This is a genomic window from Alcaligenes endophyticus, from assembly GCF_026344035.1.
GTDB lineage: Bacteria > Pseudomonadota > Gammaproteobacteria > Burkholderiales > Burkholderiaceae_B > Alcaligenes > Alcaligenes endophyticus.
In genome coordinates this window covers 171,535-214,738 of sequence record NZ_JAPKND010000006.1, presented here as the reverse complement: position 1 = coordinate 214,738, position 43,204 = coordinate 171,535, and the positions used below count along the sequence as shown (strand labels likewise).

Genomic DNA, 43,204 nt, shown 5'->3' with positions numbered 1-43,204 from the left:
GTCTTGTTTGCTCGCTACTGCAGTCATAAAGGCCTAGAGCGCACGTTGCCCTCATCTTTGCAAGGGATAGCGTCATGACCCTAGCCGAGATTGTTATGGATATTTTTTCAGGTATGCCAGTCACCCCATTAGCTAGCGTCATTGTTGGTATTGGGTGCCTTGGCGTGTTGTTGTGGATCGCACTGGGGGCGTTAGATGAAAAGAACTGAACTAAAACGCCGCACTCCGCTGGTAAATCGTACAACGCTGACTAGAAAGGCTTTCCTACCAGGTAAGCGCGAAAAGAAAAAGATCGGACTCGGGCAGGCCGTGGCCCGTCTTGTTGGTACTCACCTACAACATAACCGGAAAGAGCCTAGCGTCTTTCGCTCTGAGCAGCATTGCAAAAATGTTGCGGCGTTAGCGTGTGTTAACTGCGGCAAATCAAGCGGTAGCGGTGGGCCATATAAATCGCAAGCCGCACACCTAAATGGCGTTGAGTTTGGTAAAGGCTTGGGGCTGAAGGTCTCCGATGCGCTTGTGATGGCGCTGTGCCCAGATGGGTTCATGCGACGGGGTTGCCACGCTCTTCTTGATCAAGGCGGGATCTATGACAAACCCACAGCAGTGGCTCAACAGCTAATTTGGCTGCAAAAAACCCGCGACGAGCTGAAAAAGTTAGGTCAATGGCCCCAAGAGGCCGAAGACGATTTAATCCGCTTTGTTGGGGCGTATTTAAGGAGGGCGGAGGCGTGAGCACAGTAATTATGTCCGAATGCTGGCCTTTGCAAGGGATGAGTCCTGCGCAAAAGGCTGTGCTGGTGTCACTGGCTGATAACGCAAATGATCAGGGTGTGTGCTGGCCATCAGTAACCAATATCGCTATGCGTACATGCTTATCTGAGCGTGCTGTGCAGAATGCGATTAAGTGGTTAATTGAAGCAGGGATATTGGTTTCTCAGCAGCGCTATGGACGCTCGACTGTGTATACCGTAACCCCCGCAGCATATGCACCCCCGCAGCAAATGCGGGGCGCAGATAAAGACAAAACCCCCGCAGCAAATGCACCCACCCCCGCACCAGCTGCACCCCACCCCCGCAGCAGCTGCACCCAGAACCGTAAAGGAACCGTCAAGGAACCTATGAACCGTAAAGATGATTGCGCGGAGCTTGAAAAAAACTCCACGCCGGATAGTCCTCCGGTCGAGCACCTAACCCTAGCTGATCGGACAGAGCATCCAGTGCTTGAGTGCGATGTGCTTGCATGGGCTGATGCGTTCCCGAAAGTGGATGTTGCCGGCGAGCTTAAAAAAATGAAGGTCTGGCTCAATGCGAATCCGACCAAGCGCAAGACCAAGCGTGGAATCAATGCATTCATCGTGAACTGGCTGGGCAGGGAGCAAGATAGGCCGTCTCATGCAAAACCATCGGGGGGCGGCAAGCACACAGGCTTTAATCAACAAAACTACCAGGAGGGCATTAGCGATGATGGCAGTTTCTAGCGCCATGAGCCGGTTGGAACAAATGGGCAGGCAGGTTGCGATTGCAGGCAGCGTTGAGGGCAGTGACCCTGTTGAGCGCGAGATGCTAAGACTCCAGACCGAGGCTAGGGCCCGCGCAGCTGAGGCCAAGACGCAAAGCATCTTGGGTCGTGCTGCGATACCGCCTCGATTTTCTAGCCGTCGTCTTGGTACGTTTCAGGCTGAGTGCCAAGGCTCAAAGCGTGCGCTGGCAATAGCGGTGGAATACTCAGAGGGCTTTTCCGATGTGTTAGCCCAAGGGCGAAGCATGCTGTTTCTCGGCAGTGTGGGTACTGGCAAGACGCATCTAGCAGTGGGCATTGCTCATGCCGTTATCGAGCAAGGGTATGAGGCGCTGTTCTCAAGCGTGTTGTCAGCCATTCGCAGCGTTAAGGAATGCTACAGCAGGGACAGCCAAATCACAGAAGCGCAGGCTATCCGTAGGCTGGTTGAGCCTGACTTGCTCATCCTTGACGAGGTGGGGCTGCAGTTCGGTAGCGAGGCTGAGAAGCTGATTCTTTTTGAAATCATGAACGGACGCTATGAAAACCTCAAGCCGACGATTCTGCTCAGCAATCTAGGTGTGGCCAAGATGGAGGAGTACCTAGGGCAGCGCGTCATGGATCGGTTACGGGAGGGGGGCGGCAAGGCCGTTACGTTCGACTGGGAAAGCTATAGGGGGCGTATATGAGTTGGGGCCAGAAGCTCGCAGTAGGGGAGGAGTTAAGCAAAATGGGTCAGCAAGTGAGTAAAGAAAAGAAGCATGACGGCAGGGATTGGGCTAGAAACATACTGGCACGAAAGGAGAGGCCCAGCCCCACAGTAATTAGGATGGCTCAAGCAGCGTTAGGGGTTGATGCATGAGGAAACAGGTACAAGCTTTAGGGCGCCTGAAGGTGGGGCAAATGAATCAGACTGAGGCCAAGTACGCTAGCTATCTCGATACGCTAAAGCATGCAGGAGAAATAGCGTGGTATCGGTTTGAGGGTATCAAGTTCCGCTTGGCCGATAACACGTTCTATACGCCTGACTTTATTGTGATGTTAAGCGATGGGAGCATCGAGGCGCATGAAGTGAAGGGGTTTTGGACCGATGATGCGCGAGTAAAGATAAAGGTGGCTGCTGATGCTTACCCATTCCAGTTCTTGGCGGTCAAGGTAAAAGCGAAAAAGCAGGGTGGTGGTTGGGATGTTGAGCGGTTTTAAATTGGGGGAAGCATGAAGACAGAAGTTGAAATACTGTTAGGGGAGTGGGGACGCTGGAAGCGCGGGGAGAATAGAACGGGGCTAGGCTATCCATCCTCAAGCGCATTCAGAGAGCGAGTGGACGGTGAGCGGCGCTCGGAGGCTGATACACCTCTATCCGGTGATGATGTCAGACAGTTAGATCGATTGATCGGGATGCTGCACCCTGAGGCGCGTGCAGTGCTAGCGGCGCATTACATTCGTATTGGGCCTGCTAAGACTAAGATGGCGGCACTGAGGCTCGGTAGAACGGCGTATTATGGCTTACTTGATTTTGCTCATCAGTTCTTAAGTCACCAGCGGTCGATCTATTTTCAAACTAAAGTGTCCGGACACCTTGCGCAAGTGTCCGGATGAAACTATAGTTTTTCACGTAGGCTGGTTGTTGCTCAGCCCACTGATTGAGAAGTAGTTAAAACAAAAAATTCAAAGTCAAAAGCCCCCTGTATTTAATTGCAGAGGGCTTTTTTGTTAATTAATTCACTTTGGAGTTGCAATTGCACGAATGATTTCGACATTATTTCTTTGCAATTCTTCACGAAGAAGATCTTCAGTATGGCTTGTTTGGCCAGAGCCATATGGTTTTGCTTTGATTATGAGTGGTATTTTCAGGCTATCTAGGACTGCTCGCAATGCGTTTGAGCTATTGGCACTCAAAACTCCATCAATGGTGAGTGTTTGCTCTGGTTGGTTCTTCACCTTGAAATAAATAGTTGTTTTCATTTCTTGCATTTCTTTGCCTTTGAAATATAGAGGGTTAAAGGGTTTTATATCTTCGTTATTCTGGTTAAGTAGCAATTAAAAACTAACATGCTTGTTTTATTGTAAGACTTTTTAGTTCTTGGCTTTTATGGTAATGAATGTTGAAGAGCTGTATTTATAAAGTATGACAAAGAGAATTCAAACCCCCTGTCGGGTTAAAACTTGTCGGCGACCACATAGGAATCAAGGTGGGTATTGTGATGACCACATAGGTCTTGCTTCAGGCTGGCGAGCCCCTGAGCGTGGGAGTTCGTCTGAGCGGGGGTACGGGGCTGCTTGGCGTCGCAAGCGCAAGATAATTCTTGGGCGTGACTATCATCAGTGTAGGCCCTGTGCGGCGCAAGGGCTGGTGACGTACGGCAATGAGGTTGATCACATTATCCCTAAAGCGGAGGGTGGGACGGATAGCTTAGAGAACTTGCAAACAATTTGTAATGAGTGTCATAAGAAAAAAACGCGCAAGGAATCAAACCGGCGCAGGGTAGGGGGGGTATAGAAACAAAATACCTTTCATGGGCATGACCGCCCGTCTAGGGAAATTTTTATCCCCGCGAAAAATGAAATTTAGTGAGAGGGGTTTATGGCAGGTGTTCCGGGTCGATCAGGTCGCCGACCAAAACCTACTGAGCGTAAGGTCGCAGCAGGCAATCCAGGCAAGCGCGCATTGAATAAATCTGCCCCTGAGTTCGGTGGCATTATTGATATTGAGCCTCCTGTTTGGTTAGAGGGGGCGGGGCGAGATTTATGGGAGCACTTGGCCCCCTTGCTTTGTGCTCAACAAGTTTTGCAGGGGACAGATATCCAGAATCTTGAACTCTATTGCACTGCTTACGGTAGGTTTAGAAAAGCTGAGGAGGACATAGCTGAGAACGGTATCACTGTCACGGGGGCGCAGGGCGGGATAGTTAAAAATCCAGCGGCGACTATTATTAACGAGGCTACAAGGCAAATGGCTACTTTTGGATCTTTGCTTGGCCTCGACCCATCAAGTCGTCAGAGACTATTAGGTCCCAAGGGAGAGGATCCTGCTGCTGTGCTGGCCGGCATTTTAAACATGTGACATGTCAAAAGCGAAGTTTCCACGAGTGGCTGTAGCTACGCAGTTCGCTCGAGATGCTGTGCGCGGCAAGATTGCATGTTGCCGTTATATAAAACTAGCTTGCCAGCGTCACTTGGATGATTTGGCAAACAGCAAAAAACGAGCCTTCTTATATAAGTTTGATCCGGCTAAGGCCGAGAAAAAAATCAAACTTATAGAGTACATGCCGCACACAAAAGGCAAGTGGGCAAGAGAAAGGAAGAAAATCACTTTAGAGCCGTGGCAACTGTTTGGGATTGCTTGCACCTTCGGCTGGCTAAGAAAAAAAGATGGGTTACGTAGGTTTAGAGAGTCTTATTGGGAAGTACCACGCAAAAACGGCAAGAGTGTAATCGCTGCTGGCGTTGCTTTGGGTATGTTTTGTGCTGACGATGAATTTGGCGCAGAAGTCTATAGCGGTGCAACTACAGAGAAGCAGGCATGGGAGGTGTTCAGGCCTGCTAAGCAGATGGTTGAGCGGACTCCAGAGCTTAAGTTGCTTTTAGGTATAGAGGTTAATGCGGGGAACATGAATAGGCCGGCGGACGGCAGTAGATTCGAGCCGGTGATCGGTAATCCTGGAGACGGTGCCTCTCCATCATGCGCAATAGTTGATGAGTACCATGAGCACATAGCTGATGATCTATATGTCACTATGCAAACCGGCATGGGGGCCCGAGAGCAAGCGCTAATGTTCATTATTACTACAGCTGGAGCGAATATTTCAGGCCCTTGCTACGACAAGCGGCAAGAGGTCATTGAAATGCTTGAGGGCATTGTTCCAAATGATGAGTTATTTGGCTGGATTTGGACAATTGATGAGGGCGACGATTGGACTGACCCTAGTGTGTTGGCGAAAGCCAATCCGAATATGGGTATATCAGTTAATGAAGACTACCTAATTTCTCAGCAACAGCAGGCTATACGTCGGGCGCGTTTTTCTACCACCTTTAAGAATAAGCACTTAAATGTGTGGACGGCCGCTAAGAGCGGTTACTTTAACATGGCGAAGTATGTGGCTGATCCATGTATTGATCGAGGCCTGACCTTAGAGCGTTTCGCTGGTTGGGATTGCGTGATAGGGGCGGACTTAGCCTCTAAAATTGATCTTACCGCAATGGTGCCTTTATTTCATGAGGTTATCGATGGGAAGATTCACTATTACTGTGTTTCGCCTACCTTTTGGGTGCCAGAGGACACGGTCACTAGTAGTGATAATAGGCGCATGGCAGATCGTTACCAAAGCTGGGTGGCTTCTGGCCACTTGATACAGACTCATGGTGCGGAGATCGATTATCGCGACATTCTGGCAGAGGCATTAGAAATCAATGCTAAGTCGCCGGTCATAGCAACACCTTTAGATCCACACGGTGCTGCTAACCTGTCGCACCAATTGGATGATGAAGGGCTAAGCCCAATTACCATTGTCCAGAATTTCACGAATATGTCCGACCCAATGAAAGAGCTTGAGGCGGCTATTCTGTCTGGACGTTTTCACCATGATGGCAACCCCATTATGAGCTGGTGTATTTCAAATGTAGTGGGGCGTCACTTACCTGGTAGCGACGATATTGTGCGTCCTATCAAGCAACACACTGATAACAAAATTGACGGGGCCGTAGCGCTCATTATGGCTATTGGTCGCGTCATGCTGCCTATCGCTAAAGCAGAAGCCAGTGTTTATGAACAAGGAGTAGGGATTTGAGTCGTCAGGAAAGGGCCGCATTGGTATGCATGCTTATGGGCTTCATTGCGTTGGTTAGCGGTATTGCTCAGATTTCGCTAGCATGGGCCGCTATAGCAGGAGGTATTTTATTAATTCTTTTTGGATTAGGGTTGGATAGAAATGCTGTTCAGAAGAGCCACTGATAGCGGTCAGGGTGCTTCTAGCTGGCTTTCCGGTTTTATAGGTGGTGCTCGTTCTGTAGCGGGGCAGGATGTAAATGCTAAGAGCTCAATGGCTATCCCAGTGCTACAGAACTGCGTGTCTTTGCTTGCCGAAAGTATTGCGCAGCTGCCCATCGAACTTTACCGCCGGTTGCCCAATGGTGGCAGGGAAGCGGCTACAGACCACCCTTTATACAAAATTCTGAAATATAGGCCTAATCCTTGGCAAACCTCTTTTGAGTATCGAGAGTTTAGCCAAATGTCAGCCGGTTTGAGAGGGAACTCATACAGCTATATAGAGCGGGATAACAAAGGCGTTATAACCGGACTTTACCCTATGGACCCGGACAATATCACGGTCTGGAAGGGGGCAGATTTATGTCCCTACTACCAAATCGCTGGAAGTGATGAAAGGCTCCCGCAGCGCCATTTTCATCATGTGCGTTGGATGTCATTTGACAACTATGTAGGGGCGTCGCCAATAGCGCTTCACGCAAACGCTATTGGTTACTCGTTAGCGCTATCAGAGTACGCGGCCAAGTCGTTTGTTAATGGGACCGCGCTTTCTGGTGTGCTAGAGCGGCCTAAAGACGCGTCGGCCATCAAGGATCAGAAAGTTATTGATGATCTAACCACCTCGTGGCAAGAGCGTTTCGGCGGGGCATCCAATAAGGGGAAGGTGGCATTTCTTCAGGAAGGGATGACATTCAAGCCTCTCTCTATGAGTAACGTTGATGCCGATTTGATTAAAGCGCTGACGTTGACCGGCGCGGATATGGCGCGTATCTGGAAAATTCCATTGCCTATGCTAGCCGTCATGGAGGGGGCGACCTACAACAACGTTGAAAACCTTCAAATCCAGTTTGTTATTTATGCCTTGTTGCCATGGATTAGAAGGCATGAAAGCGCAATGCAGCGTGATTTTCTGCTGCTAAACGAAATGGATGAGCTCTATATTGAGTTCAACATTGGTGGCCTACTCAGAGGGAACCAAGAGGCCCGTTACAAAGCATACGCAATTGCGCGGCAGTGGGGCTGGCTATCTGTAAATGATATTCGCAAGCTCGAGAATCTTCCTCCTATATCAGGTGGGAACGTGTACTTGCAGCCATTGAATATGGTTGACGCCACCACGGGGCTTCCTAGCATCGCAGATGAAACCAAAGCTTTAAACGCAATTCATGAGGCACTTCAATGAAAAACCATCATCGGCTAATTAGCCTGATATTTAATACGCCGCAGCTTATCCGAGAGGATGTGCTGGATATGGCTGTGCACTGGGCAAATCAGGCCATGAACCTGAATATTATCAATGTGCATGGCGCCACTGCTCAGCATGAAGGCGCAGAAACACAGGCAGTATCCCCATCTGAGCAACGTTTACAAGCAGCCCAGGATACTGGTGTTTATGTGTTGCCTGTTCACGGCGTTTTGGTGTCGCGCAATACGCACCTAGACCCGTGTTACTCCATGACGAGCTATGAAGAAATACGCGGGATGCTGAACGTTGCACTGAATGACCCTAGTGTTGAGCATATTGTTTTGGATATAGATAGTCCGGGCGGATCAACACAGGGGTGTTTTGAGCTGGTGGATGATATTTATGGGACGCGTGCCATTAAACCAATTACCGCCATTTCCAACTTTGGAGCGTACTCGGCAGGTTTTGCGATTGCCTCTGCTGCGACAAACCTTATTGTTTCTCGTAGTTCGGGCGTGGGCTCGGTGGGTGTTATTGCTCGTCACATCGACTTGAGTAAGCGTCATGAGCAGCAAGGAATAAAAATCACCTCGATCTTTGCTGGTGCGCGTAAAGATGACTTAGCTACCCATTCGCCGTTGACTGAAGAGGCAGGCCAGTGGCTTAGTGATTTAGTGAACAGTCATTACGAGACGTTCACAGAAACAGTTGCGCGTAACCGCGGTATGTCAGTTTCATCGGTAAAGGCAACTGAAGCAGGTGTGTTTTTTGGGGCAAAGGCTGTTGAGTTGGGTTTTGCGGATTCAGTTGAGTCGCCACAAATTGCGGTAAATCGGATAGCAGCGGAGGTTGCGAAAAAGCGTGCAAGCACTCCAAAGAAAAGCAGTGTGGCCACCCGCGCGGCGGCCATAGAAATTCAAAATCGTATTTAGGCGCGTTCGCGACTAAATGATGTCTCGCCACCTACGGGTGGTTTTTTTATGGGGAAAACAATGTTTAAAGTGCATGAACTTCGTGCTGAACGCGCAAAAATTAATGATCAAATCCAAGCTTTGGCTACTACCGAAAAGGAAAGTGGCAGCCTGAGCGACGAGCAAACGTCTGAGTTTTCTGCGTTGTCAGCTAAATTTAACGACTTGACCGCTTCTATTGAGCGCTTGGAAGCAGCGGAGCGTATGGCTGCGCAGTCAGCAACACCAGCTCAAAATCACGTGCGTAGTACTAGTACTGTGCCAGTAACACCACGAGTACCTGAGGCAAAAGGCGCTGGTATGGCTCGCATGGTCTTGGCACTGGCAGCTGCGCAGGGTAACAATCAACTAGCGGCACAAATTGCAATGGATCGAGGTTATGGCGAGCATATTGCCGCATCGCTCAATACATTAACGCCTGGTGCTGGTGGCGTACTGGTGCCGGAGAACCTCTCCACGGAAGTGATCGAGCTACTACGCCCTAAGTCTGTAGTGCGTAAGTTGGGTGCGCGTGCAATGCCGCTGAACAACGGCAATCTTACTATCCCTCGCTTGAAGGGCGGTGCGGTGGTTGGTTACATCGGCTCTGATTCCGACATCCCAACTAGCCAGCAAGAGTTTAATGATCTGAAGCTATCGGCTAAGAAACTGACAGGTTTAGTGCCAATATCTAACGACTTACTTGCTAATTCCGGTGCAAACCCAAATGTGGATCAGATTGTAGTGAGTGACCTGACATCCGCGATGGGTACCCGTGAAGATAAGGCCTTTATTCGCGATAGCGGCTCAGGCAATACGCCCAAGGGGTTGCGTTATTGGGCACCAACCCAGAATGTTTACGCTGCTGCGCAGCCTAAGCCGTCAATTGAGCAGGTTTCTATTGAGCTTAATAAACTCGTGCTCGTTCTTGAGTCTGCCGATGCCAATATGACTGCGGTGGGGTGGGTGATGGCGCCTCGTACTAAGCGCTTCTTGCAAGCTTTGCGCGACGGTAACGGAAATAAGGTCTACCCGGAGTTAGATCAAGGCTTCTTGATGGGGTATCCCGTGGGCACGACAACTCAAATTCCGATAAACCTTGCTGTTGGTGCTGACTCTAATGGATCCGAGATTTACTTGGCAGACTTCGGTGATTGTTTCATTGGTGAAGATAGCCATTTAGTTATCGACTTCTCTAAAGAGGCCACTTATACAGATGATAAGGGCAACACAGTGTCCGCGTTCCAGCGCGACCAAACTTTGGTGCGCGTGATCGCCAAGCATGATTTTGGCCCGCGCCACGTTGAGTCTGTTGCTGTTTTGATAGACGTTCAGTGGGGCGCGTAATCTCGGGTTAACACAGGGTGCGTAGTGCACCCTTTTTTTATTTTGGAGTTCTCATGACTCAAGTTAAATTTTTGAAAAACTGTGGCGCTTACACGATTGGTGATGTAGCTGGCTTTGAGGCTGCTAAGGCCGAGTTACTGATTGAGCGCAATATCGCTGAAAAACACACGCCTGAGAGAGGTAAGGCTGCTGCTAGTAAGCCGGGTGGCAATGCTTCAGTTAATTGAGCCTATAGGTGATGAGCTGATCAGCCTTGATGAGGTAGTGATGCAGGTCAAGGCTGATGGCGATATCGAGGAAGAAAACACTTATATCCAAAAGGTGTTAATTCCCGGTGCCATTGGTATCGCTGAAGAGGTCACCGGCTCCATTCTACGTAAAGGCATCTATAAAGAGACTGTTTTTTCCGGACAATCGCTTTCAAAGGGAAATGTAAGCGCCATTCATACAGTTATAGCGAATGGAGTTTCGCTTGTTTTTGAGCATAAGAAAGTGGCAGGGCGATCTGTTATTTCAGTTGATCATCAGGCTGAAGTAGATGCTCTAGAAGTCACCTTTGCGGCAGGTTTTGATCACGCAGCATGCCCTGCACCGCTTCGCTCTTGGTTGCTGATGGTTATTGGGTTTTTATATCGGGATCGGGATTTGTCATCAAAGGATCCAAAAATACGTAACTTAGATTTTTTGCTCGCCTCTATTTCCGTTCCCGGAGGGTTTTAGCGTTATGAAAGATAAAGAAGGGTTGGCTGCTGGCTTGCTTAATCGTCGCATTATTATTCAGCAGCGTGAGGGTGTGCAGGATGCGGCAGGCCAGCCAACTACCGCATGGGTAACTGTCGCAACCGCATGGGCTTGGATTAAGGGTCCTACAGGTATGGCCGTAGCAAAAGGAGGGCTGTTAGGCCAAAGTACCGTGGATGATGCAGTTAGCCCCTATTCTTTTCGTATCCGCTATCGAGTAGGGGTTAAAAAAGGTATGCGAGTGGTGCTTAGAGGCGAGGTTTACGAAGTAAGGGAAGTACGCCATGACCAAGAGGGCGCGGAGTGGACCGACCTAGTGTGTAAGCATGGGGTTAAAAATGGCTAAAACTGGCTTAAGTGTTGATTTTAAGCAAGCTTTAAAGGCATTAGATTCTTTAGCGGAGGCATCTAAAAGTCATTTATCTAGGTCTATGGCAGTGGCTACGGGTAAGGTGCTTCGAGATGAGGCGAAGGTGAGGGCTCCTGTATTTGATGGCTCTACTGCCTTAGCAGGAGGAGCTAACGCAATAAAACCACCTAGGCCTGGCGCCTTGAGGGAGGCAATATATTTAGCTTTTTCAGACAATCGTTCTAGTCCTAGTGATGGACGCTTTGTTTATTCCGTTTCTTGGAATTCATCTACAGCGCCGCATGGGCATTTACTGGAGTTTGGGCACTGGAGGTATAACGAAATTCATCCAGGGGGCTTTCCGACAAAGAAGCCACTAGACAGCCCTCAGTGGGTGGCTGCCATACCATTTTTGCGTCCAGCGCATGATGCAGCGGTTGATCGAGCAATGCGCGCTGGTCTGGAGCGAGGTAAGGAGCGTGCCACAGAGCTTCTTGCCGATCCTTCATTGTTGGAGGGTTTTGGAGCATGACAATTGAAGTAGCCATAACAGCTTTGCTCGCTCCTTTAGTTGAAGGACGCTGCTACCCAGATGTGACTCCTTCAGGAGCGATCTTTCCATTGATTGTGCACCAAGTGGTTGGCGGAAGGGCTCATAAGCATTTGGAGCGGCAACTTCCGGAAAGCGAGAATTATCGGGTGCAGGTTTATTGCTGGGCGGGCACTCGGCTGGCAGCGGTAGAGCTAGGTAGAGAGATTCGACGTCAAGTCATTGAGTATAGAGTGGGCCTCAAATCAGCGATTGCGATAGGACAAAGAGTATCTCTTTATGATGCCGCTCTGATGCTGTACGGAGTGCGGCAAGATTTTGACATTTGGATTAAAGAGCATTGATTCATAACCGCCCACATTGGGGCGGTTTTTTTATAGGAGCCGAAAATGGCACTGAAATTTCCTGATGGTTCGATAGTGGGCTTCGCTACAGCGCTGGCCGAGCCAATTCCTTTTACGGCGATTAGCAACGGTAGTCCTGCAGTAATTACTCATGACGGCACCATTGCCAAAGGAGGGGTGCTTGTTGTGTCCTCCAGTTGGGCGGCGATTAATAATCGTGTAGGAGCTGCGGGTGAGACCACAGTCGGCAAAACCCCGCTAATAGGTATTGATACAACTGACCCAGATTTGCTCCGTGTAGGCCGAGGGGCTGGGACAGTGTCTTTGGCTAGTACCTTTATTAATTTTTCACAACAGGGTGAGCTTTCTAGTTCAGGTGGCGAACCTCAGACCTACACAGGAAAGTGGTTGGAAGATCCCATGGGTCAGGAGTTCCAAGTGCCTATTGGGCAGTCTGCTCGTCAATATTCGCTTCAGCTTGATTATGACGCTAGCATGCCGTGGTTTGAGGCGGCCAAGGCTATTACTAGAAAGCGAAAGCCTACAGTAATTCGTATCCAGTTGCCCGACGGTGACATTGTTTACGAGTATGGATACGTGCATTTTAATCCGGGACTCAATATGCAGTCCGGCAATCCTATAAAGAATGCTGTTAATTTTTACCTGATGAGCAGCGAGGGCACGCTGGTTTCAGCTCCTTAAAGAGGTGTATATGGCGATTAAAAAAGGGAATGCTCCAAAAACCATATCGGCTAAGCTGGATATAACGGGTGGCGGCGAAAGCAATACGATTTCTTTGGTTTTTCATAATCGGAAACCTAGTGAGATACGAGAAAAAGCAAAGGACCTAGAAACATCAAAAGATCCATTTCTGCCGTCATTACTACTTTATCTAGTTAAGGAATGGGATACCGGCTATTCACTGTCGATAGAGGGCGTGCTTGATATGGAGGATGAGCGCCCAGGTTTGTCTGACGCGTTAATTCAGGGATTTCATCGCGTTCGTAGGCTGGAACTGGAGGGAAATTGAGAGCGGCGGTTGGAGCGCTAATGTGGCGCCGTCCTACCGCCGCTGCTTTGCGTGGCACTGGGCTAAAACCCAGTCACTATAAGGAGCCTCTGGTCTGTGTTTGGCCGGACTGCTGGGCCGCGATAGAGCTGTATTTGCGGTATCAGACTCAGTGGATTCAGGGCCCTAATGGACCTAGCGGATTAAATTATGTTGTTCTGTTTAAAGACTTGGATCGCTTGGGGGTGGAAGACGAAGAGCATGAAGAAATAATGGACTACATCCGGATCATAGAAGCCGAAGCGCTGGCGAAGATTTATGAGTAACTATGTTGTTGGGTGTTGATTAAAAAGCTTTTTGATATATGGCCTCGTTTTTAGGCGGGGCTTTTTATGGGTGATCAGCATGGAAGGGCAGACAATTGCCACAGCTAGGATTGACATAGTTGGCGACGCATCGGGGGTTGAGGTAGCTACCGCTAAAGCTAAGGCGAGCATTACGAAGATGTCTAATGAGGCCCGTGCTCAGTATGGGCAGTTGGATAGGGCTGAAAGACGTCGTGTTGACTCGCTAATGCGCCAAGCGCAAGCGGCTAGCTTAAGTCACACTGAACTCAATAAGCTAGTTAAGGAATTGAATTTAACAGGCCCATTACTTGATGAGATTAACAAGCGTGCGGGCTTCGGAGCGACCTCGCTGATGAGGCTTGCAGGGGCAGCGACACCGATTGGTGTTGCTGCATTGGCGCTTGGTGCGATGGCGGCGGCTGCCTATCAGGGCTCCAAAGAGCTGGTTGAGCTGAGAAACCACCTAACGATGACAAATGGTGCGTTGGGTATGTCTGTGAGTCAGCTTTCAGAGGTTGCCGCGAGCCTAGGAAAGCTGGAAGGGATAACTCGGAGTGCTGCGGTCGGTGCGCTTACGGAAGTAGCAAAGTCTGGAAAAGTGGTTGCTGAGCAGATTGCGATTGTTTCAGAGGTCGCTATTCGATCTAATCAATTACTAGGGCGTGAGGTTTCTGATGTGGTTGCCGAGTTTGCTGCGCTTGCGGATGAACCAACCAAAGCTAGTGCCAAGCTTAATGAGCAATACAATTATTTGACAGCATCTGTATACGAGCAAATCAGCGCATTAGAGCGCCAAGGTGACAGGCAGGGTGCTGCGCAGCTAGCTCAGGAAACTTTTGCGAATGTTACTAAAGAGCGTTTAGCTGAGGTTGAGGCTTCGCTTGGTAGTGTTGAGAAGGCTTGGCGTGCAGCTGGTAATTGGGCGAGTCAGGCATGGGATTCTTTTAAAGGTCTGGGCAGAGAGAGCACATCAAGCGATATATTGACTGCTCAGGAAAAACAAATAGAAATGTATGTCGCCACCATCCAAGCAACACGAGGTGCTTGGGTGGGGATGAGCACTTCCGATGTAGATAAAATAGGCAGCATGCCTGGACATGAAAAGAAGGCTTTGCTGAGTGCCATAAAGGGGCGAGAGGAGATTTTGCTGCAACAAACTCAATTGCGTTCGGAGTTGGCAGGAGAGGAGTTCGTTAGCGCAGCTAAGCAGGAAAATGCACGCTTAGAGCGAGAGTCAATAATGGCGGCTGAGGATGTGCGCGCGATTATTGCTCGTACTTTACCTAAAGCAGAAAAAGCGCAAAAGGAGTTGGCGGAATATCGTGCGAATTTAGAAAAAATTAGAAGGACGAATCCCGCTAGCGAACTGCTTGAGCCTGACAGTATTAAAAGAGCCGAAAAGGCAATCTTAGAAAAGTACAAGGAGGCAGGAGGTAGTAAAAAAGCATACTCTAATGATGCTGCCACCCGCCTATTGTTAACGCTTAGGCAGCAGGAGGCTAGTTTACGGGGGCAAGTCGAGGGCTCTGAAAAGCTAACTCATAGCCAAAAACAATTGCTGGGATTTGATCAGCAAATTGCCGATATTAAGAACAAGAAAATATTAACAGCTGATGAGCGCTCGTTATTAGCGTCTGAGCAGAAAATAAGAAAGCAGCTGGAAGTTAATGTGGCAGTCGAGACTGAAGCCAAGGCTCGTGAGGCATCTTTAAAGTTTCAAGAGCGGGCCGCTCAGATTGCGCAGCAGATGGCAAGCGCCAGACTCAATCAGAACGAGCAGTATCAGCAATCGCTGGATGCGTTGGGGTTGGGCGATAAAGCGGCTGAGCGAGTTCAGGCCCAGCGTTCAATTTATAAGGAGTTTGAGAGATATCAAAAGCAGCTTTCCCTAGAAGCTAGTAAGGGTCATATTGACTCCGGTTCGTATCGTAATGAATCGGAAAAAATCCAAGCCGAGCTTCGTCGCCGATTGGCAATGCAGGATAGTTATTACGTAGAGATGGATCGACGACAGCAAAGCTGGGTTTTAGGAGCTAGTCAGGGGTTTAGTAACTATTCGGATGGAGCAGCAAATGCATTCCAGACGGTTGGAGCTTTGGCTGCGAATTCTTTTAAGGGAATGGAAGACGCTCTACTGAGTTTTGTTCGGACAGGGAAAACAGATTTCTCTAGTCTAGCGGATAGCATTATTAGTGACATGCTACGCATAGTTGCTCAGCAGTCTATTACTGGCCCACTGGCTAACCTTGCGGGCTCAGCTTTAGGCTCAATGTTTGGATCAGGAGGCTCAGGTAATCTCTCTGGAGTCAGTCTGTCTGGCGCGAAATGGGGTGCGTCCTATGGATTAAGTGCCCCAGCGTCGCCAGGGCTGGTCGGGATCGGAACTTTTAGCTTTTCTAGTGGTGGATTTACTGGCGAAGGGGGGCGGTATGAGCCAGCAGGGATCGTTCACAAAGGAGAAGGAGTTTTAAATCAAGATGAAATACGAGCTTTGGGTGGAGAGGCTGGATTCAATCTGTTGCGTCGAGCTATTCGGGGGTCTGAACGCAGTACAGCCCCAACAATGGGAGGTGCTGTACTGATGGGTAAGGGCAATGTTGAAGCGCCAATCATTAACGTTAGCGTGCATGGTGCTCAGGGGGAGCCCGAGGTTAGCGCCCGTCGTAATCAATCTGGTGGTTTTGATCTTGATATCCTGTTAGAAAAAATGGAGTCCAAAATGGCGGCAGGCGTTAGTAGCGGGCAAGGGAAATTAGGCCGCTCTATAGAGCGTCGCTTCTCATTAGCGCCGCAGTTAGGGTAATTTATGGCACTACAAATTCCTGTATGGCCGGCAGGCATTCCGCTGCTTGATGGGTTCGAGCGTCATCCCACAGATCCCTTTAGACGTACTGAAATGGACGGGGGGCTAGGACGCACTCGTCGTCGATTTCGAGTTTTTCCTATATCTATATCAGTGAGCTTCCTGCTGAGTGGCGAGCAATATGATCAGTACTACGACTTTTGCGTGGATGCGCTAAATGGATACTCTGACTGGTTTATGGTTGTTGTTGACGGCCCTGGGGGCTGCATGCAGAAGCGCTGTCGCTGGCTGTCGGCGCCCGCCGAGAAAAGACTGGGCGGTGGCCACTGGGAAATATCAGGTCAGATCGAGACATTAAGTAATTTTTAACCCGCTTAGGCGGGTTTTTTTATGGGTGGAATATGGCTACGTTTGAGCAGGCTTTGGCCGAGGCGTACGCGTCGGCCCCGACCGACGTGGTGACGTTTGACACGCTGGAGGTGCGGCATTCAGCTTTTCGGGATGACGCCGGGCATCCGATGGCTATACGCATCGTGATTGGTTATGAGGATATTTCGGCACGGCTAGAGGGTGATGCGCCGTTGCATGCAGGTCAGTATGTTGACTTTATTGCAGGGGCGTTCAGGTTCAAGCTGCCAGGCTTTGAGGAGGGTCGGGTTCCCCAATTGCAAATCACCATTGACGGGGTGAATCGGGAGGTTGTTGGGCATATTGAGGCGGCCATTAATGAGCCAGAACCTATCTACATTACATACAGGCCGTATTTGTCTAGTGATCTGAGCAAGCCCCAAATGAACCCGCCAATCACCATGGAGTTGAGTCGTGTGACAGTCACTGGCGCATCAGTGTCTGGCACAGCATCGCTTTCTAACGTGCATAACTGGGCGTTTCCATTTGAAAAATACACCGCAAAACGCTTTCCCGGTTTAGTGAGGTAGGAATGACGGCAGATGACGTAAATCGTTATATCGGGCTGCCGTGGCAATTTGGGGCGCGCGGCCCTGATGCGTACGACTGCTGGGGGCTGTTAATGCATTGTGAATGTACCTATTTTAGCGGCGGCATACCGGAGGTGCAGTTTGGTGACGCGGCCCGTGACCTATACGCCAGCAAATTGCGTTCAGGTGAGTGGGTGATTGTTCCGCATCCCGACCATGGGGACGGGGTGCTTTTACGTGACGGCAATGATCCGCACGTGGGTATTTATTTAGATCTGGATGGCGGTGGCATTTTGCATGCCATGGAGGGTGTGGGCGTGGTGTTTACGGCGCTGCGTGATTTGAATTTTATGGGCTTTGCTCAACCGACGTTTTATAGAATTTATGGCTAATCTCACTCTTTGCAAGAACCCGTTTCGACCTCAAATTGATAGGGAAGAGGTTTTTGTTCGCGCCGGTACTAGGTTGGATACCGTCTTACGCAACCAAGGCTTGATCTCCGGGCGCGGGAAAACGCTGCACCGCCGTCATACCTTTGTTGTGATGCTGAATGGGCAGTGGTTGATGCAGGAGCAGTGGGCGCGCCGCGTGAAGTCGGAGGATTCGATAGGTGTGCTGTTTGTGCCTGGTAAAGGTGGCGGCGGATCTAACCCCATGCAGGTAGTTGCTATGGTGGCGCTTGCCGCGGCGACGGCTGGCGTCGGTGCGTTGGCTGCTGGTGCTTGGGGTGTAGTAGCGGGTGCGGCCGTATCAGCGGGGATGATGCTGGTTGGTGGACTCTTAATGTCCGTTTTGTTTCCACCAGCAAAACCACCCAGCGCGATGGCGCGTGAGCAGGCGAGCCCTACTTATACGATTGGTGCGCAAGGCAACACGGCGCGTTTAATGGAGTCAATTCCGGTTCAGTATGGCCGATTTCGCGCGTACCCAGATTTTGCGGCGCAGCCGTACACAGAGCTTTCTGGTAACGAAACGTATTTGTATCAGTTATTTTGCCTGGGGCAGGGCGAGTACGATATCGAAGAAATACGCATCGAGGATACGCCTATCAGTAATTTTGCCGAGGTGCAGTACGAGGTGATCCCGCCTGGCGGAGCCGTTACGCTATTTCCTGACAACGTAGTAACGTCATCCGCTGTGCAGGGGTTAGAGTTAAAGGGGACAAATGAGAATGGTCACGCCGCTATCGGTCCGTTTGTAGCTAACCCTGCTGGCACCACTACGACTAAGATCGCAATTGATATAGTGCTGCCAGCAGGCCTGTTCTACGCCAATGATAGAGGGGATTTGGATGCGCGTACGGTTACGTGGACGGTAAGGGCGCATCCTATTGACGATGCTGGCGAGCCAACAGGCGTTTTCTTTACGCTAGGTGAGGAAACATTCTCGGCAGGAACAAATACCCCGCAGATGATGACGTATCGCTACGATGTTCCTGAGGGCCGTTACTCTGTCAGCGTAGTGCGCACATCCAGCAAAGACGCGTCGAGTCGCGCAGGAAATACCTTGCAATGGGGCGGTTTACGGGCTTATTTGCCAGACCATAGGGATTATGGCGATGTAACCCTGATAGCGATGATTATTCGCGCTACTAATAACTTAAATCAAAGTACAGCACGACGGGTAAACGTTATCAGCACGCGCAAGCTGAAAACGTGGCACCCCGGGAACGGGTGGTCTTTTGGTGTGTCAGCGACTCGCAACCCCGCGTGGGCGATTGCCGATGCATGTAGGAATCCGATTTATGGCCGTGGGTTGGCTGATAGCCGTATTAATTTGCAGGCTTTGTATCGTCTTTCTCGCATTTGGGACGAGCGAGGCGATCGCTGTGATGGGGTTTTTGATACAGCAACAACTTTGTGGGATGCGTTGACACAAATGGCCCGCACAGGACGTGCGATGCCGATGTACTACGCGGGCATTATCGACTTTATACGCAACGAGCCCAAAACAGTTAAAACATTGATGTTTACGCCGAACAACATAATTAGCAACTCGTTCTCAGTTGATTATGTTTTTCCTCAGCATGACAGTCCTGATTACATCATTGTTGAATTTTTTAACGAGGAAACATGGCAGCCCGACGAAGTCGAGTGCGTTTTGCCTGGGAGTGCTAAGAAGCGCCCCTACAGATTGCAAATGCCAATGGTGGCAAATCGTGCTCAAGCATGGCGCGAGGGTATGTCGCTTGCCGCTCAAATTCGTGATCAGCGCCGTTTTGTTACGTTTCAAACTGAAATGGAGGGGCATATACCTCGTTACGGCGATCTAGTTGAAATAAGTCATGATGTGCCCGCATGGGGATTATCGGGACTTATCGAGTCTTATAGCCCCAGCACTAAGCGGTTAATCACCTCAGAGCCTCTGAAATGGTGGGCTGGCGAGCATCATTATATTACTCTGCGCAAGCGGGATGGCTCTCCCGATGGTCCTTATCGTGTTTTCGCTGGCGCTCATGAGCGCGAGATGGTTATCGCCGACGCTATTGATGGCCATGACGTGTTTGTGTCTAACGGACAGGGCGAGGATTTTACGCATTATCAGTTTGGGCCTGGCGAGCGACGGTCTTTGTTAGCGCAGGTTATCAGCACGCAGCCTGACGAATCGGGCAACGTGACGATTGATTTCGTTAACTACGCGCCCTCTGTTCATAGCGCTGAAAATGGCGGTGTGGTACCGCCTCCAAATTCGTCCTCTTTATTGCCGAGCATGCCGAACGCGCCTGTTATAGACAGCGTAATTGTGTATCCCACGGCAGTGACGGGGCAGCAGATTATTTCGGCAACGCCTGCGCGTGGAGCTGAGCATTACGAGTTTCGAGCTTCAAACAATGACGGACAAACGTGGCTTGATTTAGGTTTGCATGAAAAACCATCAATCACTGTAAGCCTTGCGGTGGGGGCATGGCGTGTGCAAGTGCGAGGCATTGGGGTTATGCACGGGCCATGGGCGAGCTGGGTGGGGCCTGTGTCTGCGACGATGGCTCCTCCACCTGTGTTGACGCACTTATCAACAAAGCCTTTACATTGGGGGCTGCAGTTAAATTGGGCGTGGCCATCAGGCATAAACCTGACTCATATTGAAATCTGGATAAGCCAAACTCCAAACTTTTTAGACGCAGCCCTACTCGGGCTGTTTCCTTATCCGCAGACAAAACATGAGCTGGGCAGCCTGTCGCTGACGAGCCGATTGTGGTTCTGGGCCCGAGTTCGCGATGAGGCAAATCAAGCGGGGCTGTGGTTTCCTTCAGAAAGTGCCGCTGGTGTTTTAGGCCATCCGATTAATGATGCTCAAGAATATAACGATCTGGTGCCGCATGACCTTATCGCCAACGGTCTCGGCGATCTCATCATGGGCAATATTCTAGATATACCGAATATCCGTGACACTGCTGGAAATGCGCTAGCTGAGACTGGGCAGCAGGCGGTGCAAATCGCTGACAACGCGCAGGCTATTGCTAAAGAGATCATTGATCGCGGTAATGCTGTAGCAGCCGAATCTCAAGCACGTATAGATGGGCAGGTTGTTGCTGCGCAGGCGTTAGCCGATGGCTTGACGGCAGAAGCTCAAGCCCGCGGTGCGGCTATTACTACGGAGAAAATGGAACGACAGGCAGCGGATGCATCTTTAGCGGGCCAAATCAATACTGTTACGACAGCAGTGGGGGATAATGCCGCGGCTATTCGTGCAGAAGAGCAGGCTCGCGCCTCGGGTGATAGTGCGGAGGCGAACGCACGCCAAACGCTTGCTGTGCAAGTGCGCGGCGACTACTCGGGTTCCGATGTTAATCAAGTTAGCACTGGTTTGATTGGTGGTTTAAAGCGCGTGGTTGCGGATAATCACGAGTCTGTTGTGCAGCAAATGTCGCAGTTACAGGCAGGCATCGGCGAGCAGTTCGACTACGCGAAGATGTGGTACTGGGAGGGTAATAGGGAGGGCTGGAGCGGTTCGGTGATTGATGGCAGCTGGCTACGTCCGGTTGATAGCGTTGGTTACGTGGTTTCGCCCCGAGGTTTAGATGTGAACGGCGCTGAGTACCCGCAGGTGCGCTTGCGTCTTAAGAAAGTGGGGAACCCTGCATGGAATCCAATTGTTGGGCTTTATGCGCCGGGTGCTACGGGCGGGTACTACACAATGCACGTTCCGGCTCAGCCTGATTGGGATGAGAACGGCATTGGTGTCATCGTGTTTACTCACACCCACCAAGGGATTATCGACGGCATTATCCTGAGAGGAACGCACGCCACGCTGAGCCCCGATAATTATTATGCTTTTGACTGGTTCGCTATCGGTCGTCCTGCGCCTGGCGCTTCGACTGCGGCGTTAAATAATGAGGCTAAGCTACGTGCTACTGCCGATATTGCAGAAGCTACAAGCCGCGAGACTTTAAGCGTCAAACTCATAGGTAAAGCAGATCCCACCGGCGTCACGCTGCCTAACGTTACCTCAGGGCTGATCTTTGATGAGCGGCAAGCGCGTGTTTCGGGCGACGAAGCAGCGATGACGGAAATTACTGGCCTTAAGGCTAGGATGCCGGCCGGTACCGGAAAAGTAGCGACGGAAGCTAGCGTTGCTGGTGAGTCGCAGGTGCGTGCTGCAGCTGACAGCGCCTTAGCAGGCCGCTCGGCAGCGCTTGAGGCTCGTATGCCAGTGGGCACTGGGAAAGTCGCTACCGCTGATGCGGTTGATTCGCTCACGACGGCTGTTCAGCGTAATGATCAGGCGATCTCCACTGAAAGCCAGCGTGTTACTAGCTTGAGCAACACTGTGGGTGCGCTTGCGGGTGCAGCGGGCAATTTATTATTGGATAGTAATGCTGAGATTGTGCGCAGCGGTCTTGTGTATTTGATTGGTAAATACAGGCTATCTGAGAGTTTTGTACCCAACGAAAAATACACACTTGTTACTTGTGTCAGCCATTCAGGCGCGGCTGGCACGGCGGTTGGTGTTTGGGTCGGGGGTTCTAGTCAAAATGCGGGTGAAGTTGCAAGAGCAGCTACGCGCTCTATTAAAGTGACGAAGTTTACAAAGAACTCTTCGAATCTTTCGCCGCGAGATTTGCAGTTCTACTTCACGCCGTCACCTGGTAATCAAGCTGGTGAAGCCACAATTCATTGGGCAGCGTTATACAAAGGAGACGTAGTCCCACCTCTGGATTGGCAGGCCAGTGACGTTGAAACCGTAGAAGCTATCGCTGCAAATGCAACTGCGATTCAGGCGACAAGTACGAAAGTCGAGCAATTAGACGGCAAAGTGACGAGTCAGGGTCAAGCCGTTACGTCGCTGAGCAACACGATTAATCATCCGCAAACAGGTTTGCAGGCCACTGCCGACGCGCTGAATCAGACAAACACAAAGCTAGACGGTACTGAAAAAGCGGTCATCAATCAGCAAAACATCTTACAAGCAGGCTTGCGACAGTTGTACGCAGAGGAAGATGCTGAGCTCGATAAGGCGTTGGCTCTATGGGATAGCTATGCAGCGATCGCAGAGACGCGGCAAATAGTAGCGACTGAAGTCACTGCGATGGCTGAGATCGTGGATATCGTAAAAACAAGCCTTGGCGGTAATAGCGCAGCAGTGCAGGAAACTTTACAGGCGCTAGTTGAGCTAGAGGGAAAAATGCTGGCTCAGTGGGGCATTAATGTTCAGCTTAATGTTGGAGGCGTGCCGTACATAGCGGGTACTAGCTTGGGGATTGTTAACGAAGGCGGGGTGACGCGCTCTGCATTTAACGTGTTAGCCGACATGTTCAATGTCATGCACGACGTAAACGGGCAGCCAAAAGCGGTGTTTTCAGTGCAGGGCGGGGCGGCGATCATTAACACCGCACTGATCGGAAGCGCGAGTATTACTGATGCCCATATCGCAAACGGATCGATCACAAGAGCTAAGATTGCTAACGCGGCTATTGGCAATGCTCAGATCGAAAATGGGGTAATTACATCAGCAAAGATTGGCAGTGCACAGATTAATAATGCTCATATTATTAATGCATCAGTAGATACGCTGAAGGTTGCAGGTAACTCTATTACGGTTACTGCTGTTGCTAGTGCCCCAGCGCAAATCACCACAGCGTCGTCGCGAAGCACGTCAGTAGGAATGTATTTACCAGCAGCCGCGAAAGCGGTAGTCACGGTAAACGTGTCGGACGTCTTCGGTAATAGTCAGTCTCTAAACTATCACAGTGTGATTAATACAGTGACCGGAGCAGAGATACTGAAATTCACTACATCCGGAGTTTTTTTCTCCCAAGCCGCCAATAACTATATTGTCCTAGGAGGGCAGTTTTCTGTAGTAATTGATATGCCTGCTGGCAACGTCGGCGTTAGATTAGTTCAGCCTAGGGTGGCTGATTCGTTTAGTGAGGTTTTTGTGCGTATAGAGTCCGCGATGAGGTAATTATGACTGACACAATATATACATTATTTAAAGACGGGCGAATGTGCCAGACGGTATTTGGCGACTTCAAGCATGTAATAGTGCCCACTCTTGCACTATGGGATGGCGAGAGTGCAATTGGTGAATACGACGATACTTACTGGTTTTACGGTGGTACGCCACACAAGCGCCAGCCGTGCCCAGCAGTAGTGGATGGACTGTGGCTCCGTGGCGTGCGTCCCGGCTCAACTATACATATAGAGAACCAGAGTTACGAGTGCGTAGACGGCGGCGATGTTGAGCTGTCGTTTCAGCACCCTGGCACTTACCAAGTTCGGGTAGAGCGGTGGCCTTATCTTGATGGGAGTTACACGATTGAAAATACATCACAAGCCGAATGACTACGCTGAGCGTCGCCGGAAAGAGTATCCCGCCATCGGTGATCAGCTTGATGCAGTGTTTAAGCTTGCGCAGCATCTGCAAGAGCAAGGCCAAGAGCTACCGCCGGACGTTGGGAAGTGGGTAGACGAATGCGCAGCAGTTAAAGACAAGTATCCAGCCGCCTAGAGCGGCTTTTTTTATGGGTGACGGAATGGATATTAAACAGATTATCGAGCAAGTTTTTGCAAACAATATGGGCAATCGTATTACGCCTGAGCTAGCGGGCGGAATGGTGCGTAGCATCGCTGTTGCTATCGCTAACTCTATGCAGGGAGCGGTAGAACAAGCAGAGTGGGATGCTGCAGCGGAAGCTAGCGCAGTCGCGTATCACAGCGAAAAGGAGGTAGACGATGGCTTGGCATGATACAGGCACAGTAAACGTAACGCTGAACAACGCGAACGTAGCGGGTGTGAATACGAACTGGCTAGCCGGTGCACGGCCAGGTGATGCATTTCAGGGTCCCGACGGGCGGTTGTACGAAGTTTTGAACGTTGCATCGAATACATCGATAACGCTGACTGTACCGTACAGAGGCCCTACGGCGACAGGCCAAAAATACTCGCTGGTTCCGGTTCATGGGTATTTAAAACGCAGTGCTGACATTTTGTCGTCACTCGCGCAAGACATGGGTGGTTTTCCGACTCGTTTGGCTGCGGTTGAGAGTAGTCGTTTAGTAAAAGGAGCGAACTTATCAGATCTGACTGATGTTGCAGCGGCGCGGCAGAATTTAGGGCTAAAAGGGCTTGCAGTGATGGGTACCAATGATCTTGGCACTGCAGCTTTAGTAGATGTCGTGGGGACAATGAGCGGCGGCGCTATTATTGAGCGGGGAAGCAACGCCAGCGGAGAGTATGTGAGGTTTGCTGATGGTACGCAAATTTGTCGGATACTAAAGAATTATACGGGCCTTGCAACGGCGACTGCTTATAACAACGTATTTTATCGAGATTTAATTTGGACATTCCCCGCCGCATTTTTGACTGGTTCCTTACCAACGGTATCAGGCGCTTGCCGATTGGGCTCTAGCAGGAATTGGCTAAGCGAGTCTGGCTCTACTCATACCAATACCACGCTAACAATATGGGGGGCTTATGACGACGAGCGCAACGGCCACGTTGGCGTGATAGCTGTTGGAAGATGGAAGTAATCATGAAAATACATTTTGAATCCCAACGTCGAGACGATTCGCTTGACCTTAGTAGGCAGGGCGATAAACTTATTATCAATGGTCAAACCTTCGACTTTTCAGTCATCCCAGACGGCGCAACGCTTCCTGCGAGCGCGGTCGATTGCGAGTTCATAGCCGGAGACATAGAGCGAATTGATGGCGTATTACACATCACGCTGCTTCTTCCGCACGGTCCCGATGCATCGCAAGCAGCATGCTTTCCGCAGACTATTATTAATCCGGCTGACGGTCCCGTGGAGTTGCCCGTATGAGTATCGATCTTTCTAAACTGATTACTGCCTCTGAAAAATTAAAAAAGCTCAAAGAATCGAAAATAGCGGCGCTTTCAACACAATGCCGCGATGCAATCACAGCAGGCTTTGAGTCCGACGCTCTCGGTGATTTGCATCTATATCCGAGCAAAGAGACCGATCAGTTGAATCTCGCCGGTAGCGTCACTGACTCACTACTGCCTGATTTACCGTCAAACTGGACGACACCGTTTTGGTGCGCTGATGCGGCGGGAGAGTGGGCAATGCGTCCGCACACTGCAGCGCAGATTCAGCAAGTTGGACGTGAAGCAAAGGCGCGCATTCTGATGCTGATGCAGCATAACGCACAGCTAGCAGAGCAAGTTCAGTTCGCGCCCGACAAGCAAAGTGTTGATGAAGTTATTTGGGACTATCCAGCCGCCTAGAGCGGCTTTTTTTACGTCTACGGGAGACAGCTATGCCGACCGTTTTAAAAAGGAAGAGGGCAATGGAGCCGACAAGTACGGGATCGTCTGCGGTGGGGCTGGCCGTGTGGAAGGCCATGGGTGGTATGGCTGGTATGGGAGCGATGGGGGCAGGGCTGGCCACGTTAGTGGTGATGTGTGTTCTGCGCCCGCGAACACAGTCAGAGTGGATTGTGGGTGTGATCAGCACTGTGATTGCATCGATCTCTGGCGGGGCCGCTGTGATTCAGCATTACGAGCTGCACCATTGGGCTGAGAACCCTGTGGGGTTGGTTGCAATGCTCGGCCTGTCGTTTGCCTGCGGTCTACCAGGATGGGCGATTGTTCGCTGGGGCTTTAATTTTTTTGATAAACGTCGAAAAGCCGATATTGCTGAGGTAGTCGGTGAGCTGCGTGATTTAGCAAAGGGGAAAGTGAGTGAATAAGCTGATAGAACTAGCACGGGCCATAGTGGCCCTTTTTTTTCGTCCGGAGAAAGCTGAGAAACAGCTACAGCCTATTGAAAGCAAGTCTTTGCGTCGTTTGGCGTGGGGCCAAAAAGTGAGCGCTGCTTTTCGTGAGCGACTTTTCGAGATATGTCGCGAGCTCGGCGTTGAGCCAGATTATCTGATGGCTTGCATGGCGTTCGAGTCAGCAGAAACATTCAGCCCAAAGATAAAGAATGCTGCCGGCAGTGGCGCTACAGGACTTATCCAGTTTATGCCCGCTACCGCTAAAGGGCTTGGTACGACGACTGACGCTTTGGCCGCAATGACAGCAGAGCAGCAGCTCGAATATGTGCTGGCCTACTTCTGGCCGTACCGCAGCCGACTTAAAACAATAGGTGACGTGTATATGGCCATACTTTGGCCGGCAGGAATCGGTAAACCGGATGACTGGACGTTGTGGGATAAAACGAGTCGCCCAACGACTTATCGGCAAAACGCCGGATTGGATCTCAATAAAGACGGAAAGATTACTAAGGCAGAGGCTGTAGCCAAGATTCAGGCCAAGCTTACGCGCGGTCAATTGCCTCAGTTCATGTGGGAGGGGGAATGATAGAAAGCATTTTGAGCGCGATATGGCCCTATGTAATAGGGGCCTTAGCTTTAATCGTTGGCTGGTTCACTGCAAAGCAATCAGGCAAAAGTGAAGCACGCAAAGAAGCGGAACTGAAACAAGCAAAGGCGGACATAGCCGCCATGGAGATTGCCCGTGATGCAGTTGAAAGGATCGATCGTCTTGATGACGATGCTGTGCGTGACCGCGCTCGCAAGCGGATGCGCGACGCCGGCAAGCAGTAATTATTGCACGGCGGCGCAAATGCCATTTCAGTGGCAGTCAGATGCGGAGATAGATGCTACGCCCATCAGAGTAGCGCGATATGTAGAAATAGAGGCTGAAATCTGGGGTAGGTTATGCCAACAGAAAAAAAAGTGAGACCTAGCCTTGTGGTGTTCTTTCTTAGGTATTTGCTATCAACCCATTGTTGCGCTTCGCATTCAAATGATTGGAGATAGATGCTTGATGCGCAGGAATTGTCTAAAAAATTGATAGAAGTAATACCCGAGAGAGAAAACTATTCGGTAAGCACTGACCCCTGCAAACCCCTTGCCAGAAGCCATCTCTCAGAGAAAATCGTTTTGCTCATGACGTCATTGTCGATCCAATTGATCAAGTCGCTGTATAAACGGTGGATTGAGTCTAGGTCACTAGGCTGTTTTAGTCGTGGTTTGACCCACTCGCATAGACGCTTGAGTTGCTCCGAAGTCGCTTCAATCGACCCATCGATGCTGCCCCGCTTCCTTCTAAATAAAAAGGGAAGTAGTACATCTGTTTCGCTGGCAGCGCACAATGGAAATAAGTTGGGAACATTCAGCGCAGTATTAGGAGCAAGTGCCAATCCAGCAAACCTATCGCACAAATATGATTTTACCCGTTGATTGCTAACCGTGCTACTCATCTTTTGAGCGAGGGCTGCTGCAAAGGCTGCATTGTCGTATGGCTCAACCTTCTCGCTTGTAAAGCGAAATCTATAAGAATAGTAATCATGTTTTATTGTTTCTTGAATGATTTGGTTTGGCACTTCATGTGTTGCAACCGTATCACCTGACTTATTAAGAACTTCGTCATCGCCCAAAACTTGCAAGTATCTACCGGGCTTTTTTAGCCATTCAGATGCAATAATGGGTAGCATATTATGGTTTGCATGGACTGCAAAGGTATGGGGGAAATTTGATTTTTGCTGCATTAGCTGACCATACTCTACTAGAACCCAATCCTTGAGCTCGAAAACAGGTTTCAAGCTCTCGCCACTCTTCCCATATGGGTAATCGAGCCACTCGCTATCCAAACGCTTCGATAGATCAATCCAAGCGCCAGCGTACCCCAGTTCCATCCTCTTAAGAAAAAGTGAGAAAAGTGAGATTTGCTTCCGTCTATCTTCTGGGAGCGCACAAGGAGTTTCAGGCTCGTTAAGCGTAGATAAATCCTCATCCACGACAGTCTTCAGGCTTTCCAGAATGGTGTGGAGCAGCTTTTCGCTGCTAGCGGCAGAGATACTGTCACGATTGAAATTAAGCCAGCTCCCTGCAGAGCCTGACAGCAAATCTATATCAACAGTGACATACGGCAAGAAAATATTTTTTACTTCAAAAGCCTGTCCCCGATAGAAGGCCTTAATCTCATTGGGGAGGTAGTTTAAGGGCTGTGGCCAGTATCGGATTCTTACTTCGGCACTCTGAGTCCGAACAAAGCGCCAAGGCTTCTTTCCTTGATTTAGACATGTTTCAATTTTTTCTCGATTAAAAGGGTAAGAGCCAGATAGAGTTTGTAGCTCACCCTCAATACGAATCATCGAGTTTTCGTCAAATTTACGGATATGGTCAGCCAATTTCGCGACGGCAAAGGGAAAACATCCATCAAAAACAGGATCCAAAGAGCTAAATATTCTGTACAAGATCGAGCCGTCATCCTGGATTGGCACAGCCCACTTTGTAGGGTACTTCTCTCTTTCAAAGCGGAGTTTGATGGTCGTTCCAGTTGGCTCTGATATGTTAGGCTCAAGCAGCTGTATGACAGTTAGCCCTTCATGTGGACTGGTCGGGCTATACATCGTAACTTCGAGAATATCGTTCGTTAGCAAACTTTTTGTTTTCAATGAAACTTGATCACAAAGCATGAAGATACTTTGAAAGCCGATACCAAAGACACCCGATGGCTTCATCCATTCAGGCATGGTATCAATTTCTCGCTTACGAGCCGTATTGCGATGAGACCCCCCTATTTGAAGCATGTACTGAAGATCATCGAGGCTGATCCCCGTACCAGCATCTTGAATAGTTAGGGTCCAGCATGACATCTCGTCAGCATCGGTAACATACGTTTCTGACTGGGTCAGTGACACCTGAATCGTTGCATTCCTCAAAAGCTCTTGTATAGCCTTCTCATCCGGAGACTTCCACAAGTTATCTTCGATCGTAGCTCGGTGGGTCATCCAGATCTTCAGCAGCGTTGCATCCACTGAGTTTTGAAGCAGCTCCCGAATGCAGGCGTACTCGCTCTCATAAAGATTGCCGCCCTGCAGCATTTCAATGGCCTTCTTCGTATCAAGAGTGAAGGCTGGACGCTCGCCATTTTTGAGTATTTTAAGACTGCCTGCTAGTCGAACCGAAACCGGCTCCAGCATTGGCAACAAACCTAATTCCCGATTGGGCACGATATCACGCCATCGGGACATTTGCGCCCGCATTTCCTCCTTGAGCCAACCGAACCAACGGAAAGCCTCCATATACCCATCGACAGTTTGGCATTCTGCTTCTATTGAAATCCGTTCCTGGTCAATCCGAAGATGTCGTATTGCAGCATGCTTATCCTCATGTGCCATACTTAAGGCGGGGCGATCTTCTCCTGCAATGCCTTGCATCACAGGACAGAACCTGTTGTCATCGAGATCCAACAGATCACCAAGACGCAGTAGACATGCAACGAACCGTGGGTGACAGTCATCACGCCCCATGCCTACTTCGCGGAATGAGAGCCCATCTGCGCCGATCAGCGTTTCGAACGATGCGCCGTGCATACTGCAAATCCGACCTAGGATACTAAAAAGACGTGCTGGAATTAATTCTGTTCGTGGCGAACTAAGTCCTACACTGGAATAGGGCGTATTTATTATATGTTCTGCTCGAGCAGGATGTTTCAGGCGAAACCATTCAGCCATCAGTTCACGAAACCGTGTTACTGAGACTAGAGGAGTTTCATTGAAGAAAATTTGAAATGAACCTGATTTCTCATTGAGAGCAAGTGCAATGGCGTGTAATTCGTGATGGGGCTGTGACACAAAGGTTTGCAAAAAACCATCAAAATCCGGATCAGACAGTGCTTCTTCCAAATCTCGCTGCGGAACAACCATTCCGATATCGTGCCAATAGGCGGCCTCTAATAACAACCAAATATCAGTTGCTGTGAGTAATGCTAGATTATTTCCTAGCAAGCGTTCGATATTGACCAGAATTTGCCGACTATGCGATTCGTCATGTCTACTGTAGTGTGGGAAAAGATTGCCAATTGTTTGCAAGGCTTTAGGAATCAATTTTCGATCAAAGTCCCATTGGCTGAACAGCAATTGGAGCGATGAATCGCCCTCTGATTTTTTCTTCAAATGCTCGGTTAATAGGTCGGCCATCCGGAAGTCCTCTTATCCTTAAAAATTTCCGTATCAGTCGCAAAATCTAGTGAGTTTATGTAACACTAACGTGCGTATTTCTATGGTTTATGTGCTTTCGGCCTTAGCAATCTTTACGTTTTTGAGGAGAACATCTGCAATCAGCCTGTATCTACCATCCGCAGCCATACTTTGGACGACAGCTTCTGGCTGATTATAGCCATGAAAGTAAGAGGATGTAACTCATCTTGGCTATTGTCGTTGCGAATGTTCTTGTGGTGAAAGTCATTGAGAGAAATGTAGCACAGGATTTTTTTGCTTTTGCATAATCCACCGGTCGTTGCCCGTACATACCTACAGAAGAGGTAGCAGAGTTTAGGTCTGTGCATATGAGCGTATGAAAATACTATCTAAGAATCGGCTAGTAGTATAATTGTGTTGTTTTTGCATTAAATAGCAGGCACAAAAAAGCCCGCACGGTGGCGGGCTGTGTATCTCTCTGGTGTAACCGCTTTGAATCTCTATGTAGATGCTGAGGTCAGACGTGCAAGCTCGCTACCGAGTAGATTAAATGCCCCTTTTTGCTCGCTCAGGTATCGTTGTTTCTGGTACACCTGAATCAACGTGCCGCTACTTGATGTGTGATTTAAACAATACCCAATAGTGCTCTCTGGTATTCCAAGTAGAGCCATAAGCGTGGCCCCACTTCTTCTAAGGTCGTGGTGCGACCATCTTCCTCCGGGCAAACGCAATGATGTGCGGACGCCTTCTCTAAGCCTGCTATTTCTATCTAGTTCGCTTTCACCGTCTTGACGATGCGAAATTTGAAAATTTAAAGCTTTTGGCGTTACGCATTTTTCTGAACGATAGCTTTTGAAGAGATACCTGCTGCCATCGCGGGGCGTGTTAAGCAATATCTCAAACTGTTTTTTTGCAAAATCTGACAAGTGGATCACGTGGTCGCGGTTTGATTTGTTTTTTTTGGCTGGAATCAACCAAGTGCTAGCGGCGAGATCGATTTCTTGCTCTTCGACTGTGCTCATCTCTTCAATGCGGGCTAGCGTAGAGATGCAAATCCAGATTGACGCAAAACATTGAGTTGTTATGCCGCACGGTCCATTGCTGCGCAGCCATAACTCTCTAATTTCTTCTTGGGTGAGGTATCTACTTCCTATTGCGTTTCGGCCGCCCACTTCTATTTTGTTAATTGAAGCGATACGATTTGTCGGAATCCACTCGTGCGCCAGAGCGAAATTAAACATTTGATGCAAGTCGCGCAGAGTGACGTTTGCTTGGGCTTTATGGCCTTGTTGAACTTGCTTCCTAAGCAGCGTCAGGGCACGAGATCGGGTAACCGCCTGCAGCGAGTCATTGCCAATGTGCGGGAGTATATGTTTTTCGGCTCTCAGTCTTAAACGGTAAGCCCCTCTAGGCTCTCTTCTAACAGAGATGTCTTGTTTCATCCATATTTCAAATAGATCTTGAACAGTAGCAGGGGCTTCTGATTGCATTGACTGCGGGTCAACGCCTCGCACTAAGGACTCTCGGGACGATAGAGCTAATTTACGTGCGTGAGCTAACGATACATTTGGGTAGCTTCCTAAAGATTTCTTTGCTTGTCTACCCGAAAGGTTTGTGTATCTCAAAACCCAAAGCTTAGAGCCTGACGGACGGACTCTTAAATACAGCCCCATGCCATCTGACAAAAAGTATTCTTTGTCTTTTGGCTTTGCTGATCTAACGCCCCGATCTGTAAGGATATTTGCGGCCACTTGTACCCCTTTTGAATATGAGAAAAATACTAACAATAGGGGTACATATTAGGGCACTAAAAAGTATGGACTAATAGAGATAAACAGGCACGCCAAGAGACTGAGTGATAAGGAAAAGGCAAGCAAAAACAAAGCGCTATACTCAAATGCGGACGTTTAGAGATATACGTTCCTGTTGCTCGCGCGAATATCCAATGGCGTGGGCATGGATGGCGGTAGATAGGGCGCATGGGTTTGGGCACGCGTCTACGGATCAGCCGCCTGATAATTTTTCAGAGCAAAGCTTTTGGCGTTGGGTCCAAGAGCATACCAGTTGGGATATTTTTTCAGGGAATGCCAATGCATTGGCGAACTCTTGGGCGCTGCGCGACCAGCAGCCTGTGCATACGGCGCCGATGCCGCCTTTGTTAGAACTACAGCAGCAGCAAGCCTTGGCTTTCCGTGTTGACTTGCGCATCCAAGGTCCCGCTTTTCAATGGGTGGCTACTCAGTCTGGCGCAGAGTCATTTTTTCGGCACCCGGAATCAAGCAATAGCTCAGTTGAATCCCCCAACTTGTTTCAACCTTATTGGTTGGCGCGCCTAAGTCAAAACGCGGTTCAGGAGCTGCCATGAACGAAATGAAAGGCCAAGCCCTAGCCGAGGCGGTAATCGTACTAGCAAGTTTAGTGCTGTTTTTTATTAGCGCCACCTGGTTGTTCAGGCATATAGGGTATGCCCATCAGCTTCAGGCCCAGGCATCTGGGCGGCTCTTTCAAGCAGTTTATCAAGCGCCCCACGAACTGAATAAGCGGCAGGATCTAGAGATAAAGCCGAGCTCGATGGGGCAGCTCTCATCGGCTTGGCGCAGTAGCTATAGTGACTTGCAGTTGGGGGCAGCGCAGTTGTATGGGTTGCAGTTGACGCAATCTACCCATGCTCTACAAGGCATGCCTGATTTTATAGCCCGCTTGCAACGGCATGCCTATTGGATGGGCGACACGGGCACTACTAATGGTGATACACAGACTCGTACGCGCTTAGAGCAGGCCGAAGAAATATGGCGCCAAACAGCTGGGCCTTCGCAAGGGGTAGTGCGTCGCTTGCTCCCGTCCTTTTCAGCTCTAGAAGGGCAGTGGGGTCGACAGGTGCCACATACCGATTGGTTAGGACCGTGGGAGCGCTATGTCCCACATAGAAAGGACTAATTATGTTTGGCGCTATATATAGGGTGTCGGGGCAATGGCTGATCGGGCTGGCTACAGGTTTAGGGGGGCTGCCTTCAGGAACGTGGGCTCAGCAAGCAGTACTGACTTGGCACACGCAGGAACGTACGGTATTGGGTTCGGATATTTACTTGATTCATGCTTTTAATGCCAAGGGGCCATTGGTGCAGCTTTTGCCCCAAGTACAAACTAAGTTTGGCCAACGGTGTGGTAGTTTTGAGCGCTATATGCGCGTTGAGCAAACCCACTATTTTTTGACGCCTGGTGACTTCGGTTGTCTTTTACACGTACAAGGTGATCAGTATGCCTACCATGGCGTCCTATCCATACGCGAGCAGTTAAGCAGCAGTCAGCCCTTTGTTTTGCAGGCCATATGGCAAGACTTAGGTTGGCGTGTGACATGGCAGCATTGTGAGTCCGAGCAGCCTGACATAGTGCCAGCAAGCCCAAAATCCTTACATTGCGTCGTGGTAGCAGCAGCCGATAGCCAGCCAGTAGAGTCTACCGCTTTTATACAGGCCCTCAAGCGTGCCCAGTGGCATCCACATAAGGATTTACCGAGTGTGTGGTTGGGCCCTGAGCAGCAACGTTTAACGGTGTATTGGGGGCGCGAGCAACAGCACCTGCTGGTGCGTTGCCAGCCTTGCCATTAACGGGGGGGCACATGCATTGGTTTAGATCCTGGATGGGAACAATCCTTTTATTGGTGTTGGCCGTGGCCATGGGGCTAGTGGCGGTATGGGCTGTACAGAAATACCTGCAGGAACAACAAGCCTCCATACGTGCCGCGCATCAGGTCGTTACTGCTTCTCGAGTAGTAGTAGGGCAAGCGATGCAGGCTGGTATGCGTCTACAGGCTGATCATCTTGCTGTGCGGGATTTTCCTTTGGATTTACTCCCTAGTGAGAGCGTGTCGCCCGATGATTATAGCCAAGTAGTGGGCCTGCGTTTACGACGCAGTTTGCAAGCCGGCGATTTACTCTTACCCGCTTATTTGCACGAGCATGACGACATCGCCTTTTCACAACAATTACTACCTGGACGGCGAGCCATGACAATACCGGTAGATGACATTAACTCAGTGTCGGGGCTAATACAAAGCGGCGATTTAATTGATATTTATGTCAGTTTTGATGAGCAGGACAGGCGGGTAACGGCTCCTTTACTGCAAAGTGTTTTGGTGCGTGCCACAGGCAAACAAATTTCCCCTGAGAAAGAGTTCGAGGCCTCCCAAAACTATCGTACGTTGACCTTAGACTTGGCACCCGACGAGGCGTTGCGCTTAGTGGCAGCACGACAAAATGGGCGTATTACTGCTTTACTGCGTAATCCTGGCGACCACGAGCACAGTCAAAAAGCCATGCGAGGGGAGCTCGCGCACGTTCTAGGAATTGGCGCCACTCAATCTGAAACGACGATACGTAAACCCGAGATTCTATATGGGCATATGCCACAAGCATCACAGGCATCAGGTGCGGCTGTGCCATTGTCTGCGCTGGACAACCTAGGCTTAATTGATTTGCCTTTTAGTGCGGCAAGGGAGCCATCTAAGCCTTTGGTCTCAGAGGGAGGTATTTATGAGTAAGTGTCGCTCTGTATGGCTGGCCTTAAGTTTATGGCTATTCATGGGCCCGTTAACCAGTGCTTGGGCTAGTCAAGAACTACGCATGCAGGTGGGCGAGCTCACTGTTTTAGGGCATAAAACAGTGGAGCGTGTGGCAGTGGGGGATGGTCAGATTATTAATGCTATGACCACGCAAGATCATGAGTTGATTCTATTCGCACGTCAGCAGGGACACACAGGTTTGCAGGTGTGGACGGCTGATGGCAAGGTGCATCAGTACACCATTGAAGTGGCCGCTGAAAACGCACGGCAGTCCTTGCAAGAGCTCAAGCATGTGCTGGAGCGCATCCCCAACTTACGTCTTAGCCAGGTGGGGGGCAGGCTGGTTCTAGAAGGTGAGCAAATAAGCGACGAGGACAGAGAGCGCTTAACACTGCTCAGCCAACACTATCCACAGTTGTTGGACTTCACCAGCCAAATGGGCTGGGAGCCCATGGTTATGCTGGATGTACAGGTATTAGAGCTGCCCCGTCATGCTATGCGCGACTTAGGCATACGTTGGAATCCTCATGCTGAGGGCGGTATCAACGCAGGCCTTGCTTGGGATGCCGGTTCACGCCATATTGCCGAGCGGCCCGGTGAAAGCGTTTTGCCTATTCATTATCCTACCCAGCAAATGGCTTCGTATTTTGGCGTCAGCGCATTGCTGTCTGCTCGTTTACAGGTGATGGCCCAAGAGGGCTATGCCGTAGTGTTGGCTCAGCCTCAGTTATTGGCACGTAGCGGTGCTCAAGCTGAGTTTCTGGCTGGCGGGGAAATTCCTTATCTCAGTACCGATAAGAACGGTAATAGCCATACAGTCTTTAAGCCTTATGGTGTGGCCTTAAAAATAGTGCCCCGTATTGAGCGCGGAGGTGCGGTGCGTTCTAAGCTCGAAGTCGAGGTCAGTTCGGTAGACCCGAGCGTATCTTCCAACGCGGGGCCTGCGATGAAAACCCGTCGTGCGGCCAGTGAGTTTAATGTGCGCTCAGGGCAGACATTAGTGTTGGCTGGTTTTATCTCCCGTGAAGAGTCCAGCAATATCGATAAGGTCCCGGGCCTAGGTAGTTTGCCTGTTCTTGGGCATTTATTTCGTTCTGAGCGTTTTCAACGGCATGAGACAGAGCTTGCCATTTTTGTCACGCCTACTGTTGTGCAGGCTGAGCATCCCGACCTCATGCAGCGGGTGGGGCGCGGCCAGGCTATCGTTGATCAGTATTTTGATGCAAGTACGCTAAACAACCCTGTCTATGATGCACCGTCCAGTGGGTCATCATCTCAATGGATCGAGGACTAGCATGATTGACCGCCTAAATGTTGAGGTTAGCGTAACAGGGCAGGGCGTGCAGCAGCACACCGTGTTGCTACCCCTTGAGTTAGGGCGCGGGCATCCTATATTGGCGCCGCGTAGCTTGATGCTTGCACGTCGGCACGCGGCAATTTTGCGCCGTGCTTCAGGGCTTTATCTGCAAGATTTGGGAAGTCTATTAGGCACACGACTAAATGGCGTTAGGGTATCAAGCGAACAAATTATTGAGGCCGGTGATGTCATTGAGCTTGGGCCGTATCGCATACGTATTCTCGATTTTCAGCTGGTTAACTTGGCTCGGCAAGAACAAGAGATCATTTTATCGGCGGGGCACCAGCCGGATGAGTCCGATTCTACGCCTGAAGCTAGGCTAAATCTTGCGCAGCCAAGCGACGAATTGTCTGCGCAACTGTGGGCAGCGCTGTCTCGCTTACACGCTGAATTATTGGTGCGTTTGGATTTGGCCCGGCGCGATCTTAGTCAGGTAAGTGATAAAGCCTTGTATCAAGAGGCTTATGAGCTAATGGGGCAGATCTTAACCGCCGACTATAGCTACACCGCTGCGCAAAAACAGTATTTGCAAAAAGCAGTCTGTGACGAGGCTTTGCGTCTCGGTGCCCTGGAGGTGCTTCTGGCCGATGGGCAGGTCAGTGAAATCATGGTGAATCGATTTGATTGCATATACATAGAAAAATCTGGGCGTTTACTACGAAGTTCCGTGCGGTTTAGCTCCGAGCACGCGTTTCGAGCGGTGTTGGATCGCATTGTGGCGCCTTTAGGGCGTCGTTTGGACGAGCAGTCTCCCCTAGTGGATGCGCGCTTGAGCGATGGTTCACGGGTGCATGCCGTGATTGCGCCGATAGCTTTACAAGGTGCCTGCTTGACCGTGCGTAAGTTCCCGCAACACACCTTAAGTATGGCCGACTGGCAAGTGTCCGGTGGCTTATCTAGTGACATGGCGGCCTTTCTGCACCAGTGTGTGCTCGCCCGTATTAATTGTTTGTTGGTGGGCGGTACAGGTACAGGGAAAACGAGCTTATTGAATGCATTAAGTACCTGGATTCCTGAGCATGAGCGCATCGTCACGATTGAGGATACGGCGGAGTTACGCTTACAGCATCAAAACTTGGTGGCACTTGAGGCCAGGCCACCCAATAGTGAGGGCTCTGGAAATATCGATATACGCGAGTTATTACGTAATGCCCTGCGTATGCGTCCCGACCGCATTATTGTGGGTGAGTGTCGTGGGGCCGAGGCTTTCGATATGCTCAGCGCTATGAACACCGGCCATGAGGGGTCGTTGAGCACCTTGCATGCGAATAGTCCACGTGACGCCTTAAGTCGCTTAGAGAGCATGGTCTTGATGGCAGGCTTGGAGTTACCCTTATCGGTTGTGCGTGAGCATATTGTGGCATCCGTGCAGTGCTTGGTTCAGTTGCGTCGCTTACCCTGTGGGCGACGCTTGATCGATGAAATTGTGGAGGTAAGCGGAATTGAGTCAGGACGCATACAAACGCAAAGCTTATATCGGTACCACAGTGAGCCTTCACCTGTTTTTATAGCCTCTGAATTGGCGGCACAGTCGCCTCGTTTGCGCTCGGTATGGGCGGGCTTAATGGCAAGCTAAAAAAGGGGCTTTCATGTTCGTCTTGGTGCTACTGAGTAGTTTGTTTTTTGTCTTGAGTGCCGTGCTGTTAGTAGGCCGTGCGACGGGTTATAGCGTGGCGTGGTACTACCGCCGCTTGCTAAAACAGTGGCAAATAACGCTGCAAGAGTTCTACTTTTTTCTCGATAGTTCGCTACTGTGGCGTCTAGGCTTAAGCGGCCTTGCTGGGCTTGTCGTGCTTATTGTTGGCATGGGTGGCTCATGGACAGTGTTGACGATCATGCTGATACTGGCTTTAGGGGCTCCTTTTTTGCTATTGCAGCGCTTGCGTAGCCAAAGGTATGCCCACATCGAGCAACAGCTTCCTGATTTTGTGCAGGCTTTGGCGGCTGCTTTACAAGCAGGTACTGGGCTGCAGTTGGCATTGCAGGCATTAGGCGCCAGGGCGCCAGCGCCCTTAGGCCAAGAGCTACGTTTTATGCTGCGACATATGCGTTTGGGTATGGGAATGGGTGAAGCGCTTTGGGTATTACACCAACGCACTCGTAGCTCGGGGGTGTTGTTGCTGCGAGCTTGCCTAGAGCTGGGCTTACATCAAGGAGGCGGGATGGGCGAATCCCTGCAGCAGTTGGCGCTTAGCTTGCGGCAGGCTTTGCACTTGCGTTTACGCATGCGTGCTTTAACTGCTCAAGCGCGTTTGCAGGCCTGGGTCATGTGCATATTGCCCTTCTTGTTGGCGATAGTGCTGTATTGGCTGGATCCGCAGGCGTCGACCTCGGTCTGGTTAAGTGAAGTAGGCCTGGGGGCCGCACTGCTGTTGGGCGTTTTATTGTTTCTAGGGATACGCTTTATCGTGTTAATTTTGCGAGATCTAGAATGAGCCTAGTATTTTACGGTGCGTCGGTTCTATGCCTATTGTGTGTCATGGTGCTGAGTTTGCGTTGGCGTACTCGTGCACGCACTTTGCGGCTTGAAAAGGGGGCTTTTGAACGGTTTTTTGGCCAGCCCGTAGCGCAGATAGTGTTGCAGATCAGTGGTGAGGCCCAATGGCGGCAACGTTTAGATCGAGCAGGGCTGTATACGCAAACCCCTTTGGGCTTTCTGAGTGCAGTGCTACAGCAGTGTTTGGTTCTGTGTATAGCAGCGTGTCTAATACTCGCTTTAAGCTTGCAGTCCGGCGGCGTGGGAGTGTTTTTGGGGTTGGTGTTAAGCGCTGGTGTGATGATGTGGCGAATTCAAGGGCTATCGCGTGCGTGGCAACGTCAGCGTCGGCAGTTACAACGAGAACTTCCGTTCCTTTTTGATCTGCTGGTGATGGCTTTAGAAAGTGGGGCTGGTTTTAATGTGGCATTGCAGCGCATCTATGCGTTAACACCCAGCCCACAAAGTCGGCTTATGCTGGCCCGTTTGCTGGAGTGTTTAAGCGCGGGCATGGGACGTCAGCAGGCCTTACAACACTATGCCGAGCATATGCAACTCGAGGCCTTACATCAATGGGCTTGGACGCTAGAGCAGGCCGATAGCTTTGGGATTAGTCTTGCGCCCTTGTTGCGTATTCAGGCTACACAGTTGCGGGAGCGTTTGTTGCAACAAGGTGAGCAAAAAGCCCTACAGGCCCCGTTGAAAATGCTGTTGCCCTTAAGCTTATGCCTGATGCCATGTACTTTTATTGTGTTGTTGTTGGGCTTAGGGGCGCAGCTGTTTCCTTTATTGACCGGGCAAGCCTAATGCTGACGTTACATGTTGCCAATACCTTATGGACGCGCTGGCGTGGATTGAATGCTTATCCACCTGTAGAGCGCACGTGCATAGCCTTACTGTTAAAACCGTGTCGCACGATTCACACTTACACCATGCAGGCGCATATTGATGTGGTGTTTATTGATAAGTACGGAGCGATACTGCGCTATTGCCCCAATACGCCCAAAAACAGGATACGCACATGCAGGCAGGCATGGGCAGTGCTAGAAGCCCCTGCAGGGCAGGGCCTGCAGGCTTGGCGTTTGCTTATGCGCGAGCTTCAGGGGGGCGTACGCCAAAAATAGTTAAATAGGCGGGATAAAAGCTGGCGTACAGTACGGCCATCAAAATCATATTGATGGGGGTGAGAATAAACTGCACGGTGGCCGATTGCATGCCGCTACTTAACAGTACGCTCGTTAACTGTTTGGTGGCAAAAATCAGGCCAAACCAAAAAGCTCCGTAGAGTAAAAAGCCCCATTTATTACGCCAACAGGCAACCATGGAAAAAAACAGAGCTTGTTTAATGGGGATGTGATGCCAGCCTACTAGAGCGGGAGTGTGCCAAAACAAACCGGACAGTAATACATACAGCACTGTGAACAGCGTCATGGGTTTTTGCATGGCTTGAAGCAAAGCGGTAAATTCCACTTGGCCCTGATGATCTACCGCCTGCATGATGTCATCCATAAACGGGGTGATGGCAACAAAAGCGATGATTAGGCTACAGAGCATATACAAGAAGCCCAATCGGACTAACTGTGTGCGCGTATTAGCGGGCTTGACCGGTTGCAACCAATCGCCCAAACGCATGGTGTGTTGTTGCTCAATACGCCAACTGGCATTGAGCACTATAAATGTCATGCTTGGGGTTAGCACGAGTACTGCTGCCTGGCCTAATAAAGGCAGTATAAAGCTGATTTGCAACAAAATATGGGTAGCTAAACTCCAAAATAGCAAGGCGAGCGGTTGCGCTTTAAATAAGCGCCACCCACCTTGTATCCAATAAAAACCATAAGTGGGGGGAAGCGAATGAGCTTGCATAGGAGATCAGATAAGAGTTGGATCTAAGGCAGAGCAGGTACACCGAACTGACGGCGCTGCTGTAAAACACGCTCAAAGTGGCGAGGATCGTGAGGTTTTAGTGTTTGCGCTGGGCGGGGCAGGTGGAAGTCATAGAGGCGGGAAATCCAAAAGCGCAATGCCGCAGCTTGTATGATAATTGGCCATGCTGCACGCTCAGCATCGGTATAGGGGCGAACTTGAGCGTAGGCGCTGAGCCAAGCCTGAGCTTTTTCGATCTGTAGAGCTCCTGTTAGCCTATCGATGCACCAATCATTAACGCCGACCGCGATGTCGAAAATCCATGTGTCACAGCCAGCAAAGTAAAAATCGATGAAACCGCCGAGTTGAGGGTTCTCATGCGTGCCAGCAAACAGCACATTATCGCGGAATAGATCACAGTGTGAAGGGCCGCGTGGTAGTGACAAGTACTGCTCGGTTTGTGCGTAGTTGCTTTGCTCGGAGAGCACCGATTGTAAAAGATCGGCCTGTTCGGGGCTCAGAAAAGGGAGTACCTTTGGTGCGTTTGATTGCCACCAAGATAAGCCTCGCAGATTGTCTTGACGAATGGGGAAGTCTTGTGCAGCTAGGTGCATGCGGGCCATCGCCGTAGCTGCCTGGCGGCAGTGTTCGCTGCTAGGCTCGGGCTCGTAGCCGCCCTCTAGTTTGGTCACAATTGAGCACGGTTTATTGTGTAAGGTAGTGATGCGTTGACCATTTAAGCCCGTTTGAGGTTCAGGGACCAATTGCCCCGCACTGGCTAAATGGTGCATGAGTTCAATATAAAAAGGCAGTTGCTCGTGCGTGAGTACCTCGAACAGTGTGAGTATGTACTCGCCCTGAGTGGTGTTGAGAAAGTAGTTGGTGTTTTCAATACCAGCACTAATTCCACGCAAAGAAACAAGTTCGCCTAAGTTATATTGTTTTAGGAGTTGTCGGGCATCATCATCACTGACAGGGGTAAATACAGCCATGCTTGTTATCAATAAGTAGGTAGTAGACCGCTAAAAATAGAGCGGAGTGAGCCACATAAAGGGTTGATTTTAGACCAGTCCTTGATACTTTGTCGGCATGCCGACTGGAAATAGGCATAGATAGGCTGAAACTGTGCGGGTAAACTTATAAAATAAGGGCTTAGGCCTCATAATTTTATTGCCTGTGCTCAGGCTTGGGTTTCATGCGTATTCTTACTTTGCCTCAAGGCTATCCGAATCCAGAGTTTTGGCGTCTTAGTGTGGCGCCAATGATTGATGTAACGGACCGTCATTGCCGCTATTTTCATCGTTTGCTGGCACCTAAAGCACTGCTTTACACGGAAATGATCAGTACTGGTGCTATTTTGCATGGTGATGCTGCGCGGCATTTGGATTTCGATGCTGCAGAGCAGCCCGTGGCTTTACAGCTAGGGGGCAGTGAGCGGCACGATTTGGTGCAAGCCGCTAAAATTGGAGAACAGTGGGGATACAGCGAAATTAATTTAAATTGTGGCTGCCCTTCGGAGCGAGTGCAAAAGGGGGCCTTTGGCGCTTGCTTAATGGCCGAGCCACAACTGGTGGCCGATTGCTTGAACGCGATGCAAGATGCTGTGCAGGTGCCCGTGACGGTTAAACATCGCCTTGGCTTGGATTATTCTGATTCATATCAGTTTGTGCAGGACTTTGTGGGTGCCGCGTATCGCTTAGGCTGTCGAGTGTTTATTGTGCATGCCCGCAACGCTGTTTTAAAGGGATTATCGCCTAAGGAAAACCGCGAAATTCCACCGCTGCGTTACGATTGGGCAGCGCAGTTGCAGCAAGACTTCCCCGATGCGCTTTTTGTATTGAACGGGGGAATTGCTGACGCAGAGCAGGCCCTAGCGCTTTGTGAGCAGCATGATGGGGTAATGTTAGGCCGAGCAGCCTGGCACACGCCACAAGTCTTAGCTGATATTCATAGGCGTTTATGGCCTGAGCACAACTTGCTGAGTGAGCAAGACATCGTGGCGCATATGCACCGTTATGCGATTGAGCAAATGCAGGTGGGTCAGAACCTAAGGCTGGTCTTGAAAAGCATGATGGGTTGGCCACATGGTAAAAAAGGTGCTCGCCAGTGGCGTCGCACCTTATCGGATCCGGCTAACTACAAGACAAACAGCGCCGATATCTTGTTGCAGGCATGGGCTGAGTTACAGAAACTTAACCCCTAGGCTTGCGCCCACTGACTAAGCAAGGTGTTTAGTCAGTGGTTGTACCGTCGTTAGGCCAGTCGCGAATGTAGGCTTTCAGCATTTTGTTTTCGAACTCTTGTGCATTGACGATGGCGCGGGCCATGTCATAAAAAGAGATCACGCCTAACAGCAACGGGCCATCCATAACGGGTATGTAACGTGCGTGCTTATCTAGCATGAGCCGTTGTACTTCGTCAGCGCTGGTGTTAGGGGTGACGCTGACGGGGGCGTCATCCATAATGCTGCGCACGGTATAGCTGTTGCCTTGCTCTGGGTGAGCA

The 43,204-nt window shown here is 50.1% G+C and carries 50 protein-coding genes and 1 pseudogene (1 of these 51 cut by a window edge); 44 read left to right on the top strand and 7 right to left on the bottom strand.

The features are described from left to right. Positions 1-74: 74 nt before the first annotated feature. The 6 genes from OSH01_RS12250 (at position 75) to OSH01_RS12225 (ending at position 3,100) form a co-directional block, all read left to right on the top strand. The gene (locus OSH01_RS12250; protein ID WP_266124400.1) at positions 75-209 is read left to right on the top strand and encodes a hypothetical protein; all 135 of its coding nucleotides are present in this window, start codon (positions 75-77) and stop codon (positions 207-209) included. Further along, positions 196-735 (top strand): hypothetical protein, encoded by a 540-nt coding sequence (locus OSH01_RS12245; RefSeq protein WP_266124399.1) that lies wholly within the window; start codon positions 196-198, stop codon positions 733-735. Before OSH01_RS12250 ends, OSH01_RS12245 begins: the two co-directional genes overlap by 14 nt. Next, positions 732-1,481, top strand: coding sequence for a helix-turn-helix domain-containing protein (locus OSH01_RS12240; RefSeq protein ID WP_266124398.1), 750 nt, complete (start codon positions 732-734; stop codon positions 1,479-1,481). The genes OSH01_RS12245 and OSH01_RS12240 overlap by 4 nt, the downstream gene beginning before the upstream one ends. Beyond that, entirely contained in the window at positions 1,465-2,190 is a 726-nt protein-coding gene (locus OSH01_RS12235) for an ATP-binding protein (protein WP_266124397.1), read from the top strand. The genes OSH01_RS12240 and OSH01_RS12235 overlap by 17 nt, the downstream gene beginning before the upstream one ends. Before the next feature lie 169 nt (positions 2,191-2,359). Next, positions 2,360-2,704: a DUF1064 domain-containing protein gene (locus OSH01_RS12230; protein ID WP_266124396.1), complete on the top strand. Its 345-nt coding sequence runs from the start codon at positions 2,360-2,362 to the stop codon at positions 2,702-2,704. 12 nt (positions 2,705-2,716) lie between these two features. Further along, a complete protein-coding gene (locus OSH01_RS12225; protein ID WP_266124395.1) occupies positions 2,717-3,100 on the top strand; it encodes a hypothetical protein in 384 nt (127 codons plus the stop codon). Positions 3,101-3,223: 123 nt separating this feature from the next. Here OSH01_RS12225 and OSH01_RS12220 read toward each other — a convergent pair whose 3' ends face one another. After that, on the bottom strand, positions 3,224-3,475 hold the full coding sequence (locus OSH01_RS12220) for a hypothetical protein (protein WP_266124394.1): 252 nt from the start codon (positions 3,473-3,475) through the stop codon (positions 3,224-3,226). 154 nt (positions 3,476-3,629) lie between these two features. On the opposite strand from OSH01_RS12220, the gene OSH01_RS12215 reads away from it, so the two are divergent. The 28 genes from OSH01_RS12215 (at position 3,630) to OSH01_RS12080 (ending at position 27,059) form a co-directional block, all read left to right on the top strand. Beyond that, positions 3,630-4,001 (top strand): HNH endonuclease, encoded by a 372-nt coding sequence (locus OSH01_RS12215; protein WP_266124393.1) that lies wholly within the window; start codon positions 3,630-3,632, stop codon positions 3,999-4,001. An 84-nt stretch (positions 4,002-4,085) separates the two neighbouring features. Beyond that, positions 4,086-4,565, top strand: a complete 480-nt coding sequence (locus OSH01_RS12210) for a phage terminase small subunit P27 family (RefSeq protein ID WP_266124392.1) — start codon at positions 4,086-4,088, stop codon at positions 4,563-4,565. Between the two features lies 1 nt (position 4,566). After that, the gene (locus OSH01_RS12205) at positions 4,567-6,288 is read left to right on the top strand and encodes a terminase large subunit (RefSeq protein WP_266124391.1); all 1,722 of its coding nucleotides are present in this window, start codon (positions 4,567-4,569) and stop codon (positions 6,286-6,288) included. A gap of 141 nt (positions 6,289-6,429) precedes the next feature. After that, entirely contained in the window at positions 6,430-7,668 is a 1,239-nt protein-coding gene (locus OSH01_RS12200) for a phage portal protein (protein WP_266124390.1), read from the top strand. Next, complete coding sequence (locus tag OSH01_RS12195; protein WP_266124389.1) at positions 7,665-8,603, top strand: S49 family peptidase; 939 nt, start codon at positions 7,665-7,667, stop codon at positions 8,601-8,603. Before OSH01_RS12200 ends, OSH01_RS12195 begins: the two co-directional genes overlap by 4 nt. Before the next feature lie 60 nt (positions 8,604-8,663). After that, positions 8,664-9,968: a phage major capsid protein gene (locus OSH01_RS12190; protein ID WP_266124388.1), complete on the top strand. Its 1,305-nt coding sequence runs from the start codon at positions 8,664-8,666 to the stop codon at positions 9,966-9,968. A gap of 53 nt (positions 9,969-10,021) precedes the next feature. Further along, positions 10,022-10,195, top strand: coding sequence for a hypothetical protein (locus tag OSH01_RS12185; protein ID WP_266124387.1), 174 nt, complete (start codon positions 10,022-10,024; stop codon positions 10,193-10,195). Further along, positions 10,179-10,688, top strand: coding sequence for a hypothetical protein (locus OSH01_RS12180; protein ID WP_266124386.1), 510 nt, complete (start codon positions 10,179-10,181; stop codon positions 10,686-10,688). Before OSH01_RS12185 ends, OSH01_RS12180 begins: the two co-directional genes overlap by 17 nt. Before the next feature lie 4 nt (positions 10,689-10,692). Beyond that, positions 10,693-11,055, top strand: coding sequence for a phage head closure protein (locus tag OSH01_RS12175; protein ID WP_266124385.1), 363 nt, complete (start codon positions 10,693-10,695; stop codon positions 11,053-11,055). Next, the gene (locus OSH01_RS12170) at positions 11,048-11,590 is read left to right on the top strand and encodes an HK97 gp10 family phage protein (protein WP_266124384.1); all 543 of its coding nucleotides are present in this window, start codon (positions 11,048-11,050) and stop codon (positions 11,588-11,590) included. Before OSH01_RS12175 ends, OSH01_RS12170 begins: the two co-directional genes overlap by 8 nt. After that, on the top strand, positions 11,587-11,952 hold the full coding sequence (gp17, locus tag OSH01_RS12165; protein WP_266124383.1) for a tail completion protein gp17: 366 nt from the start codon (positions 11,587-11,589) through the stop codon (positions 11,950-11,952). The genes OSH01_RS12170 and gp17 overlap by 4 nt, the downstream gene beginning before the upstream one ends. A 45-nt stretch (positions 11,953-11,997) precedes the next feature. After that, positions 11,998-12,654, top strand: a complete 657-nt coding sequence (locus tag OSH01_RS12160) for a phage tail tube protein (RefSeq protein WP_266124382.1) — start codon at positions 11,998-12,000, stop codon at positions 12,652-12,654. A 10-nt stretch (positions 12,655-12,664) separates the two neighbouring features. Continuing rightward, positions 12,665-12,982 (top strand): hypothetical protein, encoded by a 318-nt coding sequence (locus OSH01_RS12155; protein ID WP_266124381.1) that lies wholly within the window; start codon positions 12,665-12,667, stop codon positions 12,980-12,982. A gap of 20 nt (positions 12,983-13,002) precedes the next feature. Beyond that, a complete protein-coding gene (locus tag OSH01_RS12150; RefSeq protein ID WP_266124380.1) occupies positions 13,003-13,287 on the top strand; it encodes a DUF1799 domain-containing protein in 285 nt (94 codons plus the stop codon). A gap of 79 nt (positions 13,288-13,366) precedes the next feature. Next, positions 13,367-16,111, top strand: a complete 2,745-nt coding sequence (locus OSH01_RS12145; protein ID WP_266124379.1) for a phage tail tape measure protein — start codon at positions 13,367-13,369, stop codon at positions 16,109-16,111. Between the two features lie 3 nt (positions 16,112-16,114). Beyond that, positions 16,115-16,480 (top strand): hypothetical protein, encoded by a 366-nt coding sequence (locus tag OSH01_RS12140; RefSeq protein WP_266124378.1) that lies wholly within the window; start codon positions 16,115-16,117, stop codon positions 16,478-16,480. Between the two features lie 32 nt (positions 16,481-16,512). Then, positions 16,513-17,049 carry a DUF1833 family protein gene (locus tag OSH01_RS12135; protein WP_266124377.1) on the top strand — a complete coding sequence of 179 codons (537 nt, stop codon included), beginning with the start codon at positions 16,513-16,515 and terminating at the stop codon, positions 17,047-17,049. 2 nt (positions 17,050-17,051) lie between these two features. After that, the gene (locus tag OSH01_RS12130) at positions 17,052-17,441 is read left to right on the top strand and encodes an NlpC/P60 family protein (protein WP_266124376.1); all 390 of its coding nucleotides are present in this window, start codon (positions 17,052-17,054) and stop codon (positions 17,439-17,441) included. After that, the gene (locus tag OSH01_RS12125; protein ID WP_266124375.1) at positions 17,434-23,451 is read left to right on the top strand and encodes a host specificity factor TipJ family phage tail protein; all 6,018 of its coding nucleotides are present in this window, start codon (positions 17,434-17,436) and stop codon (positions 23,449-23,451) included. Before OSH01_RS12130 ends, OSH01_RS12125 begins: the two co-directional genes overlap by 8 nt. Before the next feature lie 2 nt (positions 23,452-23,453). Further along, the gene (locus tag OSH01_RS12120) at positions 23,454-23,831 is read left to right on the top strand and encodes a hypothetical protein (RefSeq protein ID WP_266124374.1); all 378 of its coding nucleotides are present in this window, start codon (positions 23,454-23,456) and stop codon (positions 23,829-23,831) included. Then, a complete protein-coding gene (locus OSH01_RS12115; RefSeq protein ID WP_266124373.1) occupies positions 23,806-23,997 on the top strand; it encodes a hypothetical protein in 192 nt (63 codons plus the stop codon). The genes OSH01_RS12120 and OSH01_RS12115 overlap by 26 nt, the downstream gene beginning before the upstream one ends. Before the next feature lie 25 nt (positions 23,998-24,022). Next, the gene (locus OSH01_RS12110; RefSeq protein ID WP_266124372.1) at positions 24,023-24,235 is read left to right on the top strand and encodes a hypothetical protein; all 213 of its coding nucleotides are present in this window, start codon (positions 24,023-24,025) and stop codon (positions 24,233-24,235) included. Next, complete coding sequence (locus tag OSH01_RS12105; RefSeq protein WP_266124371.1) at positions 24,222-25,019, top strand: hypothetical protein; 798 nt, start codon at positions 24,222-24,224, stop codon at positions 25,017-25,019. The genes OSH01_RS12110 and OSH01_RS12105 overlap by 14 nt, the downstream gene beginning before the upstream one ends. Before the next feature lie 2 nt (positions 25,020-25,021). Continuing rightward, the gene (locus tag OSH01_RS12100) at positions 25,022-25,312 is read left to right on the top strand and encodes a hypothetical protein (RefSeq protein WP_266124370.1); all 291 of its coding nucleotides are present in this window, start codon (positions 25,022-25,024) and stop codon (positions 25,310-25,312) included. Continuing rightward, positions 25,309-25,737, top strand: a complete 429-nt coding sequence (locus OSH01_RS12095; RefSeq protein ID WP_266124369.1) for a DUF4376 domain-containing protein — start codon at positions 25,309-25,311, stop codon at positions 25,735-25,737. The genes OSH01_RS12100 and OSH01_RS12095 overlap by 4 nt, the downstream gene beginning before the upstream one ends. Before the next feature lie 62 nt (positions 25,738-25,799). Then, positions 25,800-26,201, top strand: a complete 402-nt coding sequence (locus OSH01_RS12090) for a hypothetical protein (RefSeq protein WP_266124368.1) — start codon at positions 25,800-25,802, stop codon at positions 26,199-26,201. After that, the gene (locus OSH01_RS12085; protein WP_266124367.1) at positions 26,194-26,814 is read left to right on the top strand and encodes a transglycosylase SLT domain-containing protein; all 621 of its coding nucleotides are present in this window, start codon (positions 26,194-26,196) and stop codon (positions 26,812-26,814) included. The genes OSH01_RS12090 and OSH01_RS12085 overlap by 8 nt, the downstream gene beginning before the upstream one ends. Continuing rightward, a complete protein-coding gene (locus OSH01_RS12080; RefSeq protein ID WP_266124366.1) occupies positions 26,811-27,059 on the top strand; it encodes a hypothetical protein in 249 nt (82 codons plus the stop codon). Before OSH01_RS12085 ends, OSH01_RS12080 begins: the two co-directional genes overlap by 4 nt. A gap of 275 nt (positions 27,060-27,334) precedes the next feature. On the opposite strand, the gene OSH01_RS12075 is transcribed toward OSH01_RS12080, so the two are convergent. The 3 genes and pseudogenes from OSH01_RS12075 to OSH01_RS16535 all read right to left on the bottom strand — a co-directional run. Then, entirely contained in the window at positions 27,335-30,442 is a 3,108-nt protein-coding gene (locus OSH01_RS12075; protein ID WP_266124365.1) for an HD domain-containing protein, read from the bottom strand. Between the two features lie 500 nt (positions 30,443-30,942). Then, positions 30,943-31,932: a tyrosine-type recombinase/integrase gene (locus tag OSH01_RS12070; RefSeq protein WP_266124364.1), complete on the bottom strand. Its 990-nt coding sequence runs from the start codon at positions 31,930-31,932 to the stop codon at positions 30,943-30,945. A gap of 6 nt (positions 31,933-31,938) precedes the next feature. Then, positions 31,939-32,193: pseudogene (locus tag OSH01_RS16535) on the bottom strand (Arm DNA-binding domain-containing protein); the annotation flags it as partial. Between the two features lie 194 nt (positions 32,194-32,387). Here OSH01_RS16535 and OSH01_RS12065 point away from each other — a divergent pair. From OSH01_RS12065 to OSH01_RS12025, 9 genes are read left to right on the top strand one after another with little or no spacing between them, the layout of a single operon-like run. Beyond that, positions 32,388-32,807, top strand: a complete 420-nt coding sequence (locus OSH01_RS12065) for a hypothetical protein (protein WP_266124363.1) — start codon at positions 32,388-32,390, stop codon at positions 32,805-32,807. Next, the gene (locus tag OSH01_RS12060; RefSeq protein WP_266124362.1) at positions 32,804-33,379 is read left to right on the top strand and encodes a hypothetical protein; all 576 of its coding nucleotides are present in this window, start codon (positions 32,804-32,806) and stop codon (positions 33,377-33,379) included. Before OSH01_RS12065 ends, OSH01_RS12060 begins: the two co-directional genes overlap by 4 nt. A gap of 2 nt (positions 33,380-33,381) precedes the next feature. Continuing rightward, positions 33,382-34,050 (top strand): hypothetical protein, encoded by a 669-nt coding sequence (locus tag OSH01_RS12055; protein WP_266124361.1) that lies wholly within the window; start codon positions 33,382-33,384, stop codon positions 34,048-34,050. Positions 34,051-34,061: 11 nt separating this feature from the next. Beyond that, positions 34,062-34,982: a Flp pilus assembly protein CpaB gene (gene cpaB, locus OSH01_RS12050; protein WP_266124360.1), complete on the top strand. Its 921-nt coding sequence runs from the start codon at positions 34,062-34,064 to the stop codon at positions 34,980-34,982. Further along, positions 34,975-36,297: a type II and III secretion system protein family protein gene (locus tag OSH01_RS12045; RefSeq protein ID WP_266124359.1), complete on the top strand. Its 1,323-nt coding sequence runs from the start codon at positions 34,975-34,977 to the stop codon at positions 36,295-36,297. Before cpaB ends, OSH01_RS12045 begins: the two co-directional genes overlap by 8 nt. 1 nt (position 36,298) lies before the next feature. Continuing rightward, positions 36,299-37,936 carry an ATPase, T2SS/T4P/T4SS family gene (locus OSH01_RS12040; protein ID WP_266124358.1) on the top strand — a complete coding sequence of 546 codons (1,638 nt, stop codon included), beginning with the start codon at positions 36,299-36,301 and terminating at the stop codon, positions 37,934-37,936. 13 nt (positions 37,937-37,949) lie between these two features. Further along, the gene (locus OSH01_RS12035; protein ID WP_266124357.1) at positions 37,950-38,795 is read left to right on the top strand and encodes a type II secretion system F family protein; all 846 of its coding nucleotides are present in this window, start codon (positions 37,950-37,952) and stop codon (positions 38,793-38,795) included. Next, on the top strand, positions 38,792-39,643 hold the full coding sequence (locus OSH01_RS12030; RefSeq protein WP_266124356.1) for a type II secretion system F family protein: 852 nt from the start codon (positions 38,792-38,794) through the stop codon (positions 39,641-39,643). Before OSH01_RS12035 ends, OSH01_RS12030 begins: the two co-directional genes overlap by 4 nt. Next, positions 39,643-39,960: a DUF192 domain-containing protein gene (locus OSH01_RS12025; RefSeq protein ID WP_266124355.1), complete on the top strand. Its 318-nt coding sequence runs from the start codon at positions 39,643-39,645 to the stop codon at positions 39,958-39,960. The genes OSH01_RS12030 and OSH01_RS12025 overlap by 1 nt, the downstream gene beginning before the upstream one ends. On the opposite strand, the gene OSH01_RS12020 is transcribed toward OSH01_RS12025, so the two are convergent. Together OSH01_RS12020 and OSH01_RS12015 are read right to left on the bottom strand one after the other, a co-directional pair. Next, the gene (locus OSH01_RS12020; protein WP_266124354.1) at positions 39,923-40,699 is read right to left on the bottom strand and encodes a BPSS1780 family membrane protein; all 777 of its coding nucleotides are present in this window, start codon (positions 40,697-40,699) and stop codon (positions 39,923-39,925) included. The two genes, OSH01_RS12025 and OSH01_RS12020, sit on opposite strands and share 38 nt — an antisense overlap. 23 nt (positions 40,700-40,722) lie before the next feature. Further along, the gene (locus OSH01_RS12015; RefSeq protein ID WP_266124353.1) at positions 40,723-41,691 is read right to left on the bottom strand and encodes a homoserine kinase; all 969 of its coding nucleotides are present in this window, start codon (positions 41,689-41,691) and stop codon (positions 40,723-40,725) included. A 203-nt stretch (positions 41,692-41,894) separates the two neighbouring features. On the opposite strand from OSH01_RS12015, the gene dusA reads away from it, so the two are divergent. Continuing rightward, on the top strand, positions 41,895-42,902 hold the full coding sequence (dusA, locus tag OSH01_RS12010; protein WP_266124352.1) for a tRNA dihydrouridine(20/20a) synthase DusA: 1,008 nt from the start codon (positions 41,895-41,897) through the stop codon (positions 42,900-42,902). A gap of 28 nt (positions 42,903-42,930) precedes the next feature. Here the strand turns inward: dusA and OSH01_RS12005 are convergent, their stop codons facing one another. Further along, positions 42,931-43,204 carry the 3' portion of a CBS domain-containing protein gene (locus tag OSH01_RS12005; protein WP_266124351.1) on the bottom strand. 182 nt of this gene lie beyond the right edge of the window, so only the last 274 of its 456 coding nucleotides appear in the window; its start codon lies beyond the right edge, outside the window; its stop codon occupies positions 42,931-42,933.

What these genes read in the sequence shown, in the direction of transcription:
- OSH01_RS12225 (WP_266124395.1), top strand. Translation starts at nt 2,717, where the DNA reads ATGAAGACAGAAGTTGAAATACTGTTAGGGGAGTGGGGACGCTGGAAG.
- OSH01_RS12025 (WP_266124355.1), top strand. Translation starts at nt 39,643, where the DNA reads ATGCTGACGTTACATGTTGCCAATACCTTATGGACGCGCTGGCGTGGA.
- OSH01_RS12100 (WP_266124370.1), top strand. Translation starts at nt 25,022, where the DNA reads ATGAAAATACATTTTGAATCCCAACGTCGAGACGATTCGCTTGACCTT.
- OSH01_RS12195 (WP_266124389.1), top strand. Translation starts at nt 7,665, where the DNA reads ATGAAAAACCATCATCGGCTAATTAGCCTGATATTTAATACGCCGCAG.
- OSH01_RS12145 (WP_266124379.1), top strand. Translation starts at nt 13,367, where the DNA reads ATGGAAGGGCAGACAATTGCCACAGCTAGGATTGACATAGTTGGCGAC.
- OSH01_RS12135 (WP_266124377.1), top strand. Translation starts at nt 16,513, where the DNA reads ATGGCTACGTTTGAGCAGGCTTTGGCCGAGGCGTACGCGTCGGCCCCG.
- OSH01_RS12105 (WP_266124371.1), top strand. Translation starts at nt 24,222, where the DNA reads ATGGCTTGGCATGATACAGGCACAGTAAACGTAACGCTGAACAACGCG.
- OSH01_RS12055 (WP_266124361.1), top strand. Translation starts at nt 33,382, where the DNA reads ATGTTTGGCGCTATATATAGGGTGTCGGGGCAATGGCTGATCGGGCTG.
- OSH01_RS12150 (WP_266124380.1), top strand. Translation starts at nt 13,003, where the DNA reads ATGTGGCGCCGTCCTACCGCCGCTGCTTTGCGTGGCACTGGGCTAAAA.
- OSH01_RS12030 (WP_266124356.1), top strand. Translation starts at nt 38,792, where the DNA reads ATGAGCCTAGTATTTTACGGTGCGTCGGTTCTATGCCTATTGTGTGTC.
- OSH01_RS12205 (WP_266124391.1), top strand. Translation starts at nt 4,567, where the DNA reads ATGTCAAAAGCGAAGTTTCCACGAGTGGCTGTAGCTACGCAGTTCGCT.
- OSH01_RS12130 (WP_266124376.1), top strand. Translation starts at nt 17,052, where the DNA reads ATGACGGCAGATGACGTAAATCGTTATATCGGGCTGCCGTGGCAATTT.
- OSH01_RS12020 (WP_266124354.1), bottom strand. Translation starts at nt 40,699, where the DNA reads ATGCAAGCTCATTCGCTTCCCCCCACTTATGGTTTTTATTGGATACAA.
- OSH01_RS12250 (WP_266124400.1), top strand. Translation starts at nt 75, where the DNA reads ATGACCCTAGCCGAGATTGTTATGGATATTTTTTCAGGTATGCCAGTC.
- OSH01_RS12245 (WP_266124399.1), top strand. Translation starts at nt 196, where the DNA reads ATGAAAAGAACTGAACTAAAACGCCGCACTCCGCTGGTAAATCGTACA.
- OSH01_RS12090 (WP_266124368.1), top strand. Translation starts at nt 25,800, where the DNA reads ATGGAGCCGACAAGTACGGGATCGTCTGCGGTGGGGCTGGCCGTGTGG.
- OSH01_RS12080 (WP_266124366.1), top strand. Translation starts at nt 26,811, where the DNA reads ATGATAGAAAGCATTTTGAGCGCGATATGGCCCTATGTAATAGGGGCC.
- OSH01_RS12175 (WP_266124385.1), top strand. Translation starts at nt 10,693, where the DNA reads ATGAAAGATAAAGAAGGGTTGGCTGCTGGCTTGCTTAATCGTCGCATT.
- OSH01_RS12015 (WP_266124353.1), bottom strand. Translation starts at nt 41,691, where the DNA reads ATGGCTGTATTTACCCCTGTCAGTGATGATGATGCCCGACAACTCCTA.
- OSH01_RS12185 (WP_266124387.1), top strand. Translation starts at nt 10,022, where the DNA reads ATGACTCAAGTTAAATTTTTGAAAAACTGTGGCGCTTACACGATTGGT.
- OSH01_RS12235 (WP_266124397.1), top strand. Translation starts at nt 1,465, where the DNA reads ATGATGGCAGTTTCTAGCGCCATGAGCCGGTTGGAACAAATGGGCAGG.
- OSH01_RS12120 (WP_266124374.1), top strand. Translation starts at nt 23,454, where the DNA reads ATGACTGACACAATATATACATTATTTAAAGACGGGCGAATGTGCCAG.
- cpaB (WP_266124360.1), top strand. Translation starts at nt 34,062, where the DNA reads ATGCATTGGTTTAGATCCTGGATGGGAACAATCCTTTTATTGGTGTTG.
- OSH01_RS12215 (WP_266124393.1), top strand. Translation starts at nt 3,630, where the DNA reads ATGACAAAGAGAATTCAAACCCCCTGTCGGGTTAAAACTTGTCGGCGA.
- OSH01_RS12190 (WP_266124388.1), top strand. Translation starts at nt 8,664, where the DNA reads ATGTTTAAAGTGCATGAACTTCGTGCTGAACGCGCAAAAATTAATGAT.
- OSH01_RS12160 (WP_266124382.1), top strand. Translation starts at nt 11,998, where the DNA reads ATGGCACTGAAATTTCCTGATGGTTCGATAGTGGGCTTCGCTACAGCG.
- OSH01_RS12075 (WP_266124365.1), bottom strand. Translation starts at nt 30,442, where the DNA reads ATGGCCGACCTATTAACCGAGCATTTGAAGAAAAAATCAGAGGGCGAT.
- OSH01_RS12180 (WP_266124386.1), top strand. Translation starts at nt 10,179, where the DNA reads ATGCTTCAGTTAATTGAGCCTATAGGTGATGAGCTGATCAGCCTTGAT.
- OSH01_RS12230 (WP_266124396.1), top strand. Translation starts at nt 2,360, where the DNA reads ATGAGGAAACAGGTACAAGCTTTAGGGCGCCTGAAGGTGGGGCAAATG.
- OSH01_RS12210 (WP_266124392.1), top strand. Translation starts at nt 4,086, where the DNA reads ATGGCAGGTGTTCCGGGTCGATCAGGTCGCCGACCAAAACCTACTGAG.
- dusA (WP_266124352.1), top strand. Translation starts at nt 41,895, where the DNA reads ATGCGTATTCTTACTTTGCCTCAAGGCTATCCGAATCCAGAGTTTTGG.
- OSH01_RS12110 (WP_266124372.1), top strand. Translation starts at nt 24,023, where the DNA reads ATGGATATTAAACAGATTATCGAGCAAGTTTTTGCAAACAATATGGGC.
- OSH01_RS12170 (WP_266124384.1), top strand. Translation starts at nt 11,048, where the DNA reads ATGGCTAAAACTGGCTTAAGTGTTGATTTTAAGCAAGCTTTAAAGGCA.
- OSH01_RS12035 (WP_266124357.1), top strand. Translation starts at nt 37,950, where the DNA reads ATGTTCGTCTTGGTGCTACTGAGTAGTTTGTTTTTTGTCTTGAGTGCC.
- OSH01_RS12070 (WP_266124364.1), bottom strand. Translation starts at nt 31,932, where the DNA reads ATGCAATCAGAAGCCCCTGCTACTGTTCAAGATCTATTTGAAATATGG.
- OSH01_RS12065 (WP_266124363.1), top strand. Translation starts at nt 32,388, where the DNA reads ATGGCGTGGGCATGGATGGCGGTAGATAGGGCGCATGGGTTTGGGCAC.
- OSH01_RS12140 (WP_266124378.1), top strand. Translation starts at nt 16,115, where the DNA reads ATGGCACTACAAATTCCTGTATGGCCGGCAGGCATTCCGCTGCTTGAT.
- OSH01_RS12220 (WP_266124394.1), bottom strand. Translation starts at nt 3,475, where the DNA reads ATGCAAGAAATGAAAACAACTATTTATTTCAAGGTGAAGAACCAACCA.
- OSH01_RS12155 (WP_266124381.1), top strand. Translation starts at nt 12,665, where the DNA reads ATGGCGATTAAAAAAGGGAATGCTCCAAAAACCATATCGGCTAAGCTG.
- OSH01_RS12040 (WP_266124358.1), top strand. Translation starts at nt 36,299, where the DNA reads ATGATTGACCGCCTAAATGTTGAGGTTAGCGTAACAGGGCAGGGCGTG.
- gp17 (WP_266124383.1), top strand. Translation starts at nt 11,587, where the DNA reads ATGACAATTGAAGTAGCCATAACAGCTTTGCTCGCTCCTTTAGTTGAA.
- OSH01_RS12200 (WP_266124390.1), top strand. Translation starts at nt 6,430, where the DNA reads ATGCTGTTCAGAAGAGCCACTGATAGCGGTCAGGGTGCTTCTAGCTGG.
- OSH01_RS12095 (WP_266124369.1), top strand. Translation starts at nt 25,309, where the DNA reads ATGAGTATCGATCTTTCTAAACTGATTACTGCCTCTGAAAAATTAAAA.
- OSH01_RS12045 (WP_266124359.1), top strand. Translation starts at nt 34,975, where the DNA reads ATGAGTAAGTGTCGCTCTGTATGGCTGGCCTTAAGTTTATGGCTATTC.
- OSH01_RS12060 (WP_266124362.1), top strand. Translation starts at nt 32,804, where the DNA reads ATGAACGAAATGAAAGGCCAAGCCCTAGCCGAGGCGGTAATCGTACTA.
- OSH01_RS12125 (WP_266124375.1), top strand. Translation starts at nt 17,434, where the DNA reads ATGGCTAATCTCACTCTTTGCAAGAACCCGTTTCGACCTCAAATTGAT.